The 54,800-nt window shown below is 59.6% G+C and carries 61 protein-coding genes, 2 tRNA genes and 1 pseudogene (2 of these 64 only partly in view); 40 read left to right on the forward strand and 24 right to left on the reverse strand.

Annotated features, from left to right (window positions below):
- From AB5I78_RS01870 to AB5I78_RS01985, 24 genes and pseudogenes are all read left to right on the forward strand, one after another.
- On the forward strand, positions 1-535 hold the 3' portion of the coding sequence (locus AB5I78_RS01870; protein ID WP_369301705.1) for a phage major capsid protein, P2 family. The gene continues 485 nt to the left of window position 1, outside the view; 535 of the gene's 1,020 nt are visible here — the last part of the coding sequence; its start codon lies beyond the left edge, outside the window; its stop codon occupies positions 533-535.
- A complete protein-coding gene (gene gpM, locus AB5I78_RS01875; RefSeq protein WP_369301704.1) occupies positions 532-1,257 on the forward strand; it encodes a phage terminase small subunit in 726 nt (241 codons plus the stop codon). Before AB5I78_RS01870 ends, gpM begins: the two co-directional genes overlap by 4 nt.
- A gap of 97 nt (positions 1,258-1,354) precedes the next feature.
- On the forward strand, positions 1,355-1,825 hold the full coding sequence (locus AB5I78_RS01880) for a head completion/stabilization protein (protein ID WP_262208575.1): 471 nt from the start codon (positions 1,355-1,357) through the stop codon (positions 1,823-1,825).
- On the forward strand, positions 1,822-2,271 hold the full coding sequence (locus tag AB5I78_RS01885; RefSeq protein WP_369301703.1) for a phage tail protein: 450 nt from the start codon (positions 1,822-1,824) through the stop codon (positions 2,269-2,271). The genes AB5I78_RS01880 and AB5I78_RS01885 overlap by 4 nt, the downstream gene beginning before the upstream one ends.
- Positions 2,261-2,941, forward strand: a complete 681-nt coding sequence (locus tag AB5I78_RS01890) for a phage virion morphogenesis protein (protein ID WP_369301702.1) — start codon at positions 2,261-2,263, stop codon at positions 2,939-2,941. Before AB5I78_RS01885 ends, AB5I78_RS01890 begins: the two co-directional genes overlap by 11 nt.
- A gap of 11 nt (positions 2,942-2,952) precedes the next feature.
- Positions 2,953-4,079 (forward strand): annotated as a pseudogene (locus AB5I78_RS01895) (DUF2586 domain-containing protein).
- A gap of 6 nt (positions 4,080-4,085) precedes the next feature.
- Positions 4,086-4,535 (forward strand): phage protein, encoded by a 450-nt coding sequence (locus AB5I78_RS01900; protein ID WP_369301700.1) that lies wholly within the window; start codon positions 4,086-4,088, stop codon positions 4,533-4,535.
- On the forward strand, positions 4,535-4,753 hold the full coding sequence (locus tag AB5I78_RS01905) for a TraR/DksA family transcriptional regulator (protein ID WP_003235240.1): 219 nt from the start codon (positions 4,535-4,537) through the stop codon (positions 4,751-4,753). Before AB5I78_RS01900 ends, AB5I78_RS01905 begins: the two co-directional genes overlap by 1 nt.
- Positions 4,750-4,956, forward strand: a complete 207-nt coding sequence (locus tag AB5I78_RS01910; protein WP_063033543.1) for a hypothetical protein — start codon at positions 4,750-4,752, stop codon at positions 4,954-4,956. Before AB5I78_RS01905 ends, AB5I78_RS01910 begins: the two co-directional genes overlap by 4 nt.
- Positions 4,953-5,486 carry a lysozyme gene (locus tag AB5I78_RS01915; protein WP_369301699.1) on the forward strand — a complete coding sequence of 178 codons (534 nt, stop codon included), beginning with the start codon at positions 4,953-4,955 and terminating at the stop codon, positions 5,484-5,486. Before AB5I78_RS01910 ends, AB5I78_RS01915 begins: the two co-directional genes overlap by 4 nt.
- Positions 5,486-5,938, forward strand: coding sequence for a lysis protein (locus AB5I78_RS01920; RefSeq protein WP_369301698.1), 453 nt, complete (start codon positions 5,486-5,488; stop codon positions 5,936-5,938). The genes AB5I78_RS01915 and AB5I78_RS01920 overlap by 1 nt, the downstream gene beginning before the upstream one ends.
- A 36-nt stretch (positions 5,939-5,974) precedes the next feature.
- Positions 5,975-6,262: a putative phage tail assembly chaperone gene (locus AB5I78_RS01925; RefSeq protein ID WP_053253849.1), complete on the forward strand. Its 288-nt coding sequence runs from the start codon at positions 5,975-5,977 to the stop codon at positions 6,260-6,262.
- Between the two features lie 23 nt (positions 6,263-6,285).
- Entirely contained in the window at positions 6,286-6,426 is a 141-nt protein-coding gene (locus AB5I78_RS01930; protein ID WP_019360422.1) for a hypothetical protein, read from the forward strand.
- A gap of 6 nt (positions 6,427-6,432) precedes the next feature.
- Positions 6,433-8,781, forward strand: a complete 2,349-nt coding sequence (locus tag AB5I78_RS01935) for a phage tail tape measure protein (RefSeq protein ID WP_370004331.1) — start codon at positions 6,433-6,435, stop codon at positions 8,779-8,781.
- Positions 8,782-8,824: 43 nt separating this feature from the next.
- Entirely contained in the window at positions 8,825-9,142 is a 318-nt protein-coding gene (locus AB5I78_RS01940) for a DUF2590 family protein (protein ID WP_369301696.1), read from the forward strand.
- Positions 9,139-10,311, forward strand: coding sequence for a baseplate J/gp47 family protein (locus AB5I78_RS01945; RefSeq protein WP_369301695.1), 1,173 nt, complete (start codon positions 9,139-9,141; stop codon positions 10,309-10,311). Before AB5I78_RS01940 ends, AB5I78_RS01945 begins: the two co-directional genes overlap by 4 nt.
- Positions 10,308-10,832 (forward strand): phage tail protein, encoded by a 525-nt coding sequence (locus AB5I78_RS01950; RefSeq protein WP_369301694.1) that lies wholly within the window; start codon positions 10,308-10,310, stop codon positions 10,830-10,832. The genes AB5I78_RS01945 and AB5I78_RS01950 overlap by 4 nt, the downstream gene beginning before the upstream one ends.
- An 8-nt stretch (positions 10,833-10,840) precedes the next feature.
- Complete coding sequence (locus AB5I78_RS01955) at positions 10,841-13,204, forward strand: phage tail protein (protein WP_369301693.1); 2,364 nt, start codon at positions 10,841-10,843, stop codon at positions 13,202-13,204.
- Positions 13,201-13,698 carry a hypothetical protein gene (locus tag AB5I78_RS01960; RefSeq protein ID WP_369301692.1) on the forward strand — a complete coding sequence of 166 codons (498 nt, stop codon included), beginning with the start codon at positions 13,201-13,203 and terminating at the stop codon, positions 13,696-13,698. The genes AB5I78_RS01955 and AB5I78_RS01960 overlap by 4 nt, the downstream gene beginning before the upstream one ends.
- 16 nt (positions 13,699-13,714) lie before the next feature.
- Entirely contained in the window at positions 13,715-14,617 is a 903-nt protein-coding gene (locus AB5I78_RS01965) for a hypothetical protein (RefSeq protein ID WP_369301691.1), read from the forward strand.
- Positions 14,614-15,159: a DNA-binding protein gene (locus tag AB5I78_RS01970; RefSeq protein WP_369301690.1), complete on the forward strand. Its 546-nt coding sequence runs from the start codon at positions 14,614-14,616 to the stop codon at positions 15,157-15,159. The genes AB5I78_RS01965 and AB5I78_RS01970 overlap by 4 nt, the downstream gene beginning before the upstream one ends.
- Positions 15,156-15,860, forward strand: coding sequence for a hypothetical protein (locus AB5I78_RS01975; protein ID WP_369301689.1), 705 nt, complete (start codon positions 15,156-15,158; stop codon positions 15,858-15,860). The genes AB5I78_RS01970 and AB5I78_RS01975 overlap by 4 nt, the downstream gene beginning before the upstream one ends.
- Positions 15,833-16,804, forward strand: coding sequence for a hypothetical protein (locus AB5I78_RS01980; RefSeq protein ID WP_369301688.1), 972 nt, complete (start codon positions 15,833-15,835; stop codon positions 16,802-16,804). Before AB5I78_RS01975 ends, AB5I78_RS01980 begins: the two co-directional genes overlap by 28 nt.
- 92 nt (positions 16,805-16,896) lie before the next feature.
- The gene (locus AB5I78_RS01985; protein WP_369301687.1) at positions 16,897-17,991 is read left to right on the forward strand and encodes an acyltransferase family protein; all 1,095 of its coding nucleotides are present in this window, start codon (positions 16,897-16,899) and stop codon (positions 17,989-17,991) included.
- A gap of 39 nt (positions 17,992-18,030) precedes the next feature.
- On the opposite strand, the gene AB5I78_RS01990 is transcribed toward AB5I78_RS01985, so the two are convergent.
- The 3 genes from AB5I78_RS01990 to AB5I78_RS02000 all read right to left on the reverse strand — a co-directional run bounded on the left by AB5I78_RS01990 (position 18,031) and on the right by AB5I78_RS02000 (position 20,113).
- Positions 18,031-18,327, reverse strand: a complete 297-nt coding sequence (locus AB5I78_RS01990; RefSeq protein WP_369301686.1) for a hypothetical protein — start codon at positions 18,325-18,327, stop codon at positions 18,031-18,033.
- Positions 18,328-19,676: 1,349 nt separating this feature from the next.
- Positions 19,677-19,752, reverse strand: a tRNA-Thr gene (locus AB5I78_RS01995).
- Positions 19,753-19,879: 127 nt separating this feature from the next.
- On the reverse strand, positions 19,880-20,113 hold the full coding sequence (locus AB5I78_RS02000) for a DUF2790 domain-containing protein (protein WP_369301684.1): 234 nt from the start codon (positions 20,111-20,113) through the stop codon (positions 19,880-19,882).
- A 567-nt stretch (positions 20,114-20,680) separates the two neighbouring features.
- Between AB5I78_RS02000 and AB5I78_RS02005 the strand changes: the two genes are divergently transcribed.
- Entirely contained in the window at positions 20,681-21,415 is a 735-nt protein-coding gene (locus tag AB5I78_RS02005) for a cellulose synthase operon protein YhjQ/BcsQ (protein WP_369301683.1), read from the forward strand.
- A gap of 185 nt (positions 21,416-21,600) precedes the next feature.
- Positions 21,601-22,506 (forward strand): cellulose biosynthesis protein BcsQ, encoded by a 906-nt coding sequence (bcsQ, locus tag AB5I78_RS02010; RefSeq protein WP_369301682.1) that lies wholly within the window; start codon positions 21,601-21,603, stop codon positions 22,504-22,506.
- Between the two features lie 239 nt (positions 22,507-22,745).
- Here the strand turns inward: bcsQ and AB5I78_RS02015 are convergent, their stop codons facing one another.
- From AB5I78_RS02015 to AB5I78_RS02035, 5 genes are all read right to left on the reverse strand, one after another.
- Positions 22,746-23,933: a methyltransferase gene (locus tag AB5I78_RS02015; protein WP_369301681.1), complete on the reverse strand. Its 1,188-nt coding sequence runs from the start codon at positions 23,931-23,933 to the stop codon at positions 22,746-22,748.
- On the reverse strand, positions 23,914-24,603 hold the full coding sequence (locus AB5I78_RS02020; RefSeq protein ID WP_106577455.1) for an ABC transporter permease: 690 nt from the start codon (positions 24,601-24,603) through the stop codon (positions 23,914-23,916). Before AB5I78_RS02020 ends, AB5I78_RS02015 begins: the two co-directional genes overlap by 20 nt.
- On the reverse strand, positions 24,603-25,295 hold the full coding sequence (locus AB5I78_RS02025) for an ABC transporter permease (protein WP_119738133.1): 693 nt from the start codon (positions 25,293-25,295) through the stop codon (positions 24,603-24,605). The genes AB5I78_RS02020 and AB5I78_RS02025 overlap by 1 nt, the downstream gene beginning before the upstream one ends.
- A 73-nt stretch (positions 25,296-25,368) precedes the next feature.
- Positions 25,369-26,121 (reverse strand): ABC transporter substrate-binding protein, encoded by a 753-nt coding sequence (locus AB5I78_RS02030; protein WP_003187758.1) that lies wholly within the window; start codon positions 26,119-26,121, stop codon positions 25,369-25,371.
- Between the two features lie 13 nt (positions 26,122-26,134).
- Positions 26,135-26,908, reverse strand: coding sequence for an ABC transporter ATP-binding protein (locus AB5I78_RS02035; RefSeq protein WP_106577457.1), 774 nt, complete (start codon positions 26,906-26,908; stop codon positions 26,135-26,137).
- A gap of 554 nt (positions 26,909-27,462) precedes the next feature.
- Between AB5I78_RS02035 and gabP the strand changes: the two genes are divergently transcribed.
- On the forward strand, positions 27,463-28,854 hold the full coding sequence (gabP, locus tag AB5I78_RS02040) for a GABA permease (RefSeq protein ID WP_369301680.1): 1,392 nt from the start codon (positions 27,463-27,465) through the stop codon (positions 28,852-28,854).
- Between the two features lie 140 nt (positions 28,855-28,994).
- Here gabP and AB5I78_RS02045 read toward each other — a convergent pair whose 3' ends face one another.
- Both AB5I78_RS02045 and AB5I78_RS02050 read right to left on the reverse strand, forming a co-directional pair.
- Positions 28,995-29,408, reverse strand: coding sequence for a hypothetical protein (locus AB5I78_RS02045; protein ID WP_369301679.1), 414 nt, complete (start codon positions 29,406-29,408; stop codon positions 28,995-28,997).
- A gap of 72 nt (positions 29,409-29,480) precedes the next feature.
- On the reverse strand, positions 29,481-30,389 hold the full coding sequence (locus AB5I78_RS02050; protein WP_369301678.1) for an alpha/beta fold hydrolase: 909 nt from the start codon (positions 30,387-30,389) through the stop codon (positions 29,481-29,483).
- Between the two features lie 170 nt (positions 30,390-30,559).
- Between AB5I78_RS02050 and AB5I78_RS02055 the strand changes: the two genes are divergently transcribed.
- Together AB5I78_RS02055 and AB5I78_RS02060 are read left to right on the forward strand one after the other, a co-directional pair.
- On the forward strand, positions 30,560-31,525 hold the full coding sequence (locus tag AB5I78_RS02055; RefSeq protein ID WP_369301677.1) for an arsenic resistance protein: 966 nt from the start codon (positions 30,560-30,562) through the stop codon (positions 31,523-31,525).
- Positions 31,526-31,613: 88 nt separating this feature from the next.
- Positions 31,614-33,221: an ArnT family glycosyltransferase gene (locus AB5I78_RS02060; RefSeq protein ID WP_369301676.1), complete on the forward strand. Its 1,608-nt coding sequence runs from the start codon at positions 31,614-31,616 to the stop codon at positions 33,219-33,221.
- Positions 33,222-33,287: 66 nt separating this feature from the next.
- Here AB5I78_RS02060 and AB5I78_RS02065 read toward each other — a convergent pair whose 3' ends face one another.
- The 7 genes from AB5I78_RS02065 to AB5I78_RS02095 form a co-directional block, all read right to left on the reverse strand.
- The gene (locus AB5I78_RS02065; RefSeq protein ID WP_177017252.1) at positions 33,288-33,608 is read right to left on the reverse strand and encodes a hypothetical protein; all 321 of its coding nucleotides are present in this window, start codon (positions 33,606-33,608) and stop codon (positions 33,288-33,290) included.
- An 84-nt stretch (positions 33,609-33,692) separates the two neighbouring features.
- On the reverse strand, positions 33,693-33,992 hold the full coding sequence (locus tag AB5I78_RS02070) for a hypothetical protein (RefSeq protein ID WP_369301675.1): 300 nt from the start codon (positions 33,990-33,992) through the stop codon (positions 33,693-33,695).
- 53 nt (positions 33,993-34,045) lie between these two features.
- Entirely contained in the window at positions 34,046-34,516 is a 471-nt protein-coding gene (locus AB5I78_RS02075; protein WP_369301674.1) for a hypothetical protein, read from the reverse strand.
- A 304-nt stretch (positions 34,517-34,820) separates the two neighbouring features.
- Positions 34,821-34,896: transfer RNA gene (locus AB5I78_RS02080), tRNA-Phe, on the reverse strand.
- Between the two features lie 103 nt (positions 34,897-34,999).
- Positions 35,000-35,272 (reverse strand): oxidative damage protection protein, encoded by a 273-nt coding sequence (locus AB5I78_RS02085; protein WP_106577463.1) that lies wholly within the window; start codon positions 35,270-35,272, stop codon positions 35,000-35,002.
- Positions 35,269-36,336, reverse strand: a complete 1,068-nt coding sequence (mutY, locus tag AB5I78_RS02090) for an A/G-specific adenine glycosylase (protein ID WP_369301673.1) — start codon at positions 36,334-36,336, stop codon at positions 35,269-35,271. The genes AB5I78_RS02085 and mutY overlap by 4 nt, the downstream gene beginning before the upstream one ends.
- Complete coding sequence (locus tag AB5I78_RS02095) at positions 36,333-38,549, reverse strand: AsmA family protein (RefSeq protein WP_369301672.1); 2,217 nt, start codon at positions 38,547-38,549, stop codon at positions 36,333-36,335. The genes mutY and AB5I78_RS02095 overlap by 4 nt, the downstream gene beginning before the upstream one ends.
- Before the next feature lie 326 nt (positions 38,550-38,875).
- On the opposite strand from AB5I78_RS02095, the gene AB5I78_RS02100 reads away from it, so the two are divergent.
- Positions 38,876-40,537 (forward strand): OFA family MFS transporter, encoded by a 1,662-nt coding sequence (locus tag AB5I78_RS02100; RefSeq protein ID WP_145159872.1) that lies wholly within the window; start codon positions 38,876-38,878, stop codon positions 40,535-40,537.
- Between the two features lie 59 nt (positions 40,538-40,596).
- Here AB5I78_RS02100 and AB5I78_RS02105 read toward each other — a convergent pair whose 3' ends face one another.
- Together AB5I78_RS02105 and AB5I78_RS02110 are read right to left on the reverse strand one after the other, a co-directional pair.
- Complete coding sequence (locus AB5I78_RS02105; protein WP_145159874.1) at positions 40,597-41,934, reverse strand: HdeD family acid-resistance protein; 1,338 nt, start codon at positions 41,932-41,934, stop codon at positions 40,597-40,599.
- Positions 41,935-41,972: 38 nt separating this feature from the next.
- Positions 41,973-43,229, reverse strand: a complete 1,257-nt coding sequence (locus AB5I78_RS02110; protein ID WP_369301671.1) for an MASE1 domain-containing protein — start codon at positions 43,227-43,229, stop codon at positions 41,973-41,975.
- Between the two features lie 220 nt (positions 43,230-43,449).
- Here AB5I78_RS02110 and hisB point away from each other — a divergent pair, with 220 nt between their 5' ends.
- The 6 genes from hisB (at position 43,450) to AB5I78_RS02140 (ending at position 47,318) form a co-directional block, all read left to right on the forward strand.
- On the forward strand, positions 43,450-44,043 hold the full coding sequence (gene hisB, locus AB5I78_RS02115; protein WP_003218037.1) for an imidazoleglycerol-phosphate dehydratase HisB: 594 nt from the start codon (positions 43,450-43,452) through the stop codon (positions 44,041-44,043).
- Complete coding sequence (hisH, locus tag AB5I78_RS02120; RefSeq protein ID WP_145159878.1) at positions 44,043-44,681, forward strand: imidazole glycerol phosphate synthase subunit HisH; 639 nt, start codon at positions 44,043-44,045, stop codon at positions 44,679-44,681. Before hisB ends, hisH begins: the two co-directional genes overlap by 1 nt.
- Positions 44,682-44,939: a DUF2164 domain-containing protein gene (locus tag AB5I78_RS02125; RefSeq protein WP_145159881.1), complete on the forward strand. Its 258-nt coding sequence runs from the start codon at positions 44,682-44,684 to the stop codon at positions 44,937-44,939.
- Between the two features lie 39 nt (positions 44,940-44,978).
- Entirely contained in the window at positions 44,979-45,716 is a 738-nt protein-coding gene (gene hisA, locus AB5I78_RS02130; protein WP_369301670.1) for a 1-(5-phosphoribosyl)-5-[(5-phosphoribosylamino)methylideneamino]imidazole-4-carboxamide isomerase, read from the forward strand.
- Positions 45,717-45,725: 9 nt separating this feature from the next.
- Positions 45,726-46,496 (forward strand): imidazole glycerol phosphate synthase subunit HisF, encoded by a 771-nt coding sequence (hisF, locus tag AB5I78_RS02135; RefSeq protein WP_003171107.1) that lies wholly within the window; start codon positions 45,726-45,728, stop codon positions 46,494-46,496.
- A gap of 66 nt (positions 46,497-46,562) precedes the next feature.
- Complete coding sequence (locus AB5I78_RS02140; RefSeq protein ID WP_145159885.1) at positions 46,563-47,318, forward strand: ABC transporter substrate-binding protein; 756 nt, start codon at positions 46,563-46,565, stop codon at positions 47,316-47,318.
- 157 nt (positions 47,319-47,475) lie between these two features.
- Here AB5I78_RS02140 and AB5I78_RS02145 read toward each other — a convergent pair whose 3' ends face one another.
- The 4 genes from AB5I78_RS02145 to gpmI all read right to left on the reverse strand — a co-directional run bounded on the left by AB5I78_RS02145 (position 47,476) and on the right by gpmI (position 52,689).
- On the reverse strand, positions 47,476-48,249 hold the full coding sequence (locus AB5I78_RS02145) for a divergent polysaccharide deacetylase family protein (protein WP_369301667.1): 774 nt from the start codon (positions 48,247-48,249) through the stop codon (positions 47,476-47,478).
- A gap of 1 nt (position 48,250) precedes the next feature.
- Positions 48,251-49,579, reverse strand: a complete 1,329-nt coding sequence (locus tag AB5I78_RS02150) for a S41 family peptidase (RefSeq protein ID WP_145159889.1) — start codon at positions 49,577-49,579, stop codon at positions 48,251-48,253.
- Positions 49,580-49,609: 30 nt separating this feature from the next.
- Positions 49,610-50,905, reverse strand: coding sequence for a murein hydrolase activator EnvC (locus AB5I78_RS02155; protein ID WP_145159891.1), 1,296 nt, complete (start codon positions 50,903-50,905; stop codon positions 49,610-49,612).
- Positions 50,906-51,162: 257 nt separating this feature from the next.
- A complete protein-coding gene (gene gpmI / locus AB5I78_RS02160; RefSeq protein WP_369301666.1) occupies positions 51,163-52,689 on the reverse strand; it encodes a 2,3-bisphosphoglycerate-independent phosphoglycerate mutase in 1,527 nt (508 codons plus the stop codon).
- Between the two features lie 151 nt (positions 52,690-52,840).
- Between gpmI and AB5I78_RS02165 the strand changes: the two genes are divergently transcribed.
- Genes AB5I78_RS02165 through secB form a run of 3 tightly spaced genes read left to right on the forward strand, consistent with a single transcriptional unit; the run spans position 52,841 to position 54,033 of the window.
- A complete protein-coding gene (locus tag AB5I78_RS02165; protein WP_145159895.1) occupies positions 52,841-53,254 on the forward strand; it encodes a rhodanese-like domain-containing protein in 414 nt (137 codons plus the stop codon).
- A gap of 1 nt (position 53,255) precedes the next feature.
- Positions 53,256-53,510 carry a glutaredoxin 3 gene (gene grxC, locus AB5I78_RS02170; RefSeq protein ID WP_053253893.1) on the forward strand — a complete coding sequence of 85 codons (255 nt, stop codon included), beginning with the start codon at positions 53,256-53,258 and terminating at the stop codon, positions 53,508-53,510.
- Between the two features lie 43 nt (positions 53,511-53,553).
- A complete protein-coding gene (gene secB, locus AB5I78_RS02175) occupies positions 53,554-54,033 on the forward strand; it encodes a protein-export chaperone SecB (RefSeq protein WP_106577478.1) in 480 nt (159 codons plus the stop codon).
- A gap of 154 nt (positions 54,034-54,187) precedes the next feature.
- Here secB and AB5I78_RS02180 read toward each other — a convergent pair whose 3' ends face one another.
- Positions 54,188-54,643: a tRNA (cytidine(34)-2'-O)-methyltransferase gene (locus AB5I78_RS02180; protein WP_003171120.1), complete on the reverse strand. Its 456-nt coding sequence runs from the start codon at positions 54,641-54,643 to the stop codon at positions 54,188-54,190.
- Between AB5I78_RS02180 and AB5I78_RS02185 the strand changes: the two genes are divergently transcribed.
- On the forward strand, positions 54,642-54,800 hold the beginning of the coding sequence (locus tag AB5I78_RS02185; protein WP_369301665.1) for a hypothetical protein. It continues 282 nt past the right edge of the window; only the first 159 of its 441 coding nucleotides appear in the window; it begins with the start codon at positions 54,642-54,644; the stop codon falls past the right edge of the window. The two genes, AB5I78_RS02180 and AB5I78_RS02185, sit on opposite strands and share 2 nt — an antisense overlap.

A 54,800-nucleotide genomic window follows, 5' to 3' on the forward strand; every position in this document is an offset into this window, starting at 1 on the left:
CCCAATGCTGCAGGACGTGAATAAGGGCTGGCTGCAGCAGGCCCGTGAGCAGATCCCCGCCCAGGTACTCAAGGAAGGCAAGGAAGCCGGCAAAGTCACCCTCGGCGCCGGTGGCGACTATGCCAACCTCGATGCCCTGGTGCATGACACCAAGCAACTGGTTGACGAGCGTCTGCGCGATGCCGGCGACCTGATCGCGATCATCGGTACCGACCTGCTGGCCGCTGACAAGGCGAAGTTGTATTCGAAGCAGGGTGACACTCCGACCGAAAAAGAGCGCATCGAAGAAGCCCAAGTAATCGCGACCTACGGCGGCCTACCGAGCTTTAGCGTGCCTTTCTTCCCGGTCAACGGTGTGGTCGTCACCAGTTGGGACAACCTGTCGATCTACTTCCAGGACTCCAGCTGGCGCAAACAGACCATCGACAACCCGAAACGCTCCCGCGTCGAGGACTACAACAGCCGCAACGAAGGTTACGTGATCGAGCAGCTGGAAAAGTTCGCCATGACTGAAAACGTGGAGCTTGTAGCGTGAGCCTGGCCCTTGCGCACAAGCGCCGCACCTTGGCGCTGGGTGGTGCTGCGGTAGTCGCGGCGGCATCCGCTGCAGCCCTGCCGTACTCCCCGGCCGAGGCCCTGAGCAGCCCCGCCAATGCGCGCAAGCACTTGTTGCTGCAAGAAGCGGCGTTGGACCAGGACCTGGAACGCATCAGCGCTATCAACGGCTTGGCCGGACGCCAGGCGCTCAAGCGCGGCGAGCTGCTGCCCAAGTACCAGGAGTATGTCCAGCGCTACTGTGAATCGGGGCTGAACTTCCCGAATCGTGTTGCGGTGCAGGTGATGGTCTGGCTGTTCGACACCGCCCAGTTCGAAGACGCCCTGGAGCTGGCCGACTTCCTGATGGAACAGGGCCAGGAAATGCCTGAGCGTTTCAAACGTCGGGACATCCAGACGTTTGTTGCTGACGCCGTGTGCGAGTGGGCCTATGCCGAATACAACGCCAAGCGCAGCCCGGAGCCTTATCTGTCCGACCTACTGCCGCGCGTTGATGGCGAGTGGAACCTGACAGAGCAGATCCCGAGCAAGTACCACAAGTTGATCGGAATGCGCGCCATGGAGGCCGAGCAGTGGGAGACAGCGCTCAAGCATCTGGAGCGCTCCACTCAACTGCACGCGCCGGCCGGGAACGACACTCGCATCAAAAAGGTTCGCAAGATCCTGGCAAAACAAGCGGCCGTTAACCCGGCTTCCGAATAACCGACTACCCCCCCAGCGGGAACCTGTGGAAGTGAGCCGCCCATTTATGGACCGTCCCACTAAAAACAGGCTTCCCGCCCTATTTGAGCGGCCAGCAATGAGCTTTTCCGGGAAAACCACCACCTTCGTGGAACTGACGATCGAGAACGACGGCTTCTGGCCAGACCTCTCTGTGTCCGAATTCCAGAAGGAACAACGCCTGCCGGCGGAGTACCTGGTTGAGCTGCTGGCCGACACACTGAAAAGCGCAATGTTCGAGGTAAATACCGACCTGGCCCGCGTGAAGGCGGCGCTGCAGGCGGCTGGTATTTCGAATCTGCAGGCAGTTGCAGGTGTGGCGACTCCGGCCGAATGGGCTTATGCCCACAAAGTCACGCTCTATAAACGCGCCGTCTACAGCCGAGCCAAGGGCAATTCGCTGCCCCAGTTTGCCACCGTGACCCGTCGCGAAAGCGCGGAAAATACAGGTAAGGAAGCGCCCGAGCGTGCCGAAACCTTCTTGGCTTTCAGCCAGCAAGCCGTCCGCGCCCTGCAGGGTCGTGGCCGTATCACGGCGTCGTTGCAGTGATCCAGTTGCAGGCGCTGACCGCCTACCTGATGGCCCGCAACCTGGTGCCGCCTGAGCAGTTCGACAGCTGGACCGAACAGGTCAGCCTTGAGCTGATCTGGAAGCCTGACCGCGACGGCCTGCACATGGCTGACATGCGCTATCGCGCCGCGTTTTCCCTAGAGCGTTTCACCGGCCATCCAGCCAGGCTTATGGCCTTGGTGGGCAGTTGGCTGGAAACCCACGACACCGACCGCGACCGCCACGAACTGCCGGCGCCGATGTTCGCCGTGGAGCCGCTCGACCAGGACAGCTTCGACGTGGAGCTGTCGCTGGAATTCGTTGAGCCGCAGTACCTGTCCGAAGATCCCACCGGCGAGATTGAGGCGTTCGGCAAGACATGGGCGTTCGTCCCATTCGACCTATGGGTAGCCGAGCATGGCGAGGTGGGCAGCAATGGCCGCTAACCCGCTCAGCCTCGATATCAGAGGCTTGCTCGACGTCGACGCCCAGCTGGCGCTGCTTGAACTGTCGCCACAGTTGCGCCGGCGACTGTTGAACCGGGTAACCACACGCGTGCGGACGATGAGCCGTAAGCGAGTGCGTGAGCAGAAGAACACCGACGGCACCCCGTTTGCTGAACGCAAGGGCAGCGCCAAAGGCAAAAAGAAGATGGAAGCCGGCCTGGCCAAGCTGCTGCAGGTGACCCGCGTCAGTTCGGACGAAGCCGAACTGGGCTGGAAAAACGCCCTGACCCGCTGGGTCGCCTCGCAGCAGCACAACGGCGTCAGCGAGCGGCGCACCGCTGCGCAGATGCGGCGCTGGAACAAAGTCCCACCAGGCATTGCATGCACCGACAAACAGGCCAAGCGCCTGCGCCGGCTGGGCTTCCGTGTTCGCCAGAAGGGCAAGAAGGCGCTGGCCAGGCCTTCGGTGGCATGGATTCAAGAGCATGTGAACTACGCCAAGGCCGGCTTGCTGATCCGCATCTTGAACGACGAACAAACAGAGAAAACGGGCGCGCAGAGCTGGGACATCACCCTGCCAAAACGCCAGTTCCTCGGCGTGGAAACCAGCGGCGAAACCCGCGAGCTGGTTAACCAGGTCTTTGAACAAATCCTTAATTCACCCCGCTAACGAGGCACAGCATGGCACTTGGCAAAGTCAGCGTTAACAATCTCAATCTGGGCCAAGGCGCCGTGACTGAGATCGAACGCTATTTTCTGTTTATCGGGCCTGGTCCGAAAACCGCTCCAAAAAACATCGGCAAACTGGTGCCGCTCAATACCGAAAGCGACCTCGATGCCGCCCTGGGTATTGCTGCCAGCGACCTGAAAACCCAGATCACTGCCGCTCGATTGAACGGCGGCGATCGCTGGGCCTGTCTGGCGGCGCCGATCGTGGCCGATACCGACTGGCGCGCCTCTTTGGAGACTTGCCAGCAGCAGGGCTTTTCGGTCGAGGCTGTCGTTATCACCCAGCCTGTGACCAAGGGCGACGACCTGGCGGCCATGCACGACGCGGCGGTGCTGGTTAATAACGTCTACGGCCGCCGCTTGTTCGTGATGGCAGCAACTGCCAGCCCGACAGTGCTGCAGTCCTGGTCGGAATATGTGGCCGAGCAAAAGGCAATTACCAACAACGTGGCCGCGCCGCGCGTGATGGTGGTGCCGCAGCTGCACGGCAACGACCTGGGCGTGTTGGCCGGTCGCTTGGCCAACGCTGCCGTGAGTATTGCCGACAGCCCAATGCGTGTGGCCACCGGTGCCGTGACCGGTCTGGGCAGTGTGCCGGTCGATAAAGAGGGCGTGCCGCTGCCGTCCGCAATCCGCGCCGAGTTGGACAAGTCTCGCTTTTCTGTTTCCCAGACCTACCCGGACTACCCGGGTGTGTATTGGGGCGACGGCAACATGCTGGACACCCCAGGCAGCGACTACCAGGTAATCGAATATCTGCGCCTGACGGACAAGGCGGCGCGCCAGGTGCGGCCGCTGCTGATCCGCCGTGTGGCTGATCGTCGCTTGAACAACACCCCCAACAGCATGGCCGTGAACGTCAACGCGCTGATGGCACCACTGCGCCAGATGGCCAAGTCGGTCAAGTTCGCCGGCCAGGTGTTCCCGGGGAGATCGAGACGCCGAAAGACGGCGCGATCGTGCTGATCTGGAAGAGCAAAACCGCCGTCGAGGCGTACATCAAGCTCAAGCCCTACAACTGCCCGAAAGATCTCACGGCGAACATCGCCCTGGATCTTTCCAACGACGATTCGGAGTAACCCCCCATGTCACGTATTGGCGGTAAGAACTTTGACGTGAACCTGGGCGATCTGCTTGTCCACGTCGAAAGCTGCACCCTGGACATTACCGACAACAGCAAGACCGCGCAGACCCGGGGCGTGCCTGACGGTTACGTCGACGGTGATGTGGCGGCAGCTGGCGAGATTGAGTTGGACTCGACCAACTTTAACCTCCTGATCGAAGCGGCCGGCACTGCTGGCAGTTTTCGCAAGCTGCCACCTTTCGATTCCGTGTTCTTCGCTAAAGCTGGCGACGACGAGCTGCGCATCGAGGCGTTCGGCTGCAAGTTGAAGATTTCCAGCCTGCTGAGCATTGATCCGAAGGGCGGCGAGAAGACCAAGCACAAGGTGCCGTTTGAGGTCACCAGTCCGGACTTTATCCGCATCAACGGCGTGCCTTACCTGGATTCCACCGAGATCGAGGGCATTAGCTGATGGTATGCCCGTTCGATCGCGCCCAAGCCCTGGAACAACGTCAGCGGGACCAGGCTATCAACGCCCAGTTGGCCCAGGCACGGCGTGAGTCAGCGGGCCCAAGCCTTACTCACTGCCAGGACTGTGATAACGAGATTCCGGCAGCGCGCCAGGCGCTCGGCGGCAAGACCCGCTGTGTCCCGTGCCAGTCTTTTTTCGAAAAAGGAGTGCAGCGATGAGCACGAATCAGGCGGCCCAGGACACCGCTATCGCACTGGCGAAGGCGTCACCTGCGATCGGTGTAGCCGCCACTGGGGCGACAGGGGCCGTCGACTGGTCGGCTGTCGCCTACATGCTGACTGCCGTTTACATGGTGCTGCAGATCCTGCTGTTGGTTCCCAAGTATCGCCAGATGCTGCGCGACTGGAAGGTGAAGCCATGAGCCTGCGCGGCAAGATCGCCGCCGGCGCTATCACGCTCTGCAGCTCTGCGCTGGTGGTTTTCCTGGGCACTTGGGAAGGCAACGCCCAGAACACCGTTTATGCGGACAAGCTGGCCCGTGGCCTACCAACCGTGTGCAAGGGCATCACCCGCCATACAAGCCCCTACCCGGTGGTTCTAGGCGACTACTGGTCGGATGCCCGCTGCAGCGAGGTGGAGCATCTAGTGATCAGTAAGGGCCAACTGCAGCTGGCCGACTGCATCACCAACCAGGACGTGGGCCAGAACACATTCGATGCCCTGAGTAGCCATGGCCACAACTTCGGCACCGCCAGCACATGCGCGAGCCGCGCAGTCGGCTTGATCAATGCAGGCCGCATCAAAGAGGGCTGCCAGGCGCTGGCCTGGGCGCCTGACGGCAAAACACCGGTGTGGGCCTTCATCACCACCGCCGATGGCAAGAAGGAGTTAGTCCCAGGTTTGCATAAACGCCGATTGGCTGAAGCCGAGCTTTGTAAGGTGGGTCTGTGATGCGCGAGTGCACTTTCATCCTGGTGATGTGCCTGTGGACCTGGTTCGGCTCTGACCTGCTGCAGGGCCAGCGCGACACCGCACGAACCGAGCGTGACGCGGCGCTGTTTGAAGTGAACGGCCTGCGAGAGGCGGCGCGCATCAGCGGCGAAATGCTGGCTGAGCGTGACGCCATCGACCTTCAACGTACCCAGGAACTGAACCATGAACGTGCTGAAAACGATGCTCTGCGCCTTGATGTTGCTACTGGCCGTAAGCGGTTGCGCATCAACGCCACCTGCAGCGCCCCAGCCAAGTCAGCGACCGGCGCCGGCGGCTTGGATGATGGCGGCGCCGCCGAACTCACAGCAGACGCTAGACAAAATTATTTCACCCTCAGAGATCAACTTGCCCTCAGTCGGCAAATGATCCAGGGCTTGCAGGACTACGTGCGCCAGGTTTGCCTGCGCTGATTTATCCACTTTTTAACCCTGAACGGAGCAACACCCATGACCGATACACGCGATATCACGCTGGAAGTAGGCGAGCAGGAATTCACCTTCGCACTGACCCCGCAGGACGTGACGAAGTACTTCAACGCCGTCACCCAGGCCAACAAGGTGTCACCAGCCAACAACCTGCTGGTGACCACCGTTAAGCAGGAACAGCGCGCCACCCTCAAGTCCCAGTTGGGTAACCCGGTGCTGGTCATGCAACTGGCCGGCGCGCTGCTGGAAGAGTACGGCCCGGACATTGAAATCACCGTAAAAAAGCCCTCGACCACGCCGAACGACTGACCGAAAACGGCCTGGGCCAACTGGTGGCCCTGGCCGGCCGCTGGCTACCAGGTGCCGAGCCCACCGCCGAGGTGATGGGAACGGCCAAGTGGCTGGAGGACGAGCATTGGCGCCGCATGGAAATCGCCATTGCCAATGGCATTGCCTACGCACTCAACGGATAAACACTGATGGCTGACAAAAGCGCCCGCCTGGCCTTTATTTTGAGCCTGACCGATAAGGTCACGGCGCCAATGGGCAAGGTCAAAACCGGCTTTTCCGACCTGGCCGAACAGAGCGAGAAGCACATCAAAACCATGGGTTTTGGCCTGGCGGGAATCACGGGCGCTTATGTCGGTATCACCCAATCCATGGAACCCGCCTTGGAGATGAACCGCGCCCTTGGCGAGGTCCGATCGCTGAACGTGGCCGAAGACGCCTTGAACTCGCTGAACCGTAAGTCACTGGAGTTTTCGGTGGCTTACGGCGAGAACGCCAAGGATTTTGTCGCCTCGGCGTATCACATCGAGGGCGCCATCAAAGGGTTGGTTGGCAGTCAGCTGGCCACCTTCACCAATGCCAGCAACGTGTTGGCCAAGGCCACCAAGTCCGACGCCGACACCATGGGCACCTACGTCGGCACCATGTACAACCTGTTCAAAGGCCAGGCCGACGCCATGGGCAAAGGCCAATGGGTTGAAACCCTGGCGGGCCAGACGGCCACGGCCGTGCAGCTGTTTCGCACCAGTGGCGAGCAGATCGGGGAGGCGTTCAAGGCTGCAGGTGGCTTGGCCAGCACTGCCGGTGTGAGCCTGGCCGAGCAGATGGCAGTGTTGGGAACGCTGGGCAGCACCATGGACGGCGGCGAGGCCGGTGGCCTCTACAAATCCTTCTTTGAGAACGTCAGCGGCGCTTCTGAAAAGCTGGGCATGAAGTTCGTGGATCAGCAGGGCAAATTGCTGCCGATGATGGACATCCTGGACAAGCTCAAAGGCAAGTTTGGGGATCTATCGATTGAGGCCAACGGCGCGAAGCTGCGCGATGCTTTCGGTGGCGAAGCGGCACGGTTGATTAGCAGCCTGATGGGCGACACCGACCGCCTGAAAAACGGCATGGAGCGACTGGGCAATGTGCGCGGCCTGGAGAACGCCGAGCGGATGGCCAAGAACATGGTGGACCCGTGGCAGCAGTTTAGCTCCGCTGTTGAGGCGTTGCGCATTGCCTTCGGCCAGGCGTTGATCCCGATCCTGACCCCGCTGATGGAGCGCCTGGTGGGGATTGCCAGCACGTTGACCCGCTGGACTCAGTTGTTCCCCAACATCACGCGCTTGATTGGGATCGTAACGCTGTCGTTCCTGGCGATTACTGCCGCCATGTCGTTGCTCACACTGACAGTGGGGCTTTCGAAAATGGCGTGGCTGGGGGCCGTTGTGGTGTGGAACGCACTCACCTGGTCGGGTTATCGCAGCATCGCCATGTTCCTCTACCACACCGTCATGGTGGTGGGGTTCGTGGCCGGCCTGGTGTTGATGGTCGCCTGGATGGGCCTAGTCAAAGGCGCGATGTTGCTGTGGCAGGGCGCGATCTGGCTGGTCAACACCGCGTTGTTGGCCAACCCGGTGGTCTGGATCGTGATCGGCATTGTGGCCCTGGTAGCGGCCGTGGCAGCGGCGATTATCTATTGGGACGACTGGACCAGCGCACTACTCAACAGCGAGGCGTTCCAGTGGGTTAGCGGCCAGCTGACTGCGCTGTCGGAGTGGTTCGACTCGATGGGCGGTTGGTCGAACCTGGCCAGCGCCGCGTGGGATGCCATCGTCAACGTCTTTAAAAGCGCTATCAATGGCTTGATCGAGATGTTGAACAAGATCCCTGGCGTGAACATTGAAGCGGCGTTCGGGGATATGCCGGCGGCGCCGGAGATTCCAACCATCAGCGCCCCGCAGGTCGAAGCGCCGTTACTGCCTCAACTGGTAAGTGCGCCCCAGCAGTCGATCCAGGCACCGCCCCTGGTGCTGGCTCCCACGCCTAAAGCACCGGCGCCGGTGATGCCGACGCTGGAAGCGTTGCAGCCCCCAGCGAAGGCGCCGGCACTGGTATTGGCTCCGGCCCCGAAGGCAGTAGCGCCGGCAATCGCTCCACCTGCAGCGTTGCAGCCGTCGGCACAGCTTCCGGCCCAGGTCCTGGCACCGGTGCCGAAAGCGCCGGCACCGGTGGATCAACCCCAAACGCCCCGGGAATTGCCGCGCACATTGCCAAAGCTGGTGGCAGTACCACCGGTGCAGACGCCGGCGCCGATCGGGCCGCAGTTGACCATCCCGCAGCCGCTGCAGACGCCGCCCCTGGTCACCGCACCCGCTCCCACGGAGAAGGCCGAGCAAAGCCAGCAGCGCATCAACGGCTCGGTATCAACCTTGTCTCCGAAACGGCCTGACGCCGTGCCCCGGGCGGCTTCCTGGCCAGCATCCAGAACAACAATCAAACCCAGAACAAGGGCACTCATGTGGAGAACGTCAACATTCACACCGCCAAGCAAATGAACCCGCTGGAACTGGAAGGCATGTTGGCCATGGCGGTGGGCGGATGAGCGAGTACATCGACCTGCTGATCATGGACAACGACCTGGTGCTGGACCCATCGCGTCAGCCGCTGCTGATCGAGGACCGGGCCAGCATCGCCCAGGACATCGCGCACATGATCCGCGAGAGCGGTTTGCTGGTCACGCTGGTGGCTGAGCGTAGCCGTCTGCGCCAGCGCGACTGCATCCAACAATTAGAGCTGCTGGTGGAGGCCGACGAGCGCCTGGTACCGGGTACGGCGCTGATCAAACAAGTGGAGTCTGGACATTACCTGGTCACGGCGAGAACGCTGAAATTTGGCGACATCGAGGTGACGTTGTGAGCGACGTAGATTTTAAGCAGGCACTGGCAGACAGCGGCATTCCGGTGACTGAGGACGGCTTGCGCAAGGCTTGGGAAAGCGAAGTTGCCGCGCAAGGTAGCAAGCTGAGCAACACCAGCGCCTACTCGCCTTTCTGGCGGCTGATCACCGCGCTGGTGACCAAGCCGGTGTTGTGGCTGATCAACTTTGTCAGCGGCACCGTCCTGCCCAACTTCTTTGTTAAAACCGCTGTGGGCAAGTGGCTGGACATGCTGGCCTGGGCGGTCAACGTCGAGCGCAAAGGGGCGACCAAGGCCAAAGGCGTGCTGCTGTTTACCCGCGACGTCGCCGGTGGCGTGCTGGAGCTGCCCGCTGGCGTCCTGGTGCAATCGGCTGCGATCAACGGCCATATTTACCAACTGATCACCACCCAGGCCGTGACCTTCGCGGACGGCGTGCTGCAGCTGGAAGTCCCGGTAGAAGCCCAGGAAGTGGGCAGCGGCTACAACCTGGCCCCAGGTTACTACGCCATTCTGCCTGTCCCGATTGCCGGCATTGCCCAGGTGGTGAACGCGGACGGCTGGCTGATTGCACCAGGTGCAGATCCTGAACCGGACGATCAGCTGCGTTTGCGCACACGCAACCAGTTCTCGGCGGTCAACCAGTGGCACACCGACTCCGTATACCGCGCCATGATTTCAGCCTTTCCAGGCGTGCGGCCAGATGGCGTGTATTTCCTGCACGGCGCGCCACGTGGCCCGGGCAGCGCCAATGCCTATGTGCTGTTTGATGCGGATGTGCCGGCGTCGACGTATCTGGAGCAAATCAACTCGCATATCCGCGATCAGGGCAACCATGGCCACGGTGATGACCTGCTGGTGATGGTAATGCCTGAGACACAGCACGCGCTAAGCCTCACCTGGTGGCCACGATCGTTGCTGACCGTCGAGCAGCGCGAAAAGCTGCAGGCGGAAATTGGGCAGTTCATCCGCGCGGCCTTTCGCGAGAGCGGCACCGGCGACTATCAGCCGACGCTGACCTACCCCCAATCGCGGTTCTCGTTCAGCCGCCTCGGCGAAGAACTTCACCAGCAATTCGCCGGCATTGAGTCGTTGCATTTTGACAATGCCGACATCGTGTCAGAGCTGACCATTCCCCGTATCAAAACCCTGCAGGTGGTGCAGGCATGATCAAGCTTAATTTGCCTTTCTGGCTGGACGGCCCGCAGTTGGCCAAGTTGAAAGCGGCCGCGCAGTCCTGGTGGGAAAAGGTCGAAGGCTGGCTGCAATGGCCGCTGCTGCAGATGGACGCGGACACCTGTCACATCACTGTGCTGGATCTGCTGGCCTGGCAGCGCGATATCAGCCGCTTTAAAGACGAACCGGAAAGCCTCTACCGGCTGCGGGTGAAGTTCGCCTTCATAAACGCGGTCGACGCCGGCAGTACGGCCGGGCTCAAACGCATCCTGCAGCGATTGGGCGTTGGCTATGTCGAGATCAACGAACGGTTGCCCGATCGGGATTGGGACGTGGTGCTGCTGCGCCTTTCCGATTCCCAACTGTCGCAAAACCCGGAGCTGATGCGCGTGTTGATTCAACAGTACGGCCGCACCTGCCGGCGCTATGACTTCGTGACCATCACCCCCGTATCACTGCGCATCGTCGCTGTGGACTTCAACGACGACCAGCAAACGCTGATCGCCAGCCTGTAGGAGCCCCCATGGGAGCCAGCATTACCCTTGCAGGTGAAAGCCTGATCGCGCAGAAAGTCGGCGCACAACAATCTCTAAACGTTGCTCGATTTGTCCTGGCCAACGTGCCCGGGCTTGACCCGAACGCTACTGTTGATCGAGCGGCGGGCAAGCCGGTGCCGGCGCAAGTCGTCGGCACCTATGAGGTGACCCAGAAAGGTTTCGTGAATCCGAACCAGGTGGTTTATAGCCTGATGCTCGGTAGCGACATCGGAGATTTTGACTTCAACTGGATCGGCCTTGAGACCAGTGAAAACGTGTTGCTGGCCGTGGCGTATCTGCCGGTACAGCAAAAGCGCCGAAACATCCCGCCGCGCCAGATCGGCAACAACGTAACGCGTAACTTTTTGGTGGTGTTTGACGGCGCCCAGGCGCTGACCGGGATCAAGATCGATGCCAGCACCTGGCAGCATGACTTTACTGTGCGACTGAGCGGCATCGATGAGCGCGAACGCTTGAGCAATCGCGATGTGTTCGGCCGTGCCTGTTTCCACAGCAGCGCTTTCGAACTGGAGAAGGTCGGCGCTGATTACCGTCTGAAACCTGGTATTGCTTACGTGGAAGGTATCCGACTTGAGTGCAAAAGCGTGCAGGCGGTTCAGGTTTCATCAATTCCCAGCAAGGCCTGGCTTGATGTGAGGCTGCAGCGCGAACTGAGCGACGTGGTCGGCACATACCAGGTTGTTTTCGGTTCGGATAAGCAGGACTACACCGACAGCGCCGGTGTTCGCCACTACCTAGTCCCTATTGCTGACATTCCAACCACCAGCGCGCTCAACGACCTGCGAGCCGTCGAGCCGATCGCCGGCGAACTGATCAAGCATCTGGCAGCCCGGGCAGGTGACTACCTCCATTTGCGCGCTCGAGCCACGACCAAAGCTGATGTGGGGCTGGACCAGATCCCGAACGCCATCAGCAATGATTCAAACGCGGATGACCCGTCGGTACTGGCCACCACGCGCATGGTGCAGTTGGTGCGCAACACCCTAAACGCCAGCATCAACGCGCTGGTGCTCGGCACCACTGCAGCCGGCAAAGCCCTGAAACTGGCCACGGCACGCACGTTTAAATTCAGTGGAGCGGCCACCGGTAGCGCGACGTTTGACGGTTCCTCTGACGTGGAAGTCGCTCTGACTCTTGCTGACAGTGGCGCAGTCGCAGGTGCCTATACAAAAGTCACTACGAACACGAAGGGTTTGATAATAGCGGGGAGCAATCCCACAACGCTGGGCGGCTACGGCATTACTGATGCGTACTCAAAAACGGATGCTTACAACGTATTTGTAAAACAAGGTGGTGGGATCGGCCAATCTACAAACCGTGTGTTCATTGGTTGGTCTGATATAGGGCTTAAGGCAACAGTTGACGCTCTAGATTTAGGTCGAATTTGGAGTGAGAACAACTTCAATCCTAACACCAAGGCGGACAAAGCCAACTCCTTGGGTGGATATGGTATTACAGATGCCTACACTAGAACTGAGACCAATAACGGGTTTGTCAAACAAGGCGGGGGAGTTGGTCAGCTCGGTAACAGTGTTTATCTCGGCTGGGACGGTAGCATGTTGCGAGCCACTGTCGATCGTTACGATCTGGGAAACATTTGGACAGGGGTAACGTTCAATCCTTCGACGAAAGCTGATGTGAACAACGTATACAGCAAAGCATACAGCGATCAACTTCTTGCTGGAAAAGTATCGGGCGATACTCTGCAGGTTGCTGGGTTCGCTTCTGGGAACGCTGGAGCACCTTATTTCCGACATGTTCCCTCGAATGCAGTGGTCAGGTTGGTCACTCTCGACGAGCTTGAAACACGAGCGCCGAAGTCCACCACTTATACGGTTGATCAGGTTAATCAGTTTCTTTCCGAGCGCGTCTTGGGCGATGAAGTTGATTGGGTTGGGTTAGCCAGTGGCAACCCGGACTTCCCGTACTTTCGCCAAAAAAGCAGCAGTCAGTATCACTACATTCAACGTCGGCTTGGATTCACCCCCGTCGAACAGGGCGGCGGTGCGGGGCAAGCCACTAACAAAATTCGCTACGGTTGGGATAGTCAAGGCCGAGGCATGCGTACCCAAGTAGACAGTTCCGACATGGGGTTGCAGTGGGGCGAGAGGAATTTTTACAGGCCTGATAGCGATAACTTTATGGGTGTCTCCGTAATGGGAACTTCAGTACAACTTCCGCCCGGCGGGTCATGGTGTTACTCACTGATGCACTACTACGCGGCCGGTCAGGGCGTTGTTGGGAAAAGTGGCCATGCACCTGGTGGAACAGTTATTTCTTTTGCTGGTGGTGCAACTATTTACGGTTTTGCTTGGAGGTATGCGCCTTGATTGAGGAATTTGAAAAGAATGAAGTTGCGGCTCCGATCGAGGATTCACCATCTTCCCCGCCTGCGGAAGTAATGGTGACGTTCAGCGACGTGTCAGTTAAAGCGGACAAAACTTTTGTGGTCACCGTTGCCGGTAATCGTTGCCATGTTACCCAGGACTACAACAAGCCTTTGTATCAAGCCATTCGCGCCTACCTGGACGACGGCGGGAAGTTCTCAAAATATGCGGAGGATGTTTTCGTCGATTCAGATCCTCTTGTACTTGCACGACTTTGGGCTGAAACAAGTTTGGAAAAAACGGAAACGCTCGTCGCCGAATACCGCGACGCCCGCGACCTGGGCGGGGACTTGCCGATCACGGCTGAGCAATTCACAACTCTGCTGACTTGGCGTCAGGCGGTTAGAGACTGGCCGAAAGCCAAAAACTATCCGGCAGAGTCGAGCCAGCCTAAAGCCCCTGATTGGTTGAGCGCGGTTCTAAAAGATGGCGAATGATTGGGCGCCGGTGACAATGCGTTGGCCCGCGCAGGCTACCCAATGGATGGGCCAGCTTTCGGCGGCCCAGGGGCTTGCCGGCGGTGAGTTGTTCGGCACGGCTAAACGCCTGGCAGATCTGAGCGGGAAAACCTCCACAAGCCCAGGGCCTGTGGGTGGTGCTGCCCAAAGCGCGATTGCGGCGGGCCGTGCTGCACTTGCTGAGCAAATGGGCGACATTCCTACCTGCTTGGTGGTGACGCCGTTTCAAAGCGGGATTGGCCAGGGCCGGGCCTACCAGCGGTTTCTTTCCGCGCCGAACTTGCTGCAGCAACTCGCCGGCAAACTGGTGGACGTGAGCGACACCGGCCGGCCGGACGGCCCCCAGTTCGCCCTGTGCGTAATATTCCTGTCGACGCGCTTTGATCAGTTGGCTGCGAGCCTGGCACGCTTCAACGCATTGTTGCCGTTACCTGACTTGGTGAGAACTGAACGCCGCGCACGTCACCTGTCGAAGCTGGAGACGGAAAAGTGGGAGATTCCCGCCGCCGGCACCTTGCCGCGTTGGCAGGCGTTGCCCTTGGAGCGCTGCACCGTAGTGAAGGCCGCGCAGCAATCCATGGCCGGCCAGCTTGCCGTTCTGGAGGGTTACGCCGCCGACAGTTCGCCCATGGCTGACCTTGCCGCGCTGGCCAGCCGCAAAGCCGCCCAGCAAAAGGGCCGGGATCAGCAACTGGCGGACCTGAAAGCGCTGTTGGCCGATGGCAACCCGGACAGCAGCATGTGTGCCCGCATGATCGGCCCTGGCAACGCCACTGAGTTACGCGAAGCGCTGTTGACCGGCGATGCCCCGGGGCATGAGTGGGTGCTATGCGCGGGCGCGCTCCTGGTGGGATCTGAGAAGGGTTTGAGCTTCGTCCGCGAACTGGTGGGCCTATGACTCTGCTACTTGACGGGCAACAGGTACGCGGGAAATACCTCAAGGTCACCGGCAATTTGCGTATCGAGAGCGACGATCTGTCAGGCCAGACCAGCAACACCGACAAGGGGCACAAAGGCTTCAAGCCCAAAACCCTGACCGTTAACCTGATGATTCCGTTCGTTGACCAGGAGCAACTGCGCGACCTGATGCGCCTGGTGGAAGCGACCGCCGGCGGTGGCCAGCTCAAGACCTACCGAATCGTCAACGACACCGCCGCCGCGTTCGGCATGCGCCAGGTCACCTTCACCGAGGGCGTGAGCGCCCGGGAAGACGACAACCTGCGCGCTTGGCTGATTCAGTTCACCTTGGCTGAAAAACTGTCGAACCCTGAAAAGGTCGAGGGACGGCGATCAGGCAACGCGGTTACCGCGCAGTCTGGCCCTGGCGGGGCGGTTGGCGGCGCCGGTGGCCAGTCACCTGATGGCGCAGAGGAACTGACTGGATTTGAAGCAACGTTGAAAAAAGTTGACACCTGGCTGGGCGGGGGTGCCAAGGAATGAAGCTGCACAAGGAATTGGCCATCAACGGCAAGCCGTATGCCCTGGTCAAAAACGAAGTTCGGCTGGACGCAAAAAGCCCCGGCCGGGCGACGTTTACCGTTCAGGCCTCCGCACCGGTCAAGGGTTTGGTGACGCTCGATATCGGCTACAACGACAGCACGCTGCAGCGCCACTTCATTGGCTACGTGGAACGCTCCACCACAGCCAGCAGTGACCAGCAGGTGCTGTTCTGCCGCGAGTTGGCCGCGATCCTGGCAAACCCACTGCCGCTGAATCTGCGACACGTCGACCTGCGCGCGGTCCTGGTCGAGATCGGCCAGCACACCGGTTTGCGCTTCCGTGTCCCAGAACAGCCTTATGCGAGCGTCAAGGCGCCATTTTTCTACAGCCTGGCAGCCGGCTACCAAGCTATGGATAGCCTGGCCCGGGTTTTCAACATTCCAGACTTCATCTGGCAGCAGCAGGGTGACGGGGAAGTATTCGTGGGCAGCTGGGCCGACAGCTTCTTCGGCGTTCGCTCGCCGCTGCAGCTGCCGGTGGAGCTGTTCGACGACTACCAAGGCAACCAAAGCGCGATGATTGCAGCCCTTCCCGGGTTGCGACCAGGTGCAACGATCAATCACGGCGAGCGCATCACCAGTGTGGCGCTCATCGACAATCAGATGGCCATCCGATGGACGACGCAATCCGCCGCAGCGTAGAACGACAATTCCCCGAACTCACCGGTGGTTACCACCTGCCACGCTTTGCCCGTGTTGTGGCCGTGGCCGACGCCCCGGCCGGCGCCGGCATCTGTGACGATTTCCGGCCGCGCTATGCCGTCGACATCGAGGTCCTGGGGCCGGATGGCGAGCCGGACACCAAGCTGCCGACCCTTGCCGGCGTGCCGTTGCCGCTGCCCACCGGTGGCGAGGAAATGGGCATCTACGCATTCCCCCAGGAAGGCACACAGGTTGTGGTGTGCTTCGCGTACGGCCTGCCGCACAAGCCCTATATCCAAACCATTCTGCCTCACGGTCTGAGCATGCCCAGCGTCCCGAAGGGTGATCAGGTGTGGCAGCACAGCGAAGCCTGTCAGCAGCGTGTCGACGCGGACGGTAATTGGCTGCGCCAAACCGACGGCAAGATCCTGGACAAGGCAATCGAGCGCGAAGTGGAGGCGATGGGCAATACCGAGCGGTACCAAAGCCACACCAGGACCGTGGACGACCATTCAACCGAGTCGGTAGGGGGCATCAAGACGCTGGAAGCCTTGGGCGCGCTCAAGCTGCTGTCGGGCGGATCTGCGAGCCTGGCGGCGGTAGATGATTTACACCAGGCCACCGGGCGGGATTTGAATCTGGTGGTGGCTCAGAAGTACAACGCCACGATAGGCGGCGACATGGCGGAGAAAATCGAGGGTCTGCGCAAAAGCGTTACAGCGGTCAGCCAGCAGCTGCAGGCGCCGAAAAACTGGATCGGGTCCGAGGGCGTCAACCTGTTCCAAGTGGTCTGTGAAACCCTCGACCTACTGCAGCAGATGAACACCCAATTATCGGCACACACTCACGGACCGACACCGCCACCAGGTAACGCAGCTGCATTCACCGCCAACGCCGCCACCGCCACTCAAATGGCAGGTAAATTAAAGCCCATCACTTTGTAGTGTCGCCAGTCCTGACCGTCTAGCTTGCAACCGCGCCGGCGTTCTCCCAATATGCCCGGCCCGAAAAGCACTGGCGTAAAGGACATAGCACTGTGCATAAGATTTCATCATTACAAGCGGCCAGAGGCCTGGCCGCACTTGCGGTAATCGCGTTCCACTCGCTTTTCATCAACGCAAAGTACGTTTCTGACGCCACCTGGCTGCCGGACATATTTATGTTTGGGCAAACCGGTGTGGATTTATTTTTCGTTATAAGCGGCTTCGTCATGGTGCTGGCTTCGGCAAACAAGTTCGGAGCGCTAAGTGAGGTTTTTAACTTTCTCAAAGGTCGTATAATTCGAATTTATCCTGTCTATTGGGTTTACTTCTTTGCAGTGCTAATGGTGTTCTTGTTAAATCCCGGTATGGTCAATAGCTCACAAGCGGGCGAGGTTAATCTTTTACACTCATTGTTTCTTTTGCCTGACGCTAATTTGCCGCTTGTGATGGTCGCCTGGTCGCTTATCCATGAAGTATGGTTCTATCTGGTGTTCGCATTCATTTTGCTGCTACCAAAGCGATGGATGCCATCGGCATTTGTTGTCTGGCTCTGCGCGATCATTGGCGCGTCTTTGTTTTATACCGGCCCGGTCTCCCCATATCTACGGGTTGTTAAGCACGAGTTTTCCATAGAATTTATCCTTGGCGCACTTGCTGGTATTGCCTACTTAAAAACCATCGGTAAGTCATATAGTCGGCGCCTGAGCGGCATTATTAGTGTAGTCGGGGTCACCCTTATTGCTTATGCGATGCTTGCAGTATCGATAGATGGATCAGATGTAATTCAATCTATTTCTCTAGAGCGAGCACTTATTGCAGGTGGTGGGTACACACTGTTGTTGCTCGCGTTAGCTTTGTTAGAGCTTAACTCTAAATGGGACGTTCCAGAATTTCTTAAGTCATTGGGCGACATGTCTTATTCGCTCTATTTATCGCATATATTGACACTTAGCGTTTGCGGTCGTGTCTGGCTGGCCCTCGGAATCGCAGAGGGTGGAATTGTCGAATCTATGATTTTCTGGGCAGTATCCTTGCCACTGGTTATTGCAGTTGGTTATATAAGTTACAGATTCATAGAGCGCCCGTTGACTACGTATCTCTCGAAACGTCTTAAAGCGCGCAAGACTAATCAGCCAGTATTTAGTTAACCACCCGCCGGACCTGATGCCGTATCAGGTCCGGCCTTTTCATTCCTCCCGACACCACCAAGACTGCGCGTATGCACAGCCGTCGATGTACTCGATACCACTCAAAACAAATCCCGTCGTAGCCATTCCCGATAGGGTTGCATCAAGCAGGTGGGGGAGTGGGGACGGCTCCAATGGTAGTCCTGCGAACACCTTCGCTATATTCGAACTGCGGCCCAGTTCTGTTCTTTCTTCCGCGATTACCCTCACGTCACCCTTGATTGCAGCGTACTGCCGCCTTTCCAGTGCGGTCAAAGCAACGCCTTTGCAGCGCATAGGCGTAATCAGCATGTGCATTTTATCGGCCCCCTAATCAACAGAGGGTTCATCTAAGAGCGCTTCTACGGCATAGGCCAATGCCCCATCTGCCTGCTCCAGAAAATCGCTCAATTCATAGCAGTCAATTGAGCCTGCACGGTGTAGCACGTGCGCTCCCTGGATCAACGCCCTGTGATGTGCTGCTGGATGTCGCAATAGCTCAGCCTGATCCTGCAGAAGTGCGAGCCAGCTGCCTTTCGCTATTGCTGACGGGTCGTGGTTGGTGTGCATGGCGATGATTCCACTTTTTACTGTATATGCAAACAGTATATGTGCCGTTCTCGGTGTATGTCTGAGAGATCCGACGAGCTGCGACGGCCTCGTCGGGAAATCCTCTGCGGCAAAAAAATCCGTCCGAAAAAGCACTTATCCCCCTCCCGCCGACGGGGTTTGCGTCCTTTTTTTGTGCAAAGCGGGAAGCAGTGCAAACAAACCTGCAGCCCAGGCGGGCCGGGGGCTCTTCGAGCGATCGGCAATTTCACAGATTGCAAAATTTTGAACAGGAATGCAGCGGTGTTGCAAAGCGCTGGCTCGGACAGGCACGAACGGGGTTCGGCTCGAATCCCCGGTTTCATTGGGCGAAAAATTTGAAAACGCTCGGACTTCGGGGTTTTCAAAAAAGTGACGGGTCTATTTGAGGCGGCAACAGCGTACGTGCGGGGAGCGGGGAAATATCTCTACAGCCCTCGATTTTCCTGGGCTGTAGCGATTCGGGACCGTTTCATTTGCGTGCACTGCATCGGAAGCTTTTCGGAGCTTTATAGATGTAGATCTGCCATGCAGAAAAACGCTGTATAGATGAGAGGGATTCCCAAGTGGAGGGTGGCCATTTTAAAAAGAGTAATAAGGGCAAGAGACGATCGGGAATCGGCTGGAGACCACGGTTTCATTGGGGTTCAGATATCACATTGAGAAGTGATATGGAGTGATATGAAAAGTAATGTTCCGGTCAACCCCCCGATTTTATTGGGTTTGGTCAGTTTGGAATATCACCTTATAAAAGAGTAATACAATTACTTCTATATCACTTAAATATCACCCTTCCCGAATACCGCTCAAAGCCCTGTAGGCCGTGGCTTACAGCTTGATTCGGACTGCAATATTACCTTTATCACTCTTTTTTCAGGCATAAGCACATTTCAGAAAGTCCGCCCTGGTATGGCCGGCTTCCCGAGTTGCGTGCTGCTGTGCCCGAAGACGTCCGCCGCTTGGCCGTTCCGACGAGCGGGACCCACGCCAGGGGAGGGCATTGGGAGGGCTTATTACGTCGCTTGTTACGTCTAGCGCAAAAAACAAGGGCCTGCATCGCTGCAAGCCCTTGATTTATATGGTGCCGGCACCAGGAGTCGAACCCGGGACCTACTGATTACAAGTCAGTTGCTCTACCAACTGAGCTATACCGGCGTGTTAGGGCGACGATTATAGCGATTGGCAAGCATCTGTAAACCCCTGAATTCTGACTATTTTTGCAGAGGCGAAGGTTTTTTTGCGATCACTGCTTTTTCGTCGTCTGCGGGGCCTCAAATCAGCGTCAATTTCCGTCCCCGCAAGTGTCGGTAAATTTCATGTAGTCCAATACCTGTGTCTGGCCCTTCGAATCCAGGTAGGTCATTCGTGCATTCACTACGCCGCAGCCTGAGCGGGCGTCTTCGGTGGTTGACAATGCGCGCTGGATGTCCGGCTTTTGGCTTGCGTGGGCATGGGCGCCGAAGGTGCAGGCAAGCAGGCCTAAGGCGACGCAGTGTTTCCAGTTGTGCGGGGTCATGGTGCTGTCCTCTGGGGCGTCAATGGTGGGCTGAGGTCATTGAATGCCTTGCAGGTATCTGGGCTGTGTCTCGCAGCTTTGGTTTTGTCTCGTTATGTGTTGGCCTGAGGTTTATGTACTCGCTGACACGAAAGAGGTTTGAGAGCGTTTGATATGAAATAAAAAATGATCAAAAAACACACAAATAATTTTTAGTTAGTTGATTTAAAAAGAAATATGTAGATATTGGCTTAAAGCCATAAAAATGGCGCCATGCCGCTCATCTGAAAAAAATTTGTTACAAACACCAAAATACTGACACCATCAGTGTGATATCACACAATGCGCGCCTTAATTGATCGGCGATTAGAACGGGAGGAGCAGTCAGTGGGGCGTGCAGATCACATTTCAAAACTTTACACCGCGCTGGCTGAACCTTCTTTGCGCGAGCCCTCGGTGGCCGAGCCTTTACAGCGTTTGCTGGATCATTTGAACCAAGGGACGGCCGCTTCTGTTCCCCCACCCCAAGTAGTAGAAAGCCCGGGCGGCGAGGTGTATTCGCACGCCTCGGCGCCCAAGGTGGTGGTTGTGGTTTCTGCTACCGGCGGCGTGGGGCGCAGCACGTTGGCCGCCGCGCTTGCCAGCGGTTTGCAGCGTCAGGGGCATCCAGCGCTGGCGCTGGACCTGGACCCGCAAGACGCGCTGCGTCATCACTTGTGCCCGGGGTTTGATCTGCCTGGCCTTGGGGCGACCAGCTTGCTCAATCAAACCTGGCAAGCCTTGCCCAAACGGGGGTTTGCCGGGTGCCGGCTGGTCAGCTTTGGTGAAACCGACGCCGTGCAGCAACAAAGCCTGAATCGTTGGCTGGGGCAGGATCTCGAATTTCTCGGCAAGCGTTTGGCCGGCCTCGGGCTCAATGGCCAAGACACGGTGGTCATCGACGTCCCTGCGGGCAACACGGTGTATCTCGGCCAGGCAATGTCGGTGGCGGATGCGGTGCTGGTGGTGGTGCAGCCGGACGCGGCTTCGTTTCGCCGATTGGCCAAGATGGACGAAGTACTTGCGCCCTACCTTGCAAGTGAATCGCCGCTTCAACGGTTTTACGTGATCAATCAGGTGGACGGCGGTCACGCGTTCAGCCAGGACATGGCGGGCGTTTTCAAATTGCGCCTGGGTGATGCCGTGTTGGGCACGGTTCAACGCGATCCCTCGTTCAGCGAGGCGCAGGCTTACGGCCGAGACCCGCTCGACCCCGTGCTTGATAGCGTCGGATGCCAGGACGTGAATGCGCTGTGTCGGGCGTTGAGCGCGAGAATGCGCTAAAGGCGCACGGCCATTTATTTGACTATTTACCGTTTGTCTAAAAAACAGCCAGTCAAAACATCAAAATAATGACACTTCGCCACACCTGTCACAGAATGCGTCACTAAGACGCCAATAATAAGACCTGCGGTAAGTGCCTGCTTGCCGAACTTCACGTCTTTACGATGCGTCGTGAGGAGTAGGCCATGAGCCTGAGTGAAGAGCTTTTGACGTTGTTCGGCAAAAACGTCACCCACGATGCCCAAGGCATCAATGCGCGCATGCACTTTTTCGGCAGCGTGCCTGCTGACCCATCCCCCCACGCACACGCTCACGCCGTTGATCTGGCAGCACTGCGCCCGAAAATCGTCGCGCTGGTGTCGATGAATGGGGGTGTCGGCCGAAGCACCTTGGCCACAGCCCTGAGCAGCGGCCTGCAGCGTCATGGCGAGTCGGTGGTGGCGCTGGACCTAGACCCACAGAACGCCTTGCATCATCACTTTGGCGTCAGTGCGGCGCTTCCCGGTATCGGCCGCACCAGCCTGGAGCATGGGCAGTGGAGCCCGTTGCAACAGCTCGGTTTCGCCGGTTGCCAAGTGCTTATCTTTGGCGATATCGATGTTCAGCAGCAGGAAAATCTCGAGCGCTGGCTCAAACACGAGCCGACCTGGCTGGCTCAACGCCTCTTGTCGCTGGGCCTGAGCGAGCGGCAAACGGTGATCATCGATACGCCAGCTGGCAACAACGTCTACTTTCATCAAGCGCTGAACGTTGCCGACGTGGTGCTGGTGATTGTGCAGGCGGATGCCGCGTGCCTTGGCACGCTCGATCACTTGGATGTATTGCTTGCGCCGCACCTTGCCGGTGAACGCCCGCCTGCCGTGCATGTGGTGGTCAATCAGGTGGATGAGAGCAATGCTTTCAGCCTGGACATGGTTGAGGCCTTCAAACAGCACCTCGGCAAGGCTCCGCTGGAGGTTCACCGTGACATGGCGATCAACGAGGCGCTGGCGTTTGCTGCCGACCCGTTGGATAACGTTGCGAAACACCTGGCCAGCGACGATATCAACGAAATTTGCCAGCTGTTGAAGGCGCCCAAAAGAACGGCTTAAGCGTGGTTTATACGCTTTACGCCAGATGCTTATGCACAATCGGTTGGTCGTGGGTGTCACGAAGCAGCCATTTTGTGGAGCCGTTCTCAACACGCTGCAACTGCCTGTTTTGCGTGCACTTTATAATGTGAACAAAAAATGACCAGCTTGGCTTTTGGCCTGTAGCGCTGATAGTTACAGCGCTCGTAAAGAATTCATCAACAGACTTATCCACAGGGCGCGTGTAGGAAATTTGCCCCTTAATCGCGCTCAGCCACCACCATCAAATTGCGCGGGGTCAGCGTGGCGTCGCAGAAGCTGCCTATCTCAACGTTGTAGCCCTGTTCGAGCAGAAAAAGTGCCCGGTCCAGCACCAGCCACATTTCCAATGGGCGCCGGAACAACCCACGGACCAACTCCAGGTTTCTGACCTCGGCCAGCCGGCGCCAGCCCTGCGCTTCCAGCGCCTGCCAATCCTGTTCACCTGTGGATAAGCCCTTGAGGCTTGCCAGCGCTTGGCAATAGTCTGCGAAAGGTTGATCCAGCCAGCGGGCGGGCAGGGAAGGCGTGGGCAAATAGTCGTCGCTGCCACGCAATTGCCGCTGTAACTGATCGAAGCCCAAGCGTCGGGCCATGGAGATATCCCGTTGCTGGCGTACGCGGTTGCCGGCAGTCACGGTTTCGCTCAACGGCAGGCCCAGGTCATCAATCGACAGCCGCAATTGCGACGCGCGTGCGGTGCTGGATACGGCTTGATAGCTGTCGGCGTTGATGCGGTTGTAACAGCAGGGCGCCAGTGCCAGTTGCTTGCAACCGGCCGCGCTGGCCAGTTGCAGCAGGCGCACGTGCAGGTCGCCGCAGGCATGCAGGGCGACGGGTGTGTGTTCGGGGCTGAGTGCCACCTGGGCCATCACGTCTTGCAGGCGATGAGTGACGGGCAAGCGGTGGTGATCGCTTAATGCCTGGCCGGAGGCGATCAGCGCCGGGTCGTATTCCAGGCATGTCAACTGCTGGCCGGGTTGCAGCAGGCGGCGGCCAAGATGGCCTTTGCCGGCGCACCAGTCCAGCCAATGGCCGGGCGTGTGGGTGAAATTGAGTGCGGCGCCGAAGGCTTCGATCTGTTGCCACTTGCGACCCGGTACGTCGACATTCAGTCGATGACGCGCCGGCTCCAGCGCCTGTGTCGGTAACCTGTCCACAGCACTGAGCTGCAGCGCCTGTTCGGCCAGCTGTGGAAAAGGCGCGGGCGCCGGCAGGGCGTGAGGCCAGTTGTGACAGCTTTCGGCATCGGCCAAAGTGCGCTGGCGTAACCACTGGCCAAGCTCGGGATACTCGCGTTCCCAGGGTAATTGCAGGTGCGTGAAGGGCCGTGGTCGCCACAGCCCTTGGTGCTCGATCAGGAACGCATCCAGCGCCGCGAAGCGCGCCTCAACGTCCCTGGCAAGCATCGACGCGCAACCAGCGTTCGAGCAGTTTGAAGCCGCGTACCAGGATGTAGGAAATCAGCAGGTAGAACACGCCGGCGGTGAAGAACATCTCAACTGTCAGGTAGTTGCGCGCAATGATGGTCCTGGCCATGCCGGTCAGTTCCAGCAAGGTCACCGTGCTCGCGAGCGAGCTGGCCTTGAGCATCAAAATGACTTCGTTGCTGTAAGCCGGCAGGCCGATGCGGGCCGCACGCGGCAGGATGATATAGAACAGCGTTTTCGGCTTGGACATGCCCAGCGCGCGAGCTGCTTCGATTTCGCCCGGCGGGATAGCCTGGATGGCGCCGCGCAGGATCTCGGCGATATAAGCCGCCGTGTGCAGGGTCATGGTGGCCGTGGCACACCAGAAAGGGTCGCGCAGATACGTCCACATGAAGCTTGCGCGCACGGCATCGAATTGGGCCAGGCCGTAATAGACCAGGAACAACTGCACCAGCAACGGGGTGCCGCGAAAAAAGAAGATATACGCGTAGGGCAGCGAGCGCACATACCAGCGCTTGGATGAGCGAGCGATGCCCAGCGGGATCGCCAGGATCAGCCCGAGAATCACGGCAATGCCAACCAGTTCCAGGGTCAGAATGGCGCCCTGGATAAACTTCGGCAGCCACTTATAGATGACTTCCCATTCCATTACGTCGTCCTCACGAAGCCGCGGGCGGCGCGTTTTTCCAGCACGTGCATAGCGACCATCGACAGCGACGTCAGGCCCAGGTAAATGAACGCGGCGACCAGATAGAAGGTGAACGGCTGTTTGGTGACGGTGACCGCGATCTGGGCGTGGCGCATGATTTCTTCCAGGCCGATAACCGTGACCAGCGCGGTGTCTTTCATCAGGATCAGGAACAGATTGCCCAGGCCCGGCAGGGCGATGCGCCACATCTGCGGCATGATCAGGCGGGTGAAGATGCGAAACTTCGACAGGCCCAATGCCACGCCGGCTTCGCGATGGCCCTTGGGAATAGCGATGATCGCGCCACGTAACACCTCGGTGGCGTAGGCCCCGAAACACAGGCCCAAGGCGATCACGCCGGCCGCGAAAGCGCTGAGCGACAGGTCGGGAATGTCGAGCATTTCACCCAGGCTGCGCATCGCGTTGATCGTGCCGAAATAAATCAGCAACACCCACAACAGTTCCGGCACGCCGCGAACGATGGTCGAGTAAACGCCGCCAAGCCATTGCAACGGCTTGTAGGGCGATGTCTTGGCCAAGGCACCGGCAAGGCCCAGCACCAGCCCCAGGCATAAAGCCGTGAGCGCCAGTTTGACGGTCATCAGCGCGCCGGCGGCGAGCGCCGGGCCGAATCCGTAGAGATCGAAATTCATGGTGTTTTCATATCGCGGCAGGCATTGCTAAAAGCCGACGCGCTCAAGCAGCGCGTCGGGCAGGCCGTTCAGATCATTCGATGCTGAACGGGAAGTACTTGTCGTTGATCTTTTTGTAGGTGCCGTCTGCCTTGATCTCTGCCAAAGCTTTGTTCAGGCGCTCGCGCAACGGGTCGCCCTTGCGTACGGCGATACCGATCTTGTCGCTTTCTACAACGGGGTCGCCCTTGAATTCATAGGCCGAACCGTCTTTGCTCTTGAGCCATTCGTACTGCACGTATTTGTCGGCGAGGATGCCGTCCAGGCGGCCGGACGTCAGGTCGAGGTAGGCGTTTTCCTGGGTGTCATAAAGCTTGGCCTCGGTGTCCGGCAGCTTGTCTTCCAGGTAAGTACCGGCCAGCGTCGCGCGCTGTGCACCGATGACCTTGCCCTTCAGGTAAGCCGCGTCGGTCTTGAAGTCCGCAGTCGCTTTAGGCGCGATGAATTGCAGCTTGTTGGAGTAGTACGGGTCGGTGAAGTCGACGGCCTGCTTGCGCTCATCGGTGATCGACAGCGAGGACACCAGGAAGTCGAACTTCTTGGCGTTCAGGGCCGGGATGATGCCGTCCCAGTCGGACACATACACTTCGCACTTCTCGACTTTCATCTTCGCGCACAGGGCGTCGCCGATGTCTTTATCGAAGCCGACGACGTTGCCGCTGGCGTCTTTATTGTTGAAGGGCGGGTAGGCCGCTTCGATCCCCATCTTCAAGGTTTCTGCCATGGCCGTGGCGCTGAACGCCATCGAAACGGCCGCGGCCAGAAGGAATTTTTTATAGTTCTGCATGCATGTTGCTCCGTTAGCGGTTGCTGGACATGAATTGTTTGCAGCGCGCCGAAAGCGGGTTTTCAAACACCTGCTGTGGCGATCCTTGCTCTTCGACCAGGCCCTGGTGCAGGAACACCACTTCACTGGACACCTGACGGGCAAAGCCCATTTCATGGGTGACCAACAGCATGGTGCGGCCTTCTTCGGCCAGCGCGCGGATCACATTAAGTACTTCCTGGACCATTTCCGGGTCAAGCGCCGATGTCGGCTCGTCGAACAGAATGACCTTGGGCTGCATGGCCAGGGTGCGCGCAATGGCCGCCCGTTGCTGCTGGCCACCTGACAGTTGCGCAGGGTAGGCGTGGCGCTTGTCGGCGATGCCGACCTTGGCCAGCAAGGCTTCGGCCACTTCCGTGGCTTCGGCTTTGCTTTGGCCGAGCACACGGCGGGGCGCCTCGATGATGTTGTCGAGGATGCTCATGTGCGGCCACAGATTAAAGTTTTGAAACACAAAACCGATTTCGCTGCGCAGGCGGTTGATCTGTTTGCCGTCGGCGGCCATCAGCTCGCCGTTTTTCGCGGCCTTGAGCTTGAGTTCTTCGCCGGCGACCAGGATCTGTCCCTGGTGCGGGTTTTCCAGCAGGTTGATGCAGCGCAGGAAGGTGGACTTGCCGGAACCGGAGGAACCCAGGATCGAGATCACGTCGCCGTCGCGGGCGGTCAGCGAGATACCTTTAAGTACCTCAAGCTCACCATAGCGTTTATGCAAGTTGCGGATTTCAAGCGCGGGCGCGGCCTCGGCCATGTGCGGTCCTCATTGTGTTCATTGCATTCCTGCTGTTGGGCCGCCTTCCTGGCGAGGCGCCAAGCTAGCATAGCGTTCGGATGGCAGCCAACAGCGCTGCGGACGGTTAACGGGTGGCCTGCGGCAGGGTGTCGCATCGGCGCAGCAGCGTGTCGCGCCATCAACAACCTACAGACGTTTGAACCCGAGAAATCCACAGGCTTTGCGTAAAAAAGGGCGCGATGGTGCCAGCTTTGGCCGGGTGTTGGAAGGGTTAACCGGGCAAACGGTCCATATCAGCCCTTTTGTGGGGCGTCACGCACTTTTTGTGTGTGTTTTTGGTGCGCATGACCGTCTGGATTGTGGGTCGCACGGTAACGCTATAGCGGAATGCCATTGTTCTCAATGACTTGCAGCGCACGTTGAATTGTCCTACAGCCCGCGTCAATCGCGGCTCTGTAATATTTTGGCGCAAATCTTGCGTAAAAAATAAAGAACGCCCCGTTGGTTTCTTTTCACGAGAAAGATCGCAGGCCGGGCGGACCGTTTTCGCAATTCCTCGTAAAGGTGTGTCAATGAGTAGTACGCAAAGCTCCAATGACCTCGAACAGGGGCTCAAACCGCGTCACGTCACCATGCTGTCGATTGCCGGCGTCATTGGTGCCGGTTTGTTTGTTGGCTCCGGCCACGCGATTGCTGCCGCCGGCCCGGCCGTACTGCTGGCTTACGCCGCTGCGGGTACGTTGGTGGTATTGGTGATGCGCATGCTCGCCGAGATGGCGGTAGCCTCACCGGATACCGGTTCGTTCTCCACCTATGCCGACCGCGCGATTGGCCATTGGGCCGGTTTCACCATTGGCTGGTTGTACTGGTGGTTCTGGGTGCTGGTGATTCCGTTGGAAGCCAACGCCGCTGCGACCATCCTTAATGCATGGTTCCCCGATGTGGCGATCTGGGCCTTTACCCTGATCATCACGTTGCTGCTCACGGCAACCAACCTGTTCAGCGTGAAGAACTACGGTGAATTCGAGTTCTGGTTTGCGCTGATCAAAGTCGTGGCGATTGTGGGCTTTGTGATCCTCGGCCTGGCGGCGATTTTCGGCTTCCTGCCGACCAGTCAGGTCAGCGGCGTGTCCCACCTGTTCGACACCCAGGGCTTTATGCCTAATGGCATGGGCGCGGTATTGGCGGCCATCCTAACCACCATGTTCTCGTTCATTGGTACCGAGATTGTCACCATCGCTGCGGCCGAATCGAAGAACCCTGGCCAGCAAATCACCAAGGCCACCAACTCGGTGATCTGGCGGATTGGTTTGTTCTACCTGCTGTCGATCTTCATTGTTGTGTCGCTGGTGCCATGGAACGATCCGACCCTGGCGGCCGTAGGTTCCTACCAGACTGTGCTGGAACGCATGGGCATTCCGAACGCCAAGCTGATCGTCGACCTGGTGGTATTGGTTGCCGTGACCAGCTGCCTGAATTCGGCGTTGTACACCGCCTCGCGCATGCTGTTCTCCCTGGGGCGTCGCGGTGATGCGCCGGCGATGTCCAAGCGCACCAACAAAAGCGGCACGCCTTACTGCGCGGTGCTGTTGTCCACTGGCGCGGCGTTCCTGGCAGTGTTCGCCAACTACGTCGCCCCGGCGGCGGTGTTCGAGTTCCTGTTGGCAAGCTCCGGCGCCATCGCCTTGCTGGTGTACCTGGTGATCGCGGTGTCGCAACTGCGCATGCGCCAGAAGCGCACGGCTGCGGGCGAGAAGATTGTGTTCAAGATGTGGCTGTTCCCTGGCCTGACCTACGCGGTAATGGTGTTCATCGTCGGTACGCTGACCATCATGCTGTTCCAGGAAGCGCACCGGGTCGAGATTATTGCGACCGGGATTTTGAGCTTGCTGGTGGTGCTGGCGGGGTTGTTTGTGGCGAGCCGTCGCAAGGCGCAGAGGGTAGGCGCTGCCGTACTCAATTGATGTAATGAAATGCGGTGCTCAATGCACCGCAATGCAAATGTGGGAGCGGGCTTGCCCGCGATTACGGTAGATCAGCCAGCACATCTGGCGACTGATCCACCGCTTTCGCGGGCAAGCCCGCTCCCACATTTGGTGTTGTGTCAGTCTGCTGAGTTGGCGAGCGCTTGGGAGGCCGCCACGTAATCGGCCTGAAACTGCGGCGACTCGATCCACGCCAGCGCTGCCGCTTCATCATCACTGTCCGTCGCCCACTGCCGGTACTCGATCAGTGCCGCGAGAATGAAGTCAGTGGCCTCTTCTTCGCCTTCCTGCTCCAGCACCAGCGCCAGCAACGGGTGCGCCAGGAATACTGCACACAGCGCCTGCTGGCTGGTTTCGCCTGCGGTGCGCATCTCCATAAACAACTCGGTCAAATCTACCGACTCAAGGTCAATGCGGCTGTCATCGCCGGCAAATGCGTCCGGCTTGGTCGCAACGCTGCGCTGAGTACGGTTTTGCTTGGCCTTGGCCTTTGCCCGGTGGGCACGTTTTTGCTGCTTGTTCGGCGAGGCCATGGGCTCAACGTCCTTGGGTGCTGGGTCTGGGTGGGTATTGAAGCGCAGGTTGGGGGTAAATCCCAAGGGATTCTAAACGCACTGACCGGGAGCGCCTTGCATCAACTCACCGTGTTGCAGCCACGCCAGTGCAATCGGCCACAGCCGGTCCTGATATTCACTGCGGAAAAAGGCGAAATGCCCGACGGCTTTTTCGCCAATATCTTCAGGGGCTATGCGCAGATGCGTGCGCTCGCTGTGTTCGAAATAGCCCAGTAGCCGCTCAATCGCCGCCACCGTGCCAAATGGGTCGTCGGTGATGCTGATCGCCAGCAATTGTGCCTTCACGCGAGCAAATGGCAGCTCATTCAGCGCCCGCCCGCTGGGGCGCGTCTCATACCGGGGGGTTGGCGCGCCCCAGTCATGCACCACGCCGGCCGGTGTGTCTTCCAGCCAGCCCAGGCGTTTGCCGGGGAAGTAGCCATACAGCGCGGTCACCAGCGGCATCACCACATGCCACTTGGCAAACATGCGCCAGCGCCCGCTGGCCTCATAGTCGCGCCAGTACGCAAACTGCGCGCCGACTGTGACGATGCGTCGAATCACCGCGCCGGAAGCGCCAAGCCCCGCCGCACAGCCTCCAAAGCTGTGACCGATCACATCAATCGGCTGCCCTGGAAACTCCCGTTGCGCGCGCTGCAGCATCGCCTCGAAATCCAGCACGCCCCAATCCGACCACGACGCCTTGAAGCCGCGCAGCGAGCCACTGCGGGACTCGCCTATGCCTCGGTAGTCGTACGTGATGACGTCCAAGCCATTGGCAAACAGGTAGTCGGCGAAGCGTGAGTAGTGGCGGCAGCGTACGGAGGTGGCGGCGTTGATGATGACAACCGGGCGTGTCGGGTCGGTTCTGATATGGCGCCAGGTGAAGCCGCCGATGGGGTAGTCGTCGTTGGCGGGCTCACGGAATGCTTCCGGGGCTGGTCGAGTGGGCAGGTCCATAGGTCGGCTTGATCCTTGCGCTTTTGGTGTGGGCTGTAGGGCCAAGCGCTTTTATAAGAAACCGAAATTAACAAATTTAGCGCGGCAGGGGCGTAACAAATATCGCGATGCTCGACCTCGCCCCCCTGAGTGCTTAGGCTTGCGATCTGTTCATCAGCCAAAGTCAGTCCATGACCCGCGACACCCTCGAACACAATCAGATCCTCCTCTACTTCGTGGCCGTCCTGCTGGCGGCGGCATTCGGCGTGCTTGCGCCGCTGTCAGCCCACGGTCTTGGCGCGCTGGTGACGCCCGCCATCGCGGTGCTGATGTATGCGATGTTCCTGCAAATCCCGTTTCTGGAACTGCGCCAGGGTTTGGGCAACAAGCGTTTTATCTCGGCGCTGCTATTGGCCAATTTCATCCTGGTGCCCCTGCTGGTGTGGGCGTTGACCCGCGGCCTGGTGGAGCGCCCGGCGCTGTTGGTGGGTGCATTGCTGGTGCTGCTGACGCCGTGCATCGACTACGTGGTGGTGTTTACCCACATCGGTAAAGGCGATTCGCGGCTGATGCTGGCGGCAACGCCAGTGCTGTTGCTGCTGCAACTGGTGCTGTTGCCGGTGTACCTGGGTTTCATGCTGGGCGCGCAATCCGCTGTCGTGGTGGCGGTAGAGCCGTTCGTGGAGGCGTTTGTGCTGTTGATTGTGCTGCCGATGATGCTGGCGGTGCTGACGACATTCCTGGCGCGGCGCTCCAGCGTGATCAATGTGTGGAGCGACGCCTGGGCCTGGCTGCCGGTGCCCGCGATGGCGCTGGTGCTGTTTGTGGTCATCAGCTCGCAGATCACCTCGGTGGTGCGCGATATCGGTTTGCTGTTGCCGCTGATGCCGGTGTACGTGGGCTTCTTGTTGCTGGCGCCGTTGATGGGCGCGTTGGCTGCACGGTTGTTGGCGTTGCCTGCTGTGACCGCGCGGGCGGTCACGTTCAGTGCCTCGACCCGCAATTCTCTGGTGGTCTTGCCCCTTGCGCTGGCTTTGCCGGAAGACGTGCGCGGGCTGGCTGCAACGGCGGTGATTCTGCAAACCCTCGTTGAGCTGATGGGCGAGCTAGTCTACATCCGGCTGATTCCGGCACTGGTGTGGCGCGCTGGTCGATAAATCCATAAATGTTTGGGTTTGTTCAGGCGCTATTCAGGAGCTGAGTCGGCACCATGGAGTCGGCGCAGCCTACCTGAAAGGACATTCGATGGATCACCGCAGCCGTTTTCGCCTGGAGTCCCTGGGCCTGTTTCTGATCGCTTTACTGCTGCTCACCTTGGGCATCTGGGATGAGCAACCCCAAGGGTTTGACGGGCGTTGGGCACTGTTCCTGCAAGAAATGTTTCGCCATGGCGCGAGTCTTTTTCCGACTACCTACGGTCAGCCTTACCCGGACTACCCGGGGACCGCGACCTTTTTCAGCTTCGTGTTTGCCCGCTTGTTCGGGGCGCCCAACCATCTGGCGAATGTCCTGCCGACCGCGCTTGCCTCGGCGGGCATGATCGCGCTGATCTATCGCTTGCTGGCGCCATTGAGCCGACCTTGGGCGTGGCTGACGGTATTGCTGACGCTGCTCACCACTCAATTGCTCGATAAGTCGCGCTCGGTGTGCCTGGACCTGATGATCGCATTGCTGTGTGTGGGCAGTTTCTACCTGCTGCACAGCGGCGAGCGCATGGGGTCGCGGGTGCGGCAGCTTGCCGTGTTCCCGTTATTCATTCTGGCGTTCGCGATTCGTGGGCCGCTTGGGTTGATCGAGGTGTGTGGCGTGGTGTGCGTGTACTGGGCGCTCGGCCGGCCGGGGCAGCGCGTCAAGCAGGTGCTGATTCACGGTTTTGTGGCGCTGGCGCTATTGGTTGCCTGCTGGTGGGTGTTGATGAAGCTGGCGCGGTTCAGCGGCGGCGACGCCTTTGCCGATGAGGTGTTCAGGATGCAGGTCAGCGGCCGCCTCGATGAGAGTGGCGAGCCGTTTTACTTCTACTTCAAGCTCAGTTTGTACCGCTACTTCCCGGTGGTTCCGCTCGCGCTGGCCACGATGATTGCGCTGCGTCATCGCTGGTCTGAGCGCTGGGTCAATGAGGATATTCAGTTGGTGGTGCGGCTTGGCGCCTGTGGCTTGATGATTTTGCTCGGGCTTTCGGTGCCGCACTTCAAGCGCGCTTATTACATTTTGCCGATGGTGCCGATGTTCGCCGCTGTCGCCGCCTATGGGCTGCTTCAGGCGCAGCATTGGCTGATCGGCGTGCGCCGCTGCTACGAAGGGCTTGTCGCGGCGCTGCCGGCGTTGTGCGTGGTTGTGCTGTTTGTGTGTCGGCACGCCTGGCAAAAGCACGGCTACTGGCCGGACGTTTCGTTACCGCTGATGATTGGCGCGATGCTGGTGTTGCAGGTGGCGGCGCTGATGGCCTGGCGTCGTCCATTGCGGTTGGTGTGGCTTAGCGTGGTCGCACTGGCGGCGCAGTGGCTGCTGTTGGTGGTGGTGATAGACCCCGCCAAGGATCTGCAATTTGATACGCGCAAGTTTGTCAGCCAGGTTGAAGCGCTGCGTGAGTCCGATCCAGGCCCCTTGGTGTTCGTCAATCTGGGGCGCGATACCTGGGCGGTGCGCTACATGATGAACCTGGATCACGATGAGCAGCCGCTGTTCGTCGCTGATAATCAGCTTGAACAATTAACCACGTTGCCACGGCCATCCTGGGTGATTGTGCCGCGCAAGGAGGCAGCGCTGTTGAAAGGGACGTCGATGGAGCAGCAGGCGCCAAGCTTTGAAGGGCGGCTGAACGATAATCCGCTGATGGTGTTTTTGCTCAAGTGAGCATTTCTTCCCCGCATAAAAAAGCCTGCACAAGGCAGGCTTTTATTGGGCGGTGCAGAGGGCGAATCAGGCAGCTTCAAGCATAGGTATCTGCATGCCGATTTTTGCCGAGGCAAAGTTCATGTCGCCGCTGGCAATGGACTGGCCTTTGAAGCCTTGGCCGATAAGGTCCTTGATGTAGAGCTTGTTGTAGATGAAGGCAAACACAATGTTGCTCACGCCCATTGTGAACATGGCGATGACGAACTGGATCAGGCCGTACTTCAGGTCGCCGCGAAACAGTGCCGGGAAGCAGCCGAAAAAGAACGTTGTCCAGGAAAATCCAACCGGGGCCTCTTTCATTGCGCCGGTATGCGGGTTTTTGAAAATGATCGATGTGTATGCCATTTACTTCTCCATGTGCCCAAGTGGGAGGCAGTACGTCGGGCTGGCGTAGTGCTGGGTGTTGCGGTGCGTGTGTCGCTGTCAACGCTAGTCCACGACTTCCCAGATCAGGTTGTCGTCGTCGACCATGACCTTCACGATCAGTGTTTCAGGGCCATCCGGGCCTTCCACTTCAACGATCCCGCGGTATTTGTTTTCCCCTCGCTTTATCAGCGTCAGGTCTTTGATCCTGTTTTCGCCGGGCGAGGTGTCGTTATCCCACTGCTCCTGCATGCTTTCCCGTACTTCCTGGGCAAGTTCTTCATTTGCCGCATTGGCGGTGCCAGCGCAAAACAGGTACGCGGCGAACACCATTGCGGTCTTGAGTCTTCCTGTTGTGGGGATCATGCAAGCGTCCTTGAAGGAGTGGTCCCGGGTGCAGCCCTGCGCCCAACTTGATTTCACACCTGCTGGGGTTGCTGAGTCTGACCGCGCAGAATGTTTTGCTTACGCTGCTCTTCCGGCAGGTCATTTATGCAGTAGTTGATGTAAAAGGCGTGCAGGAAGAAGGTGTAGAAACCGTTCATTCTCAGGTCGATCTTGTGCTCGCTTAGAGCGTATTCCGACAGGGCTTTTTTAGCCTTGAATGCCCAGACGATATAAAGGGCGCTGGAGGCGATCATAAGAATCCCGGACAACAAGTCCATAGATGCCAAGCCACTGTTGGAAAGGAGACCGCCCAAGCCAAGGCATACCGCAAGCCAAATGATGTAGGTGTCGTCAACCAGTCGGACCTTTGTGGTTTCGCTGATAACTTTGTTGTTTCGAGCCAGCCACAACAGCACGTAGAGCCCCGCTGTTGCTATGCAAAGCAACACCATGTTGGCGGTCTTTGTGTCGATTTTGTCTTTCAATTCATTGATGTTGGACATAACTTTTCCATGTCGATAGATATCGAGTGGGCGCAGCGAGGGGGGCTAAGGTTGGGTGACTGGGTCACCTGGCCTGTTTTGGTTTTTGAATACCAAAGGCCGACGAGATACGGGAGGGATAAGGATGCATCCGCATGATGTTGCTCGCCTGCCATGGCATTCAGCCAAATCATAGCATAATGCTACTATTTTTCGACAGGGTGCATGCGCGGAAGGGGCAGCAAATCGAAGGCAACAAAAAACCCGCACTTGGCGGGTTTTTTGTGTGTTTCAGATGACGTTTGCACCACCTGAAACTAATTAGTGGTGCCCAGAGACGGAATCGAACCGCCGACACGGGGATTTTCAATCCCCTGCTCTACCGACTGAGCTATCTGGGCAACGGGGCGCATTAAACGGGTTTTTCAGGGGGTCGTCAAGCAAGTTTTCAAAAAATATTTAATTATTACCGTCGCTTACGTGCCGACCCCGGTTTTTGATCAATTATTGAGCAGGCGGCACGTAGCCGTCGGCCTTGGCGTAATCCTCGCCAGAAAAGAACTTGTCCATCTCGCCCTGCAGGTATTTGCGGTCTTCGGCGTTCATCATGTTCAGGCGTTTTTCGTTGATCAGCAGGGTCTGGTGTTTTTGCCAGTCAGCCCAGGCTTTGGCGGAGACGTTGTCGAAGATGTCCTGGCCTTTGGCGCCGGGGAACGGTGCGCGCTCCAGGGCAGGCAATTCTTCGTGGTACTTGCGGCACATGATGGTGCGGGTCATGACGGAACTCCTGCGTTCAATACGTCGGCCGCGCGCTTCAGCAGTTTTTTTACCGGGGCGGCAAGGCCCAGGCGCGGCGGGGTGGCGAGGTTATACCAGAGCCAGTCGGCCTCGGCCACGTGATGGGCGGATTCCTCGACCTGGACCAGCCAGGGTTCGATGGCCAGCTGGAAGTGGCTGAAGGTGTGGATCAGCCCCGGCAGTTCATGCGGCGTGCCCAGCGCGAGTGCGTGCTGGTTGGCCAAGTGTTCCAGGTCCTGGAGGTCGTCGAGCTCCGGCAAGCTCCACAAACCGCCCCACAGGCCCGTGGATGGGCGGCGGTAAAGCAGAATCGCGCCCTCTGCGTTGGCCAACATCGGCATCAGCGTGCGCTTTTGCGGGATGGTTTTGCGCGGCTTGGGGATTGGGTAGCGCGTCTCCAGACCGAGCATGTGCGCCTCGCAGCCCTTTTCCAGCGGGCACAGCAGGCAACTGGGTTTGCTGCGGGTGCAGAGCGTGGCGCCCATGTCCATCATCGCCTGGGTGTAGGCGTTGACGCGATCGTGTGGCGTAAAGCGCTCTGCGGTGGCCCAGAGCTGCTTGGCGACCTTGGGTTCGCCGGGGTAGCCCTCTTGCGCGGTAAAGCGCGCCAATACGCGCTTGACGTTGCCGTCGAGGATGGGCGCCCGCAGGCCCATGCTCAGGCTGGCGATCGCACCCGCAGTGGATAAGCCGATGCCGGGCAGTTCAGTAAGCTTTTCGACGTCCTTGGGAAACTCGCCACTGTATTGGGCGACGACGATCTTGGCGGTCTTCTGCAGGTTGCGTGCGCGGGTGTAGTAACCCAGGCCGGTCCACAGGTGCAGCACTTCGTCTTCCGGCGCGGCGGCCAGGGCTTCGACCGTCGGCAGGGAAGCCATGAACCGGTCGAAGTAATTGAGCACGGTGCTGACCTGGGTCTGTTGCAGCATGATCTCCGAGACCCACACCCGGTAAGGCGTAATGCCCTGTTGCCAGGGCAGGTCATGGCGACCGTGGCGGTCGTACCAGTCCAGCACTGCCTGTGAAAACTGCTCGTTTCTCATCGTTTGAACAGGCCTTTAAGGGCGTCTTTCAACTGCGGGTTGACCTTGTCGAGTTTCTCTTCGAGCTTCTCGCTGAGTTTGTTGCCGGCCGCTTTGACCGCAACTTGAGTCAAGCCGTCCTTGTCCAGGCGGCAGGCTTTGGCGCCCAGTTCCAGCGGGCCACGGCAGCGCAGCGGCACTTCGATGCCCCGGAAGTTGGAACCGACCTGGCAAGCCGGGTCCGGCACGTCGCGTGTATCGCCTTCAACGATGATGCCGACGCGATAATCCATGCCCAGCACGCGCAGGTCGATGTCACCGTTGCCGTTGACTGTCAGGCCCGGGATACGCACTTTCAGGTCCGGGTTGCTGGCCACGCCGTTGCGCAAGGTCAGGTTGCCGCGCAGTTCCTGGAACGGCGTGTCCTTGCCTTGTGGCGTGGTGGTCAAGGTCTTGCGGTTGAGCAGTGCGATGCCGGTGCACAGTTGCTGTTCAATGTTGGCGTTGAGCAGCGCGCCGTTATTGATCACAAAGCTGGCGGTGCCGTTAAGGCTGTCGATCAGCGCCTTCTGGCTGTTGCCACGGCCGTTGAGGTTGCTGTCGAGGGTGATCTGGCCTTTTACCGGCGGGTTTTGCCCCTGAGCTTGCAGGATGCGCTCAACCGGCACTTGCTTGATGTGGGTTTGCAGCGCCAGCACCGGGATGTCCTGGCGCACATCGAGTGTGCCGTTGGCCTGGAAGGTGCCGTTGTAGAGGCCGCCGCTGAGGGTATCAAGCTTGAGCTGGCCATCGACGCCGGAGGCTTTGAGTGCAGCGTTCTGGATCGGCAGCTTGCTCAGGGTCAGTTGGCCGAAGGCCAGGTCGGCGTCCACGTCCAGCGTGCGCAGGCGCGTGAGTGGCAACAGCTTGTCGGTGCTCCACGCGCCTTTGGTTGGTGCGTCCGGCAGCGGTGTGGTGCCACCGGCGGCCATGGCGCCGGCCTCGCTGTTCTGCACTTCGGCCTGGCGTGCGGCCGCTGCACCTTTGGCGGTTTCGGACTTGGCCGGCAGGTAGTTGTCGGCGTTGAAGGTATCGCCTTTGAGTTGCAGGCGCAGGGATTGCTTGGCGAAATCCTCTACAGCGATGCGGCCGGTGAAGGTGCTGCTGTCGAGTTTCAGGTTCAAGTCTTCCAGTGCCACGCTGGTAGGCGTGCCTTTGAGGCGGCTGACCAGTTCAACTTTGCTCAGGCTGCCCGCCGCCATCGGTGGCAACGGATGGCCGACGCTGTCGAGGAACTTGGCCAGGTCAAACTGGGCAATGGACAGGGCGCCGCTGAGCTGTGGGGTTTTGTTCAGGTCATTGACCTTCAGTTCGCCCAAGGCGCGCAGCTGGTTGGCGGAGAGTTTAAGGTTGGTCCATTCGGCAATATTGGCCGCCAAGTCCACCAGCAGTTGGCCTTGGGTGGAGAACGTTACGGTCTTGCCCTGCAGTGGCTCGCCGGTGGCTTCGCCGCTCAGCTTCATGTCTTCGAACTGGTAGCGCTGGAGCGCACGCTGGATGCGCAGGTTGCCGTTCAACTCGGTCTTGACGCGCATCAGCGGCTGGTTGCTGCCCAGGAATGCCGTGAGTTTGAGCGGAATGCTTGCGCCTTCGTGCACGGCACCGGCGCTCAACTGGATGCTTTCGGCGCTGTACTGTTTGCCGGTCTGCTCATCGTTGTATTCAACGCGGGCGTTGTTGATGGTCAGGCTGTCTATGTCCAGGCGGATCGGTTTTGGCGGCTTTTCCGGTTCAGGTTCGGCCGGCGTTTCCGCGGGGGCAGGCACCGGCGCATTGGCCGGTTTCTCGGTCACGTTCTTGCCGATGTCCTCCCAGTTGCCGTGGCCTTGCTTGTCGCGGTTGAGGCGCAGGTTCAGGCCTTCGACACGCACATCGCTCATCTGCACTTCACGGCGCAGCAGCGGCAGCACGCGCACCGACAGGCCGAGCATCTGCAGGTCGGCAAACGGCTGAGTCGGGTTGGTCATGGTCGCGACGCTGGCTTCGTGCAATTCCAGGCCCAGCCAGGGGAACAGGCTCCAACCGATGTCGCCATTGAGCGTCAGCTCGATGTGGGCCTTGTCGCGGGCAATCTGGCGGATCTCGTCTTTGTAATCGTTGGGATCGAAGAGGTGGGTCAGGGCAAAGCCCAGGGCCACAATGATCAGCAACAGCCCGAGAAGTACCAGACCCAGGATTTTGCCGAACGCTTTCATGGGCGAGTCCTTGTATGTCGATTTCAAAATTTAGCCGCAGAGTATAACGCCCGATGGCCTGCGTCAGTTCATGCATCGTTACATTGTATCTAGACGCAGCAAAATCGGATTTTGCCGCCCAGCAGAGCAGGTTGCGTGAAAAAGGTGATATCAGTTTGGTTTTTCTGTCATCCACTGGTGCTAATCTGCGCGGGTTCGTCTGTCGTCTGCGACACAGCGTCGCGCTTAAAAGGAGCTTTACTCAACAACAACGGCCAACGCTCTGCGTGCAAGGCCGAGGGAGAGAGCGCCTGACGGACACATACTAATAACTGGGGGAAACACCAATGAGCACAAGCACTGCGGCTGGTAGTACTGCCGCACAGCCTGCGTTCCTGTCCAAGGAGCGCATTATCGCCAAGCCAGGGTTCAACCGCTGGCTGGTTCCACCGGCCGCCCTGGCCATCCACCTCTGCATCGGCATGGCCTACGGGTTCTCGGTGTTTTGGCTGCCGCTGTCCAAAGCGCTGGGTATCACGGCACCGGTCGCCTGCGCGCCGGACATGAGCTTCATCACGCAAGTCTTCTCGTCCCAGTGCGACTGGCCCATCTCCATGCTGGGCTGGATCTACACGCTGTTCTTCATCTTCCTGGGTTGCTCCGCAGCGATCTGGGGCGGCTGGCTGGAACATGCCGGGCCACGTAAGGCCGGCGTTGTATCGGCCTTGTGCTGGTGTGGCGGTCTGTTGATCTCGGCGTTGGGCATCTATACCCACCAGATCTGGCTGATGTGGATCGGCTCCGGCGTGATCGGCGGTATCGGCCTGGGCCTGGGCTATATCTCGCCCGTGTCGACCCTGATCAAGTGGTTCCCGGACAAACGCGGCATGGCCACCGGCATGGCGATCATGGGCTTTGGCGGCGGCGCAATGGTCGGTGCACCCTTGGCCGCAGCGCTGATGGGCCACTTCGCTTCGCCAACAAGCGTGGGCGTGTGGCAGAGCTTCGTGGTCATGGCCGTGATCTACTTCGTGTTCATGATTGGCGGCGCGCTGTCGTACCGCGTTCCGCCAACCGGCTGGAAGCCTGAGGGCTGGACCGCGCCGGCGAAAAAAGCCAGCAATGCGATGATCACCCACCGTCACGTTCACGTGAACGTGGCGTGGAAAACCCCGCAATTCCGCCTGGTGTGGCTGGTGCTGTGCCTGAACGTGTCTGCCGGTATCGGCATTCTCGGCATGGCGTCGCCGCTGCTGCAGGAAGTGTTCGGTGGCAAGTTGCTGGGTGTTGATGTGCCGTTCGGCCAGCTGGATGCCGGGCAATTGGCGTCCATCGCGGCCATCGCCGCAGGCTTCACCGGCTTGTTGAGCCTGTTCAACATCGGTGGACGGTTCTTCTGGGCGTCGTTCTCCGACTACCTGGGCCGTAAAAATACCTACTTCGTGTTCTTCGCCCTGGGCTTTGCCCTCTATGCGCTGATCCCGAACCTGGGGCACCTGGGCAACGTGGCGCTGTTCGTGGCGGCGTTCTGCATCATCCTGTCGATGTACGGCGGCGGTTTTGCGACCGTTCCGGCGTACCTGGCCGACCTGTTCGGCACCCAGATGGTCGGCGCGATCCACGGTCGCCTGTTGACCGCTTGGGCGGCGGCGGGCGTGTTGGGCCCGGTGCTGGTCAACTACCTGCGTGAGTATCAGCTGAGCATCGGCGTTGAACGTGCCGCGGCGTATGACATCACCTTGTACATCCTCGCCGGCCTGCTGGTGCTGGGCTTCATCTGCAACCTGCTGGTGCGCCCGGTGGCCGACAAGTACTTCATGACCGACGCGGAACTGGCTGCCGAACAGGCGCTGGGCCATGACAAAGGCGCCACTGCCTCTACGTCGCTGGAGTGGAAGGCCTCTTCCGCCAGCGTGCCATTGGCTATCGTGGCGTGGCTGGTAGTGGGCATTCCGTTGGCGTGGGGTGTGTGGGTGACCCTGCAGAAGACCGCGGTATTGTTCCACTGATAAACCGTTGCGCAGTGCCTGCTCATGCAAGGTGAGCGGGCCTCGGGCGCCAGAGCGGGTTAATCCTGCTTCTTGTCAGGCAAGGCTCTGGTTGATTGACCGCGCCATGGGATGCGTTGAAACCATGGCCGCGGCACCGGATGCACGATTACCCGCAAGGCTCGGGCGTAATCCATGACCAGGCCGGGTGTCCAGGCCATGGTCATGGCGCGCTTGCGTACTTGCGCGGCAATCCACAGTTCCGGCATGAGCAGGGTCTGCAACACCGAGCGCCAGCGCCGCGACCGTTCCGCCAATACCCCATCCATCGAGGCTTCCAAGGCAAATGCCACGCTGCTCGAGCAGTTGCGGTAGGTCAGGTTGTAAGTGGCCTGTTGACGATAGTTATTGGAAAACTCAATCAACGCCTTGCGGCTGTACCGGTGAAAAATGATCTTGCGGTCCGAATCGCACCAGTTGGCCACTTCGGTGGCGTAGTCCGGCTGGAAAGTGCCGGGCACGTCATTGTTGCGGGTGGCCTTGAGAATGCGGAAAAACTCTGACGGTGAGCGATCGATGTCTGCAACCGGATACAGGCTCAGGTACACCGACGGCGACAGTTCAAGGGCAGCGTGCCCGGTTGAAATCACGCCTTGTGCGTCCACGGCCGCGATGTAGCGATTGATGATCGGGCGGGGAATGGTGGTTGCGCTGGCGGTGCCTTCCGGCGTCCATATATGCACCACCAGTGGATCGGTGCAGGCAGGCTCCGGCTCAGGCTGCGGCGGCGGTTCCTGCGGCGGAAGCTTCTTGAAATCCGATAGCAGATCCCTGGGCGCAAGCAGCTCGAACGTCGAGGTGCCATGGCGCAATCGCCTGACGCGACGCGCAATGCGTACCGTGTTCAGGCCGCTGACGATCATCAGCGCGCCCAGAAAAAAAGACACGGTGGCACTGTTGGCGATCGGGTACGGGCTGACCAGCAACCCGGCGAATACCACTTGGGCGCCGCCGCTGATCAACGATGATCGCCAGCGCGGGAACCTGACGACCCAGGCCGAGGTGATGGTCAGCAGGCCGATCACAAAGTAGGTAAAGCCAAAAATGATCGCCAGCAGCAGGTTGCTGTAGACCTTGTCGGCAAGAATCAATACCGCGACAAAAAAGCAAATCCCGCCCTTGAAATACAGCACGGCGCGCTGGGTACCCACGCCGCTGGCGGCCACGCTCAGGGTGACAATGCTTTCCAGCAGCAACAGCAAGCCGAACGCGCGCAGCGGAAAGTACAACTCGCCATCCAGGCCGTCGATCATCACGCCAACGCCCATCACGCCCCATACGATACCGATCAGGCCGAGAAACCAGAATTTGGATCGGACGAATTCAACGCCGAACAGCAGTAAAGCAATCTGAATCATGAAGGTACTCGTACAGGTAGACGCTGATCGGCAAACGTTCAGGAATAGCGACTGCTTTGCCAGTTGCCGACAAATACTTGGCCCCTGGCATCGCGCATGGCGCCGGGGCTTTGGTCGTAAAGGGTCAGCCAGTCACCGTTGCCTTTGTCGATGCGAAAGGCCAGCGATGAGGCGTGGGTACGGGTGTCCGGCGACCAGTGCTGTTTGAGTTTTTCGCGGTCATCGGGGTGCACGCGCGCCAGCACCTGCTCAATGGTGCCCAGGGGCCGGGTGCCGATATCCAGCAGCGAATCGAGGTTGTCGTCCCAGAGGATGTCGCCTGTTTCGGGATGCAACTGGTACATCACGCCGTCGCCCCCCAGCCGTCCGGTTTGCGGGTCGTAGGGCCTGGCCGATTGCGTCATCAGGCGTATCACCACCACCAGCAGGGCGGTAATGGACAGGTAGCTTTGCGCAAGCAGCAGAGGCTCGCCTTCGAGCAGGCCCGGCACATAAAACGGCCCGGTCTTCTGATCGGTGTAATTGACCACGATGCTGCCCAGCACCAGCAGCGCGATCGAGCCTCCAGGGCTGCGCCAGGTCACGCAAACGGCAAGGGCGAGGGCGATCGGCAGGCAGGCCAGGATGAAATACACCGCAGCGCCAGCATCGGTGTCCAGCATGCTGGTGAGCCAGTGCGGCGCTGCCCCGAAGACGTACCAGGTATTCAATGCGAGCAGCAACAGCCACCCTGCGCCGGCGAGTTTCTCCCGTGCGCTGACGGGAAATTCGCGCAGGTTGCTGTTCAGCACGTTCATGACCACGACGGTCGCAAAGAACACGCCGTTAACGCCAGACATCCAGTTGGTCATCAGCGTATGGGGTGATGTTTCCCCGGCCAGCATCAGCCAGCCCTTCCTGATCAGCGCCTGCACGCCACAAATGGCCACGGTCGCCAGCAACCACAGCACGATGGCGTGCAGGTCGTCGCCACGGCGCGCGAAACGCCGTACCAGCCAGGCAATGGCAATCGAACCTGCCAGCGCCTCAGCCGAAAGCGCGATGGCGGCCGGTGACTCCTCCCAGCCGTGCGCACCGAGCAGCACCCGCGCGATCAACAACACAAGAAACAGCATCGGCCAGTGCGCACGGCGCGAGCTCAGGAAGGCCGACACCGAGACGCCCGCCGGGAACCAGATAATCGCCATCTTCGAGACGGGGTCATCAAAGGCCAGGGAGGCCATGCCGGTCACGTAGTAGGTCAACGCCCACAGGAGGAGAACGCCGCTGCGCCGTAAGACTCTGGGTATCGTCACTGTTCAGTATTCATCAGGTTTTAAACGTAGCGCTCATGTTACAGCGAAGCCGGCGCTGGCATTTGGCTAATATGCCGGGCGCACCATCCTGGAGCATGCACTTGTATGCACATGTCTAGCGCCGACACTCCATCAGTCTTATCCCCTTCGATGTTTCTGTTTAGCGCCCGCGCCCCTATAATGGCTGCCTTTTTCGCCCAATGATTTTGCGGAGCTGGTGATGGCCGAACGTAAGGCGTCCGTCGAGCGCGACACTCTGGAAACCCAGATCAAAGCCTCGATCAACCTGGATGGCACCGGAAAGGCCCGATTTGATATCGGTGTACCTTTTCTTGAGCACATGCTGGACCAGATCGCCCGTCACGGGCTGATCGACCTGGATATCGTCAGCAAGGGCGACCTGCATATCGACGACCACCACACGGTGGAAGACGTCGGTATCACGTTGGGCCAGGCATTTGCCAAAGCCATCGGCGACAAGAAAGGCATCCGTCGCTACGGCCACGCCTATGTCCCGCTGGACGAAGCGCTGTCGCGTGTGGTCATCGACTTCTCCGGCCGCCCAGGCCTGCAGATGCACGTGCCCTACACCCGCGCCACCGTGGGCGGCTTCGACGTCGACCTGTTCCAGGAATTTTTCCAGGGTTTCGTCAACCATGCGCTGGTCAGCCTGCACATCGACAACCTGCGCGGCACCAACACCCACCACCAGATCGAAACCGTGTTCAAGGCTTTCGGCCGCGCGCTGCGCATGGCCGTGGAGCTGGATGACCGCATGGCCGGGCAAATGCCCTCGACCAAGGGCGTTCTGTAATGCAGACGGTCGCGGTTATCGATTACGGCATGGGTAACCTGCACTCGGTGGCCAAGGCCCTCGAGCACGTAGGCGCCGGCAAGGTGCTGATCACCAGTGATGCCAACGTGATTCGCGAAGCCGACCGGGTGGTGTTCCCGGGCGTTGGCGCGATTCGCGACTGTATGGCTGAGATCCGCCGCCTGGGCTTTGACAGCCTGGTGCGCGAAGTCAGCCAGGACCGTCCGTTCCTCGGCATCTGCGTGGGCATGCAAGCCTTGCTCGACAGCAGTGAGGAAAACGACGGCGTCGACTGCATCGGCCTGTTCCCAGGCCAGGTGAAGTTCTTTGGCAAGGACCTGCACGAAGACGGTGAACACCTGAAAGTCCCGCACATGGGCTGGAACGAGGTGCGCCGCACCGTCGACCACCCGCTGTGGCACGAAATCCCGGACATGGCGCGTTTCTACTTTGTGCACAGCTACTACATCGCCGCCGGTAACCCGCGTCAGGTGGTCGGTGGCGGGCACTACGGTGTCGACTTCGCCGCAGCGCTGGCCGAAGGTTCGCGTTTTGCCGTGCAATTCCACCCGGAGAAGAGCCATACCCATGGCCTGCAGTTGCTGCAGAACTTCGCCGCCTGGGATGGTCGCTGGTAAATGGCCAGGAAGCCGAAGCAGCCGATCTTGAATCTCACCCCCGAGCAGGAGAGTGAGGCTACCCTCAAGATCAAGCGCTTCATGGAGGACCGCTTCGAGCTCAAGTTGGGCTCGTTCGAGGTTGCCGAGATTCTTGAGTTGTTCACCACCGAAGTGGCGCCGCACTATTACAACAGGGCGATTTTCGACGCGCAGACGCTCCTTAAAGAAAGGTTCGAAAGCATCGAAAGCGACTTGTGGTCGCTTGAGAAACCCTGATTTCCCAAGCATTGCTGAATATCGAATAAGGTTTGCCAGATGCTGATTATCCCCGCTATCGATCTCAAGGACGGCGCTTGTGTACGCCTGCGCCAAGGCCGCATGGAAGACTCCACCGTGTTCTCCGATGATCCGGTGAGCATGGCTGCCAAATGGGTAGAAGGTGGCTGCCGTCGTCTGCATCTGGTGGACTTGAACGGCGCCTTCGAAGGCCAGCCGGTCAACGGCGAGGTGGTGACCGCCATCGCCAAGCGCTACCCGAACCTGCCGATTCAGATCGGCGGGGGCATTCGCTCCCTGGAAACCATCGAGCACTACGTCAAGGCCGGCGTGAGCTACGTGATCATTGGCACCAAGGCCGTGAAAGACCCGGCGTTCGTTGCCGAGGCCTGCCGCGCATTCCCGGGCAAGGTGATTGTCGGCCTGGACGCCAAGGACGGTTTTGTCGCCACTGACGGCTGGGCTGAAATCAGCACCGTGCAAGTGATCGACCTGGCCAAGCAGTTCGAAGCCGACGGCGTGTCCGCCATCGTTTATACCGACATCGCCAAAGACGGCATGATGCAGGGCTGCAACGTGCCGTTCACCGCCGCGTTGGCTGCCGCCACCAGCATTCCAGTGATCGCTTCCGGTGGTATTCACAACCTGGGTGACATCAAGTCGCTGCTGGACGCCAAGGCGCCTGGCATCATCGGCGCCATCACCGGCCGCGCGATCTATGAAGGTACCCTGGACGTCGCCGAAGCCCAGGCTTACTGCGATGCCTACAACGGCTGAGGACTGACCATGGCGCTGGCCAAACGCATCATCCCTTGCCTGGACGTCGACAACGGTCGCGTGGTCAAGGGCGTCAAGTTCGAGAACATCCGTGACGCCGGCGACCCGGTGGAAATCGCCCGTCGCTACGATGAGCAAGGTGCCGACGAGATTACCTTTCTCGACATCACCGCCAGCGTCGACGGCCGTGACACCACGCTGCATACCGTCGAGCGCATGGCCAGCCAGGTGTTTATCCCGCTGACCGTGGGCGGTGGCGTTCGCACCGTGCAAGACATCCGCAACCTGCTCAATGCCGGCGCGGACAAGGTCTCGATCAACACCGCCGCGGTGTTCAACCCGGAGTTTGTCGGCGAAGCCGCGCAGCACTTCGGTTCGCAGTGCATCGTGGTCGCCATCGACGCCAAGAAAGTCTCCGGGCCTGGCGAAACCCCGCGTTGGGAGATCTTCACCCACGGCGGTCGCAAACCTACCGGGCTGGATGCGGTGGAGTGGGCGATGAAGATGGAAGGCCTGGGCGCCGGTGAAATCCTGCTGACCAGCATGGACCAGGACGGCATGAAAAACGGCTTCGACCTCGGCGTGACCCGCGCCATCAGCGATGCGCTGGGCATTCCGGTCATTGCGTCCGGCGGTGTCGGCAACCTGCAGCACCTGGCCGACGGCGTGATCGAAGGCCACGCCAGCGCGGTGCTGGCGGCGAGTATTTTCCACTTTGGCGAATACACCGTTCCGGAGGCCAAGGCCTACATGGCGGCGCGCGGTATCGTCGTTCGCTAAACGCTGCTGGACACCATGGCGAGCGCGCGGCACTCTCTGCGCTTGCCATGGATTCCGGTAACTTTCATGTTCAAACACCTGCTGCTCGCCCTCGCCAGTTCTTCCATGCTTTTGGCAGGCTCGGCCCGTGCCGAAGAACCGTCTGACGCCTCTTTGGTGTTGCTGACGGAAAACTTCCCGCCGTACAACATGGCAAAAAACGGCAAGAACTTCGCCAAGGACGAGAACATCGAAGGCATCGCCGTGGACATCGTGCGCGAGACCTTCAAGCGTGCCGGCATTTCCTACAACCTGACCCTGCGTTTTCCGTGGGAGCGAATCTACAAACTCGCCCTGGAAAAACCTGGTTATGGCGTATTCGTGATGGCGCGTCTGCCGGACCGTGAAGCCCTGTTCAAATGGGTCGGCCCCATCGGCCCGGACGATTGGGTGTTGCTGGCCAAGGCCGACAGCAAGATCCAGCTGGATGACCTGGAGCATGCGCGCCGCTACAAGATCGGCGCCTACAAAGGCGACGCCATTGCCGATACGCTGGAAAAGCAAGGCCTCAACCCATTGGTGGTGTTACGCGACCAGGACAACGCGCAAAAGCTCCTGGATGGCCAGATCGACCTGTGGGCCACCGGTGATCCCGCCGGGCGTTACCTGGCGCGTCAGGTGGGCGTGACGGGGCTCAAGACCGTGTTGCGCTTCAATAGCGCGCAACTCTACCTCGCGCTGAACAAGGACGTGCCGGACGAACTGGTCGCCAAGCTTCAGGCCGCGCTGGATCAGCTGCGCAAAGACGGCGTGGTCGACGAGATCATGGCGCGCTACCTCTAAATACAGCTATGTAGCGCACGGTAATCAGCAGAATAAACACGGTCAAATGTGGGAGCGGGCTTGCTCGCGAAAGCGGTGTGTCAGCCACTCAATCTGCTGACTGACCCACCGCTTTCGCGAGCAAGCCCGCTCCCACACGGGAATGTCGCCATCTGATCTAACGGTACTGACCGTTCTTGCCATGTCCAGCCATGGCCTGATTGCCGCGCACGCTGATCATCAGCTTGATATCAATCCAGTCGATGCCCTGAGCCTTGAGCTTGGGCAACTCGCGCTCCAGCACCGCCAGCGTCTGCGGATAAGGGTGGCCGATCATCACCACCGAGCCCTGCTTGTGCGCCAGCTTGATCGCGGTTTGCAGTTGCGTGGTAATGGCCGCCTCGGTGCGCTCGTCATCAAGGAATACATCCCGCGAGACATGCGCCAAACCAATCTTTTGCGCTTCGGCGGCGGCGACGGTCTGCGCGCTGGTGCGGCTGTCGACAAAGAACTTGTTACGCCGCTGCAGCTCGCCCATCAACCAGGCCATGGCGTCCCGTTGGGCAGTCATGCGGCTGCCCATATGGTTGTTGATGCCAGCGGTGTAGGGCACGGCCTTGAACGCGGCGTCCAGGCGTTTGCCGAGTTCTTCGATCGGCAGCTCGGGGTGCCAGGCGAACGGGCCGGTGGCCGGGTCCATGGGCATGTGCAGGATCACAATCTTGCCGGCCTTGTGCGCTTCGCGGGCGAATTCGGCGGCGTGGGGCGTGTCCGGCATCACCGCCGTGGTCACCGGCCCGGGCAGGCCCAGCACGCGACGATCCCGAGGCAGGTTTTGCCCCAGGTCGTCGATGATGAGGGTCAGGTAGGCTTTGTGTGGCTCGCCGGCAGGCGTCGCGTGGGCGACGCCTGCCAGGCTGCACAACAAGGCGATGATCAGGGCAAAACGCATATCAACGGCTGCGCGTGATGCTCAGGCCTTTCAGCAGGCTCAGCGCCTGGGCCAGTTGGTAATCGTCGTCCTGCGGCATCGGCTTGGCTTTGGCGCCGCTGCCGGTTGGCTGGTCGGCACCGCCGTTGCCATTGCCCAGGTGACCTTGCAGGTCGGCCTCCTTGTAGTACTCGCTGTCGATCTCGTTGGTGATCTTGGCTTTACGCACTTCGATGTCCGGGACGATGCCCTGCGCCTGAATCGAACGGCCGTTCGGCGTGTAGTACAGCGCCGTGGTGATCTTCAATGCGCGGTCATTGTTCAGCGGCAGCACGGTTTGTACCGAGCCTTTGCCGAAGCTGGTGGTGCCCATCAGCACGCCGCGTTTCTGGTCCTGCAGGGCACCGGCGACGATTTCCGACGCCGAGGCGCTGCCGCCGTTGATCAGCACTGCCAGTGGCACGCCTTCGCTCAAGTCATTGCCGGTGGCCGAGAAGCGCAACTCGGAGTTGGCGATGCGGCCTTTGGTGTAAACGATCAGACCCTTGGTGATGAAGTGATCGACCACTTCCACCGCCGACTGCAACACGCCGCCCGGGTTGTTACGCAGGTCGAGCACGATGCCGTTGAGTTTCTTCCCGTTGTCTTTGCGCAGCTTGGCCAGGGCCTTGGCCACTTCGTCGCCGGTCTTGACCTGGAACTGGGTGATGCGGATGTAGCCGTAGCCGGACTCCAGCAGTTGGCTCTTCACGCTCTTGACCGTGATGGTCGCGCGGGCCAGGGTCACGTCAAACGGGTTGCCGCCGTCGCGCACCAGGGTCAGGGTGATTTTCTGGCCGAGCTTGCCACGCATCTTGTCGACAGCTTCGGTCATGGTCTGGCCGCGAGTCGGTTGACCGTTGATCTTCACGATCAGGTCGCCAGCCTGGATGCCAGCTTTGGACGCCGGCGTGTCGTCGATCGGCGAGACCACTTTGATCTGGCCGTCTTCGGAGCCGACTTCGATGCCCAGGCCGCCGAACTCGCCGCTGGTGCTTTCCTGCAACTCGGCAAAATCTTCCGGGCCCAGGTAAGCGGAGTGCGGGTCGAGGTTGCTGAGCATGCCTTTAATGGCATTTTCCAGCAGGGTTTTATCGTCTACGGGTTCGACATAGGCTGCCTTGATCCGGTCCATGACCTCGGCAAAGGTGCGCAACTCGTCCAGCGGCAGCGGGGCCTTGGTGGTCGCAGCCGTGGTCGCGGTCGTGGCGGCGGGTGCAGCCCCAGCGGCCTGGTCGGCAAAAGCCAGAGGCGCGCCGATCACCAGGGCGATCGTCAGGGCCAGCGAAGTGAGGCGGGACAAATGCAGCATGTCGAACGAACTCCTAATGTAGATGCGGCCCTATCCTTGGGAACGGCACCATTGTGCAGGGTCGCTCGGGCGGCCCTGCTGACGAATAGCGAAGTACAGCGCCGGAGTGTCCTGGCCACCACTGTTACCGACAGTGGAGATGGATTCACCGGCTTTTACAACATCACCTGCCGACTTGAGTAAAGTCTGATTGTGGCCGTAAAGGCTCAAATAGCCATTACCGTGGTCAAGAATCACCAACAAACCGGCGCCGCGCAGCCAATCGGCAAACACCACGCGCCCACCGTGAACGGCATGAACCTGGCTGCCGGCGGCGGCGCTGATCATGACCCCGTCCCATTTGGCGCGGGTATCGTCACCTCGGGTTTCACCGAAGCGTGCCAGTAGTCGACCATCAACAGGCCATGGAAGTTTTCCACGCGCTGAAGCAAAAGGTCCGCCGAACGACTCGCCGGCGCTGGAAACCAGCGGGCCAGGCGCTGCGCGCGCCGGTTTGCGTGGGGCCGGAGCGTCGGTGGTGGCGGCCAGTTCGGCTTCACGCTGACGCTTTTTTTCCGCTTCCTGCTGGGCGATCAGCGCTTTCTGCCGCGCTTCTTCGGCCTCACGTGCCTGGCGAGCCAGGGTTTCCTCGATGGTTTTGAGCACTTTGCCCAGGTCAGCCTGGTCTTGCTCGCGGGCCTGCAGTTTGGCGTCGCGGGCCTTCACATCGTCGTTGAGCTTGGCCAGGGCTAGCTGGCGCTCTTTGCGGACCTTGTCCAGCTGGTCGCGCTGGGTGTCGAGGGCGGTTTTCTGGTCGAGCAGTTGCGATTGCTGGTCGGCGATTTCCTGCTCGACGTTGGCCAACTGGCGCAGGGTTTCGTTAAAACCCTTCAACTGCGCCAGGCGTGCCTTGCTCAGGTAGTCGTAATAGGTGAGGGTGCGCGCGAATTTTTCCGGGTTCTGCTGGTTGAGCAGCAGCTTGAGGTATTCCTGGCGGCCGCTCTGGTACGCGGCGCGGGCCTGGATCGCAATCAGGCGTTGCTGTTCAACGCGTGCGCTCTGGAGTTTTTTTTTCTCAGCGTCGAGTCGCTCCAGTTCCGACTCGCTCTTCTTTAATTCTTTTTGTAGCTCCTGGACCTGCTTCTCGAGCTTGCCCATTTCGGTTTCGGTACCGCGCAGGTCTTTCTGCACCCCGGATTTCTCTTCCTGGAGCTTGCCGAGCAGTTTCTTCAACTCGGTAATGTCCTGACGCGTAGCGTCCAACTGTTGTTGGGTTTGTGCGCGCTCATCGGCAAATGCCGGTTGGAGCAGGCAGACTAGAGCGAGGGTAATCAAGGCGCGAAGCATAGAGGCGGGCGACACCAGGGAAAGGGACGGCCTAGTATGCCCGCCAAGCGCCGCAAAAAAAACGCCCAATTCGGGCTGGAAGGCAAGATAGGTGCCGAGTGGCGTTGGTATGGCGAAAAGATATCTACCAAACACAGGAGATCCAATGTGGGAGGGGGCTTGCCCCCGATAGCGGTGTATCAGCCACCTCTGTGTCAGCTGACCCACCGTAATCGGGGGCACGCCCCTCCCACACTGTTTTGCGGTGATGCTGGGGATCAAACCAGAATCGACGTGCCGGTCATCTCTTTCGGCTTCTCCAGCCCCATCAGCATCAACATGGTCGGCGCCACGTCCGCCAGCACGCCGCCGTGCCGAACTTTGAAGTCGCGCTTGCCAACATAGATGAACGGCACTGGCTCGGTGGTGTGCGCGGTGTGGGCCTGGCCGGTGGATTCATCCGACATCTGCTCGCAGTTGCCGTGGTCAGCGGTGATCAGCGCTTCGCCGCCGACTTTCTCCAGGGCGTCGACGATGCGGCCGACGCACAGGTCCAGGCATTCCACGGCTTTTACGGCCGCTTCCAGGTTGCCGCTGTGGCCAACCATGTCGCCGTTGGCGTAGTTGACCACGATCACGTCGTAACGCTGGTGCTCGATGGCATCGACGATCTTGTCGGTCACTTCCGGCGCGCTCATTTCCGGCTGCAGGTCATAAGTGGCGACTTTTGGCGACGGAATAAGGATGCGTTCTTCGCCCGGGAACGGTTCTTCACGCCCGCCGGAGAAGAAGAAGGTGACGTGAGCGTATTTTTCGGTTTCGGCGATGCGCAGCTGGGTCTTGCCGTTCTTGGCCAGGTAATCGCCCAGCACGTTTTCCAGGCTGCCTGGCGCGAAGGCCGACGGGGCCGGGATGTTGGCGGCGTATTGGGTGAGCATCACAAACTCGGCCTTTGGCTGGCGTGCGCGCTCGAAGTCCTTGAAGCCGGCATCGACGAATACATGGCTCAGCTCACGGGCACGGTCGGCGCGGAAGTTCATGAACACCACGGCGTCGCCGTCTTCGACTTTCACTGGCTCGCCGATGGTGGTGGCTTTGACGAATTCGTCGCTCTCGCCACGCGCATAGGCGGCTTGCAAGCCTTCCTGGGCGGTGGCCGCGTTGAATTCGGCCTGGCCGTCGACGATCAGGTTGTAGGCCTGTGCCACGCGGTCCCAGCGGTTATCGCGGTCCATGGCAAAGTAACGGCCGACCAGGCTGGCAATGCGGCCTTTGCCGAGGGCGGCGAAGGTGGCGTCGAGCAGTTCAATGGACGACTGGGCGCTTTTTGGCGGGGTGTCGCGGCCGTCGAGGAAAGCGTGCAGGTAAATTTTGTCGGCGCCGCGCTTGAAGGCCAGCTCGGCCATGGCGACCAAGTGGTCCTGGTGGCTGTGTACACCGCCGTCGGACAGCAGGCCCATGAAGTGCACGGCCTTGCCGGCCGCAACTGCTTTATCCACCGCCGCGCAAATGGCCGGGTTCTCGAAGAACTCGCCGTCACGGATCGATTTGGTCACGCGTGTGAAGTCTTGGTATACCACTCGTCCGGCGCCGAGGTTCATGTGGCCGACTTCCGAGTTGCCCATCTGGCCGTCCGGCAGGCCTACGTCCATACCGGAACCGGAGATCAATCCGTTGGGTACTGTGGCGCTCAGGCGGTCGAGTACCGGCTTCTTGGCCGAGTACACGGCGTTGTCGTGGTGGCTTTCACTGTGTCCGAAGCCATCGAGAATTATCAGGACCAAAGGTTTAGGCGTAGTAGTCATAGATCCTCTCGCGGCGGTAATAAAGGAAGGCAATCTAAAAGGGAGTGGCAGTTTAAAGCGAAGTTCCGACCACGTCACCGCTTTACGGGGGTTGGCCCCCCCTGACGGCTGTGTATACTTACCGCCATTTTAACGCCCTGGAACCTCCTTGATGGTTGATCACCTGATTGCATTTGCCACTGCCCACTACCTGCTCGCGGGTGCCTTTGTCATCCTGCTGGCGCTGCTGATCGCTCATGAAATGAGCCGCGGTGGCCGCAGCCTGAGCACGTCGGAGCTGACCGCGCTGGTCAACAAGGATGAGGCCGTTGTTGTGGATATTCGCCCGGCCAAGGATTTTGCCGCCGGCCATATCGTCGGCGCCCTGAACATTCCGCAGGACAAGCTGATCGCACGCTTGCCCGAGCTGGAAAAATACAAAGGCAAGACCATCATTCTGGTCGACGCCCAAGGCCAGCACGCCGGCACCCACGCCCGCGAGATGCTCAAGACCGGTTTCACCGCCGCCAAACTGTCCGGCGGTATCGGCAGCTGGAAGGCCGATAACCTGCCGCTGGTGAAGTGATATGAGCCAGGTTGTCGTTTATTCCAGCGATTATTGCCCTTACTGCATGCGAGCCAAGGCTTTGCTGGAGAAAAAGGGCGTTGCCTTCGAAGAGATCAAGGTCGATGGCAAGCCCCAGGTGCGCGCCGAGATGACCAAGAAAGCGGGACGCACGTCCGTGCCGCAGATCTGGATCGGCGACAAGCATGTCGGTGGTTGCGATGACCTGTTCGCCCTGGAGCGCGCCGGTAAGCTTGATGCGCTGCTGCTCGTCTGACTCCTAACCCCTAAAAGACCCCCAAGATCAAGAAGGATCTGCGATGACTGACCAACAGAACACCGAAGCAGCGCAAGACCAAGGCCCACAATTCTCGCTGCAGCGGATCTACGTGCGTGACCTGTCGTTCGAAGCGCCGAAAAGCCCGGCCATCTTCCGCCAGGAATGGACCCCAAGCGTTGCGCTGGACCTGAACACCCGTCAAAAGGCACTCGAAGGCGACTTCCACGAAGTCGTGCTGACCCTGTCGGTCACCGTCAAGAACGGCGAAGAAGTGGCCTTCATCGCTGAAGTGCAACAGGCCGGTATCTTCCTGATCCAGGGCCTGGACGAGGCTTCGATGAGCCACACCCTGGGCGCGTTCTGCCCGAACATCCTGTTCCCGTATGCCCGTGAGACCCTGGACAGCCTGGTCACCCGTGGCTCGTTCCCGGCGCTGATGCTGGCTCCGGTGAACTTCGATGCCCTGTACGCGCAAGAGCTGCAGCGCATGCAAACAGAAGGTTCGTCGACCGTTCAGTAATGGGCCCGACGCGGTAACCAATGTGGGAGGGGGCTTGTGTGGGAGCTGGCTTGCCTGCGATAGCGTCACCTGGGTATCACTGATACACCGAGGTGCCTGCATCGCGGGCAAGCCCAGCTCCCACACAAGCTCCCTCCCACATTTGCTATGTGTATTACTTGAAACCGAGCTGGCGCCAGCCTTCGTAGACGGCGACGGCCACGGTGTTGGACAGGTTCAAGCTGCGGCAGCCCTCACGCATCGGCAAGCGCAGGCGATGACCGTCGGGCAGGGCGTCGAGCACCTCGGCCGGCAGGCCACGGCTTTCCGGGCCGAACAGGAAGGCGTCGCCTTCGGCAAAGCTAGCGTCATGAAATGGCCGCGAACCCTTGGTGGTGAACGCGAACAGCCGCGGGTGGCCCAGGCTTTCCAGGCAGCTGGCCAGGTCCGCATGGCGCTTGAGCGTGGCGTACTCGTGGTAGTCCAGCCCGGCGCGGCGCAGGCGCTTGTCGTCCATGTCGAAGCCCAGAGGCTCGATCAAATGCAGGTGGCAGCCACTGTTGGCGCACAGCCTGATAACGTTGCCGGTATTCGGCGGAATTTCTGGTTGAAAAAGGATGACGTGAAACATGCACGGCTCCGAAGGCAAAGATGCGCTGCATTCTACCCCCGAAGACGACCCAAGACCGAAGCTATTGCCCAGGGTTTTGGGCTCATTGGCGATTGTCGGGTTGATGATCGGCTTGATGATCGGCCGCCTCACAACGCCGGACCCGGTCGAACTGCAA

The organism is Pseudomonas sp. N2-3-1-14 (genome assembly GCF_041228395.1).
GTDB lineage: Bacteria > Pseudomonadota > Gammaproteobacteria > Pseudomonadales > Pseudomonadaceae > Aquipseudomonas.

Bases quoted from the DNA above. Each gene is read 5' to 3' on its own strand.
- mutY (WP_369301673.1), bottom strand. From the start codon at position 36,336: ATGAGAAACGAGCAGTTTTCACAGGCAGTGCTGGACTGGTACGACCGC.
- AB5I78_RS02150 (WP_145159889.1), bottom strand. From the start codon at position 49,579: ATGCTGCATTTGTCCCGCCTCACTTCGCTGGCCCTGACGATCGCCCTG.
- bcsQ (WP_369301682.1), top strand. From the start codon at position 21,601: ATGAGCCTGAGTGAAGAGCTTTTGACGTTGTTCGGCAAAAACGTCACC.
- AB5I78_RS01940 (WP_369301696.1), top strand. From the start codon at position 8,825: ATGAGCGAGTACATCGACCTGCTGATCATGGACAACGACCTGGTGCTG.
- secB (WP_106577478.1), top strand. From the start codon at position 53,554: ATGACTGACCAACAGAACACCGAAGCAGCGCAAGACCAAGGCCCACAA.
- gabP (WP_369301680.1), top strand. From the start codon at position 27,463: ATGAGTAGTACGCAAAGCTCCAATGACCTCGAACAGGGGCTCAAACCG.
- AB5I78_RS02050 (WP_369301678.1), bottom strand. From the start codon at position 30,389: ATGGACCTGCCCACTCGACCAGCCCCGGAAGCATTCCGTGAGCCCGCC.
- AB5I78_RS01915 (WP_369301699.1), top strand. From the start codon at position 4,953: ATGAGCCTGCGCGGCAAGATCGCCGCCGGCGCTATCACGCTCTGCAGC.
- hisF (WP_003171107.1), top strand. From the start codon at position 45,726: ATGGCGCTGGCCAAACGCATCATCCCTTGCCTGGACGTCGACAACGGT.
- hisH (WP_145159878.1), top strand. From the start codon at position 44,043: ATGCAGACGGTCGCGGTTATCGATTACGGCATGGGTAACCTGCACTCG.
- grxC (WP_053253893.1), top strand. From the start codon at position 53,256: ATGAGCCAGGTTGTCGTTTATTCCAGCGATTATTGCCCTTACTGCATG.
- AB5I78_RS02065 (WP_177017252.1), bottom strand. From the start codon at position 33,608: ATGGCATACACATCGATCATTTTCAAAAACCCGCATACCGGCGCAATG.
- AB5I78_RS02155 (WP_145159891.1), bottom strand. From the start codon at position 50,905: ATGCTTCGCGCCTTGATTACCCTCGCTCTAGTCTGCCTGCTCCAACCG.
- AB5I78_RS01990 (WP_369301686.1), bottom strand. From the start codon at position 18,327: ATGCACATGCTGATTACGCCTATGCGCTGCAAAGGCGTTGCTTTGACC.
- AB5I78_RS01950 (WP_369301694.1), top strand. From the start codon at position 10,308: ATGATCAAGCTTAATTTGCCTTTCTGGCTGGACGGCCCGCAGTTGGCC.
- AB5I78_RS02145 (WP_369301667.1), bottom strand. From the start codon at position 48,249: ATGCGTTTTGCCCTGATCATCGCCTTGTTGTGCAGCCTGGCAGGCGTC.
- AB5I78_RS01905 (WP_003235240.1), top strand. From the start codon at position 4,535: ATGGTATGCCCGTTCGATCGCGCCCAAGCCCTGGAACAACGTCAGCGG.
- AB5I78_RS01890 (WP_369301702.1), top strand. From the start codon at position 2,261: ATGGCCGCTAACCCGCTCAGCCTCGATATCAGAGGCTTGCTCGACGTC.
- AB5I78_RS01975 (WP_369301689.1), top strand. From the start codon at position 15,156: ATGAAGCTGCACAAGGAATTGGCCATCAACGGCAAGCCGTATGCCCTG.
- AB5I78_RS01910 (WP_063033543.1), top strand. From the start codon at position 4,750: ATGAGCACGAATCAGGCGGCCCAGGACACCGCTATCGCACTGGCGAAG.
- AB5I78_RS01920 (WP_369301698.1), top strand. From the start codon at position 5,486: ATGCGCGAGTGCACTTTCATCCTGGTGATGTGCCTGTGGACCTGGTTC.
- AB5I78_RS02165 (WP_145159895.1), top strand. From the start codon at position 52,841: ATGGTTGATCACCTGATTGCATTTGCCACTGCCCACTACCTGCTCGCG.
- AB5I78_RS02105 (WP_145159874.1), bottom strand. From the start codon at position 41,934: ATGATTCAGATTGCTTTACTGCTGTTCGGCGTTGAATTCGTCCGATCC.
- AB5I78_RS02070 (WP_369301675.1), bottom strand. From the start codon at position 33,992: ATGATCCCCACAACAGGAAGACTCAAGACCGCAATGGTGTTCGCCGCG.
- AB5I78_RS02095 (WP_369301672.1), bottom strand. From the start codon at position 38,549: ATGAAAGCGTTCGGCAAAATCCTGGGTCTGGTACTTCTCGGGCTGTTG.
- hisA (WP_369301670.1), top strand. From the start codon at position 44,979: ATGCTGATTATCCCCGCTATCGATCTCAAGGACGGCGCTTGTGTACGC.
- gpmI (WP_369301666.1), bottom strand. From the start codon at position 52,689: ATGACTACTACGCCTAAACCTTTGGTCCTGATAATTCTCGATGGCTTC.
- AB5I78_RS01980 (WP_369301688.1), top strand. From the start codon at position 15,833: ATGGACGACGCAATCCGCCGCAGCGTAGAACGACAATTCCCCGAACTC.
- AB5I78_RS02030 (WP_003187758.1), bottom strand. From the start codon at position 26,121: ATGCAGAACTATAAAAAATTCCTTCTGGCCGCGGCCGTTTCGATGGCG.
- AB5I78_RS02045 (WP_369301679.1), bottom strand. From the start codon at position 29,408: ATGGCCTCGCCGAACAAGCAGCAAAAACGTGCCCACCGGGCAAAGGCC.
- AB5I78_RS01935 (WP_370004331.1), top strand. From the start codon at position 6,433: ATGGCTGACAAAAGCGCCCGCCTGGCCTTTATTTTGAGCCTGACCGAT.
- AB5I78_RS02075 (WP_369301674.1), bottom strand. From the start codon at position 34,516: ATGTCCAACATCAATGAATTGAAAGACAAAATCGACACAAAGACCGCC.
- hisB (WP_003218037.1), top strand. From the start codon at position 43,450: ATGGCCGAACGTAAGGCGTCCGTCGAGCGCGACACTCTGGAAACCCAG.
- AB5I78_RS01925 (WP_053253849.1), top strand. From the start codon at position 5,975: ATGACCGATACACGCGATATCACGCTGGAAGTAGGCGAGCAGGAATTC.
- AB5I78_RS01965 (WP_369301691.1), top strand. From the start codon at position 13,715: ATGCGTTGGCCCGCGCAGGCTACCCAATGGATGGGCCAGCTTTCGGCG.
- AB5I78_RS01970 (WP_369301690.1), top strand. From the start codon at position 14,614: ATGACTCTGCTACTTGACGGGCAACAGGTACGCGGGAAATACCTCAAG.
- AB5I78_RS02180 (WP_003171120.1), bottom strand. From the start codon at position 54,643: ATGTTTCACGTCATCCTTTTTCAACCAGAAATTCCGCCGAATACCGGC.
- AB5I78_RS02020 (WP_106577455.1), bottom strand. From the start codon at position 24,603: ATGGAATGGGAAGTCATCTATAAGTGGCTGCCGAAGTTTATCCAGGGC.
- AB5I78_RS02055 (WP_369301677.1), top strand. From the start codon at position 30,560: ATGACCCGCGACACCCTCGAACACAATCAGATCCTCCTCTACTTCGTG.
- AB5I78_RS02000 (WP_369301684.1), bottom strand. From the start codon at position 20,113: ATGACCCCGCACAACTGGAAACACTGCGTCGCCTTAGGCCTGCTTGCC.
- AB5I78_RS02060 (WP_369301676.1), top strand. From the start codon at position 31,614: ATGGATCACCGCAGCCGTTTTCGCCTGGAGTCCCTGGGCCTGTTTCTG.
- AB5I78_RS02025 (WP_119738133.1), bottom strand. From the start codon at position 25,295: ATGAATTTCGATCTCTACGGATTCGGCCCGGCGCTCGCCGCCGGCGCG.
- AB5I78_RS02125 (WP_145159881.1), top strand. From the start codon at position 44,682: ATGGCCAGGAAGCCGAAGCAGCCGATCTTGAATCTCACCCCCGAGCAG.
- AB5I78_RS01955 (WP_369301693.1), top strand. From the start codon at position 10,841: ATGGGAGCCAGCATTACCCTTGCAGGTGAAAGCCTGATCGCGCAGAAA.
- AB5I78_RS02015 (WP_369301681.1), bottom strand. From the start codon at position 23,933: ATGCTTGCCAGGGACGTTGAGGCGCGCTTCGCGGCGCTGGATGCGTTC.
- AB5I78_RS01880 (WP_262208575.1), top strand. From the start codon at position 1,355: ATGAGCTTTTCCGGGAAAACCACCACCTTCGTGGAACTGACGATCGAG.
- AB5I78_RS02085 (WP_106577463.1), bottom strand. From the start codon at position 35,272: ATGACCCGCACCATCATGTGCCGCAAGTACCACGAAGAATTGCCTGCC.
- AB5I78_RS02100 (WP_145159872.1), top strand. From the start codon at position 38,876: ATGAGCACAAGCACTGCGGCTGGTAGTACTGCCGCACAGCCTGCGTTC.
- AB5I78_RS01900 (WP_369301700.1), top strand. From the start codon at position 4,086: ATGTCACGTATTGGCGGTAAGAACTTTGACGTGAACCTGGGCGATCTG.
- AB5I78_RS02140 (WP_145159885.1), top strand. From the start codon at position 46,563: ATGTTCAAACACCTGCTGCTCGCCCTCGCCAGTTCTTCCATGCTTTTG.
- AB5I78_RS02035 (WP_106577457.1), bottom strand. From the start codon at position 26,908: ATGGCCGAGGCCGCGCCCGCGCTTGAAATCCGCAACTTGCATAAACGC.